This window comes from Kitasatospora sp. NPDC001119 (genome assembly GCF_053598475.1).
Genome location: NZ_JBSFKI010000021.1, coordinates 127,495 through 181,272, shown reverse-complemented (window position 1 = coordinate 181,272; position 53,778 = coordinate 127,495). Strand labels below are relative to the sequence as shown.

At 74.8% G+C, this 53,778-nt stretch carries 23 protein-coding genes, 2 pseudogenes and 1 riboswitch; of the genes and pseudogenes, 6 read left to right on the top strand and 19 right to left on the bottom strand.

Translation table 11 applies throughout. From position 1 onward, the window contains the following. Together ACWDD9_RS25675 and ACWDD9_RS25670 are read left to right on the top strand one after the other, a co-directional pair. A pseudogene (locus ACWDD9_RS25675) lies at positions 1-816 on the top strand (hypothetical protein); the annotation flags it as partial. Continuing rightward, positions 792-1,061 (top strand): annotated as a pseudogene (locus tag ACWDD9_RS25670) (transposase); the annotation flags it as partial. The pseudogenes ACWDD9_RS25675 and ACWDD9_RS25670, both read left to right, overlap by 25 nt. A gap of 213 nt (positions 1,062-1,274) precedes the next feature. Here the strand turns inward: ACWDD9_RS25670 and ACWDD9_RS25665 are convergent. Next, positions 1,275-2,282: a GlxA family transcriptional regulator gene (locus ACWDD9_RS25665; protein ID WP_449812773.1), complete on the bottom strand. Its 1,008-nt coding sequence runs from the start codon at positions 2,280-2,282 to the stop codon at positions 1,275-1,277. Positions 2,283-2,361: 79 nt separating this feature from the next. Between ACWDD9_RS25665 and ACWDD9_RS25660 the strand changes: the two genes are divergently transcribed. Beyond that, complete coding sequence (locus tag ACWDD9_RS25660; RefSeq protein WP_449812767.1) at positions 2,362-3,342, top strand: NADP-dependent oxidoreductase; 981 nt, start codon at positions 2,362-2,364, stop codon at positions 3,340-3,342. Positions 3,343-3,445: 103 nt separating this feature from the next. After that, positions 3,446-4,699 (top strand): threonine/serine exporter family protein, encoded by a 1,254-nt coding sequence (locus tag ACWDD9_RS25655; protein ID WP_449812766.1) that lies wholly within the window; start codon positions 3,446-3,448, stop codon positions 4,697-4,699. A 197-nt stretch (positions 4,700-4,896) separates the two neighbouring features. On the opposite strand, the gene ACWDD9_RS25650 is transcribed toward ACWDD9_RS25655, so the two are convergent. Together ACWDD9_RS25650 and ACWDD9_RS25645 are read right to left on the bottom strand one after the other, a co-directional pair. After that, entirely contained in the window at positions 4,897-5,610 is a 714-nt protein-coding gene (locus tag ACWDD9_RS25650) for an IclR family transcriptional regulator (RefSeq protein WP_049657219.1), read from the bottom strand. A gap of 202 nt (positions 5,611-5,812) precedes the next feature. Further along, positions 5,813-5,954, bottom strand: a riboswitch (SAM riboswitch). 85 nt (positions 5,955-6,039) lie between these two features. Further along, positions 6,040-7,245, bottom strand: coding sequence for a hypothetical protein (locus tag ACWDD9_RS25645; RefSeq protein WP_449812765.1), 1,206 nt, complete (start codon positions 7,243-7,245; stop codon positions 6,040-6,042). Between the two features lie 258 nt (positions 7,246-7,503). On the opposite strand from ACWDD9_RS25645, the gene ACWDD9_RS25640 reads away from it, so the two are divergent. Next, entirely contained in the window at positions 7,504-10,740 is a 3,237-nt protein-coding gene (locus tag ACWDD9_RS25640; protein WP_449812764.1) for an AfsR/SARP family transcriptional regulator, read from the top strand. A gap of 93 nt (positions 10,741-10,833) precedes the next feature. Here ACWDD9_RS25640 and ACWDD9_RS25635 read toward each other — a convergent pair whose 3' ends face one another. The 16 genes from ACWDD9_RS25635 to ACWDD9_RS25560 all read right to left on the bottom strand — a co-directional run bounded on the left by ACWDD9_RS25635 (position 10,834) and on the right by ACWDD9_RS25560 (position 50,097). Then, entirely contained in the window at positions 10,834-11,058 is a 225-nt protein-coding gene (locus tag ACWDD9_RS25635; protein ID WP_380775244.1) for a hypothetical protein, read from the bottom strand. A gap of 144 nt (positions 11,059-11,202) precedes the next feature. Then, positions 11,203-12,015, bottom strand: coding sequence for a dimethylargininase (gene ddaH, locus ACWDD9_RS25630; protein ID WP_449812763.1), 813 nt, complete (start codon positions 12,013-12,015; stop codon positions 11,203-11,205). A gap of 83 nt (positions 12,016-12,098) precedes the next feature. Further along, positions 12,099-13,394: an MFS transporter gene (locus ACWDD9_RS25625; protein ID WP_049650866.1), complete on the bottom strand. Its 1,296-nt coding sequence runs from the start codon at positions 13,392-13,394 to the stop codon at positions 12,099-12,101. 6 nt (positions 13,395-13,400) lie between these two features. Beyond that, positions 13,401-29,894: a non-ribosomal peptide synthase/polyketide synthase gene (locus tag ACWDD9_RS25620; RefSeq protein WP_449812762.1), complete on the bottom strand. Its 16,494-nt coding sequence runs from the start codon at positions 29,892-29,894 to the stop codon at positions 13,401-13,403. A gap of 59 nt (positions 29,895-29,953) precedes the next feature. Then, positions 29,954-30,940 carry a TauD/TfdA family dioxygenase gene (locus ACWDD9_RS25615; protein WP_049650871.1) on the bottom strand — a complete coding sequence of 329 codons (987 nt, stop codon included), beginning with the start codon at positions 30,938-30,940 and terminating at the stop codon, positions 29,954-29,956. A gap of 8 nt (positions 30,941-30,948) precedes the next feature. After that, on the bottom strand, positions 30,949-31,170 hold the full coding sequence (locus ACWDD9_RS25610; protein ID WP_049650867.1) for an MbtH family protein: 222 nt from the start codon (positions 31,168-31,170) through the stop codon (positions 30,949-30,951). A 183-nt stretch (positions 31,171-31,353) separates the two neighbouring features. Beyond that, on the bottom strand, positions 31,354-32,538 hold the full coding sequence (locus ACWDD9_RS25605; protein ID WP_117486794.1) for a cytochrome P450: 1,185 nt from the start codon (positions 32,536-32,538) through the stop codon (positions 31,354-31,356). Then, complete coding sequence (locus ACWDD9_RS25600) at positions 32,538-33,317, bottom strand: thioesterase II family protein (protein WP_449812761.1); 780 nt, start codon at positions 33,315-33,317, stop codon at positions 32,538-32,540. The genes ACWDD9_RS25605 and ACWDD9_RS25600 overlap by 1 nt, the downstream gene beginning before the upstream one ends. Then, entirely contained in the window at positions 33,314-35,101 is a 1,788-nt protein-coding gene (locus tag ACWDD9_RS25595; RefSeq protein WP_449812760.1) for a non-ribosomal peptide synthetase, read from the bottom strand. The genes ACWDD9_RS25600 and ACWDD9_RS25595 overlap by 4 nt, the downstream gene beginning before the upstream one ends. Before the next feature lie 9 nt (positions 35,102-35,110). After that, positions 35,111-39,553 (bottom strand): amino acid adenylation domain-containing protein, encoded by a 4,443-nt coding sequence (locus tag ACWDD9_RS25590; protein ID WP_449812759.1) that lies wholly within the window; start codon positions 39,551-39,553, stop codon positions 35,111-35,113. Between the two features lie 32 nt (positions 39,554-39,585). Then, positions 39,586-44,310, bottom strand: a complete 4,725-nt coding sequence (locus ACWDD9_RS25585) for an amino acid adenylation domain-containing protein (RefSeq protein WP_449812772.1) — start codon at positions 44,308-44,310, stop codon at positions 39,586-39,588. A 125-nt stretch (positions 44,311-44,435) separates the two neighbouring features. Beyond that, a complete protein-coding gene (locus ACWDD9_RS25580) occupies positions 44,436-45,698 on the bottom strand; it encodes a glutamate synthase-related protein (protein WP_449812758.1) in 1,263 nt (420 codons plus the stop codon). Further along, positions 45,695-46,687: an asparagine synthetase A gene (locus ACWDD9_RS25575; protein ID WP_259316464.1), complete on the bottom strand. Its 993-nt coding sequence runs from the start codon at positions 46,685-46,687 to the stop codon at positions 45,695-45,697. Before ACWDD9_RS25575 ends, ACWDD9_RS25580 begins: the two co-directional genes overlap by 4 nt. Positions 46,688-46,808: 121 nt before the next feature. Next, on the bottom strand, positions 46,809-48,104 hold the full coding sequence (locus tag ACWDD9_RS25570; protein ID WP_449812771.1) for a methylaspartate mutase: 1,296 nt from the start codon (positions 48,102-48,104) through the stop codon (positions 46,809-46,811). 92 nt (positions 48,105-48,196) lie between these two features. After that, positions 48,197-48,649, bottom strand: a complete 453-nt coding sequence (locus ACWDD9_RS25565; RefSeq protein WP_049658201.1) for a cobalamin B12-binding domain-containing protein — start codon at positions 48,647-48,649, stop codon at positions 48,197-48,199. Positions 48,650-48,804: 155 nt separating this feature from the next. Beyond that, a complete protein-coding gene (locus ACWDD9_RS25560) occupies positions 48,805-50,097 on the bottom strand; it encodes a helix-turn-helix domain-containing protein (RefSeq protein ID WP_074006448.1) in 1,293 nt (430 codons plus the stop codon). Between the two features lie 568 nt (positions 50,098-50,665). Between ACWDD9_RS25560 and ACWDD9_RS25555 the strand changes: the two genes are divergently transcribed. Next, on the top strand, positions 50,666-53,778 hold a 3,113-nt coding region (locus ACWDD9_RS25555), incomplete at its 3' end, for a DUF7617 domain-containing protein (RefSeq protein WP_449812757.1).

Below are 53,778 nucleotides of genomic sequence, written 5' to 3'. Positions count from 1 at the left end.
TTCCGGGCCCGCCTGGCAGCCGGGAACCGGGCGGATGCCCTGCTCTCGCTGATGCTGGAACGTCTGAAGGCCGCCGGCCTGGTGCGGGCCGGCGGGCGTCAGCGCACCGACTCCACCCATGTGCTGGCCTGCGTGCGCACACTGAACCGGATCGAGTGCCTGGGCGAGGCCCTGCGCGCGGCCCTGGAGGAGATCGCCCGCACCAGCCCCGCGTTCGTCGTGCCGCTCCTGAGGGAGGGCTGGGACGAACGCTACGGCCGCAAGGTCGAGACGGGCAGGCTCCTGCGCCGCAGAGGCGCCTCCGCCCTCAAGCTCGCCGAGCAGATCGGCGCCGACGGCCGGAGCCTGACCGACGCCATCGACACGGACCCCGACGCCGTGTGGATGAACGGCCTGGCGCAGGTCAGGATCCTGCGCGAGCTGTGGGACCAGCACTTCGAGGCCACCGCCACCGGCCGACTGCGCTACCGGGACACCAAGGAACTGCCGCCCTCCGCGCAGCGCGTGCGCTCGCCTCACGATACGCAGGCCCGCTACAGCACCAAAGGCCGTCCCGGAGCGGGCAGCGTGGAGTGGACCGGCTCCAAGGCCCACCTGACCGAGTCCTGCGACGAGGACCTGCCGCACCTGGTCACCGACGTCCACACCACTGCCGCCACCGAACCCGACGTCACGGCCGTCACCCCCGTCCAGGACAGGCTCATCGGCCGGGGCCTGAAGCCTGGCGAGCACCTGACGGAGACTGGCAGGCCGGGACCACGCGCTGCCCCGCCGGAGCCACCAGCATCTCCATGCGGCCCCGCAAGGACGGCCTGATCGCCGTCGCGTTCTCCCTCACCGACTGCCGGCCCTGCCCCATCCGCGTCCGGTGCACTCCGTCCGTCACCCGTGGCCGAAGCCTGCAGATCCACCCCGAACCCGTCCACACGGCGCGCACGCGGATGCAGACCGAACAGGACACCCCTCAATGGCGCGAGACCTACCGGGCCCGCGCCGGCATCGAAGCAACGGTCTCACAAGCGGTCCGAGGCCCCGGCCTGCGACGATCCCGTTACCGGGGCCCCGCCAAGACCCACCTGCAGAACGTCCTCATCGGCATCGCGATCAACATCCGCCGACTCGGCACCCACTTCGACACCACCACGACCAGGCCAGACCGCCGCCCCACCCGCGTCCACACTCTGCACCCAACACGGCGCCGCAACGGCAGCCTGACCCAGACCACATACTTCGCCAGCAGAGTCGCGGGGCCGACTTCCTACGTCGGGCGGTGGTCAGGCCGGGGTCGGGGGGCCGGGGTGGCCGCGGAAGGTGGTGCGGTAGGTCTGGGGGGAGACGCCGATCGCGGCGTGGAGGTGCTGGCGGAGGGAGGCGCCGGTGGCGAAGCCGATCTCGGTGGCGATGCGGTCGACGGGGAGGTCGCTGGTCTCCAGCAGGTGGCGGGCGCGGTGGAGGCGTTGCTGGATCAGCCAGCGGCCCGGGCTGGTGCCGGTCTCGTCCTGGAAGCGGCGGGCGAAGGTGCGCGGGCTCATCCGGGCGTGGGCGGCCAGCTCGCGGAGGGCGAGCGGGCGGTCGAGGTGTTGGAGGGCCCAGGCCTGGGTGGCGGCGGTGCCGTTGGCGCCTTCCGAGGGCACCGGCTGCTCGATGTACTGGGCCTGGCCGCCCTCGCGCCAGGGCGGGACCACGCACTGGCGGGCGACCTGGTTGGCGACGGCGCTGCCGTGGTCGGAGCGCACCAGGTGGAGGCAGACGTCGAGGCCGGAGGCGGCGCCCGCCGAGGTGAGGATGTCGCCGTCGTCGACGAAGAGCACGTCGGCGTCCAGGGCAACCCGGGGGTACATCCGGCGGAAGGCCGGTGCCAGGGCCCAGTGGGTGGTGGCGGGGCGTCCGTCGAGGAGGCCGGCGGCGGCCAGCGCGAACGCGCCGGTGCAGATGGAGACGATGCGGGTGCCGGGGCGGATCCGGGCGAGGGCCGCGCGCTCGGGCTCCGGCAGGTCGGCGGTGGCGCGGTGCAGGGCGTACGGCGGGATGACGACGGTGTCGGCGCTCTCCAGGGCCTCGGGCCCGTGCCCGACGGTGATGGTGAAGTCGGCGCTGGTCGCGACCGTTCGGTCCTCCGTCGCCGCGCACGTCACCACCTCGTACGCGCCCGGCACCCCGGGGAAGACCCGGTTGGGGATGCCCAGCTCGAAGGGGTAGACGCCGTCGAGGGCGAGGACGACGACGCGGTGCGGCGGCCGGGCGCCGGGGCCGCCAGAACCGAGAGGACCACGGGGTTCCATCGCAGGCATGGCACGATCCTATCGGTCTTTGGCAATCTTGCCATTTCGCTGGTCAGGGGCACGGCCGCAGGCTGGATCCATGACCACGAACTCCACGAGCACGAACCCCACGAGCACGAACACGATGCGGGCCATCACCCAGACCGCCCTCGGCACCCCGGACGTCCTCCACGAGGCCGAGGTCGAGCGGCCCGCGCCCGGCGTCGGCCAGGTCCTCGTCGCCGTCCACGCCGCCGGGGTCAACCCCACCGACTGGAAGCACCGCGACCGCGGCTACTTCCTCGGGCAGCCCCCGTTCACGCTCGGCTGGGACGTCTCCGGCACCGTCGAGGCGGTCGGCGTCGGCGTCTCGCTCTTCACCCCGGGCGACGAGGTGTTCGGCATGCTGCCCTACCCGTACGGCGCCGGCGCGCACGCCGAGTACGTCGCCGGCCCCGCCCGGGCCTTCGTGCCCAAGCCCCCCGTACTGAGCCACGTCGAGGCCGGCGCGCTTCCGCTGGTGGCGCTCACCGCCTGGCAGGCGCTCGTCGACACGGCGGGGCTGCGGCCGGGGCAGCGGGTCCTGGTGCACGCGGCGGCCGGCGGCGTCGGGCACGTCGCCGTGCAGATCGCCAAGGCGCGCGGCGCGTACGTCATCGGCACGGCGTCCGCCGCCAAGCACGACTTCGTCCGGGGCCTGGGCGCGGACGAGGTCATCGACTACCGGACGGCCGACTTCGTGGCGGAGGCCCGCGACATCGACGTGGTCCTCGACCCGCTCGGCGGCGACGACCGGCTGCGCTCCCTGGAGACCCTCCGGCCCGGCGGCGTCCTGGTGTCGATCCTGCCCCAGGGGATCGACGAGGTGGCCGAGCGCGCCGCCGAGCTGGGCGTGACGGCGAAGGCCCTGCTGGTCGAGCACGACCGGGCGGGCATGGCCGCGATCGCCGCTCTCGTCGAAGCCGGGCAGCTGCGCCCGCACGTCTCCGCCACCTACCCGCTCGCGGAGGCCGCGAAGGCCCACGCCGAGGGCGAGACCGGCCGGGTCACGGGCAAGCTGGTCCTCACCGTCCGCCCGTAGCGGTCACCCGGACCCCGGCGGCCCCGGGAGCAGCAGGCGCTCGGGAAGCGAACAGACCGGGGCAGATTCAGACCGAATCGGGCAGGGTGGGACGATACCTGCCATGCCTAGCAAGTCTCCATCGGTCCGGGACACCGACGCCCCGCCCGACCCGCTCTGCCGTCTCCTGCTCGACCTGGGCGAAGCCCTGCTAGGCGGCGGCCTGCCCGTCCATGAGGTCGAGGACGAACTCCGCGGACTGGGGCGGGCGTTGGGCGCCCCTGAGGTCCAGGTCGCCGCGCTGACCAACGGGCTGTTCGTGGCCCTGCACCCGGACGGCGCCACCAGGTTCCAGCCGCTCGGCGGCACCCTGCGGTTCGAGCAGACGGCCGACGTCCTCGACCTGGTGCACCGGCTGCGGGCGGGCGAACTCGACGGGCCCCGGGCGCGCGCCGAGCTGGACCGGATCCGGCGGGCGCCCGCCCGCTGGCCCGCGTGGGTGGCGGACTTCGGGGCGCTGCCGGTCGGGGTCGGGGTGTGCATCTTCCTGCAGCCGGTGGCGGCGAACGTGCTGGCCGCCGGGCTCGGCTCGCTGATCGTGGTGGGCCTGACCGTGCTCGCCCGGCGGCGGCCGCACCTGCGGCCGCTGCTGCCCGTCACGGCCGGCTTCCTGGTCGCGCTGCTGGTCCTGGCACTCGCGCGGGCCTCGCTGCTGGACGGGCCGCTGCGGACGATCGTGGCCACCCTGGCGATCCTGCTGCCGGGCGGGCTGCTGGTCACCGGGCTGTCCGAGATCGCCGCCGGCGCCGCCAACGCGGGCACCGCTCGGCTGGTCTCCGGCGCCGTGCAGCTGACGCTGTTCCTCGCCGGGGTGGCCGCGGCCGCGACCGCGATCGGCATGCCGTCCACCGCGCTGGCCAACGTGCAGGTGGCCAAGCCGAGCTGGTGGGTGATCGCGCTGGGGCTGGCGATCGCGGTGGCCGGGGTGGTGGTCAACGTCCACACCCCGCCCTCGGCCATCCCGTGGATCGTCGCGGTGATCGCGGTGAGTGTCACCGCCCAGGTGGCGGTGGGGTCGGTGCACGGCGCGGCGATCGGCGGCCTGGCCGGCGCCGTGGCCGCCGCGGTCGCGGCCACCCTGGTGCACTGGCTGCCGGGCGGTCCGCTCTGGCAGGTGCTCTACCTCCCGGCGTTCTGGATCGTCGTGCCGGGCTCCTTCGGTCTGCTGAACACCGCGCAGATCGAGGTCGGCAACGGGGCGCAGTCGCTGCTGGCGGCCGTCTCGGCGGTCTTCGGGGTGTCGATCGGCACACTGATCGGCGCGGTGATCAGCCGGATCCCCCGCCCCAGCCTCACCGGCCTGCCGCACCGGGCCTGAGCCGGTCGGCACCAGGCCTGAGCCGGGCCCGAGCCAAGCCGGACCCGGGACCGGTACGGGCCGCAACCGGGCCCCGGGGCGCGCGGAGGTGCGCCCCGGAGCCCGGAGTCTCGGAACCCGAGGTTCGGAACCCGAGGTTCGGAACCCGTAACCAGGGAACCCCGGAACCTCGGAATCCGAGAGCCTCGGAACCCCCGTCAGGGCTGCCGCAGGGCCTCGGTGAGCCGGTGGGCCGCCTCGACGACGGCCTGGGAGAGCTGGGCGCCGGGGTGGCGGCTGAGCCGTTCGATCGGCCCGGAGACCGTGACGGCGGCCACCACCCGGTTGGACTGGCCGCGGACGGGCGCGGCCACGGAGGCGACCCCGACCTCGCGCTCGCCGACCGACTGGGCCCAGCCGCGGCGCCGCACGCCGCTCAGCGCGGTGGCGGTGAAGCGGGCCCCCTGCAGGCCGCGGTGGAGGCGCTCGGGCTCCTCCCAGGCGAGCAGGATCTGGGCGGCGGAGCCGACCTTCATGGGGAGGGTGACGCCCACCGGAACGGTGTCGCGCAGGCCGGTGAGCCGCTCGGCGGCGGCCACGCAGATCCGGACCTCGCCCTGCCGCCGGTAGAGCTGGGCGCTCTCGCCGGTGGCGTCCCGCAGCTGGGCGAGGACCGAGCCGGCCGCGGCCAGCAGCCGGTCCTCGCCGGCGGCCGCCGAGAGCTCGCCGAGGCGGGGGCCGAGCATGAACCGGCCCTGGACGTCCCGGCTGACCAGGCGGTGGTGTTCGAGTGCGACGGCCAGCCGGTGGGCGGTGGGCCGCGCCATGCCGGTGGCGGCGACGAGGCCGCCCAGGGTGGCGGGCCCGGCCTCCAAGGTGCCGAGGATCGAGGTGACCTTGTCGAGCACGCCGACGCCGCTCGTGTTCTCCATGGGATGGGTACTCCAGTCTCAAGGCCCGGAAGCAGCGGGTCCGCGCTGCTCACGGCGGCTCCTGGCGGGGAGCCGGGGGGTGTGGTCAGCGAGGACAGGCCGGAGAAGTCGGCCGATTGCCTGCGCCGGGCACGAGACGGGTACGCGAAAGGACCGGGGCGGGAAGCGCCCGGGCGAAGGACAGCACAGAGAGCACCGTGTCTCCTCATCTTTCCCGCGCCACAGTGGCGACAGGCCGGAGTTGGCACTGCCCCCGCCAACACGGCGCGTACTTCGGACGCCGGGTCGAACGGGGAGTTGCCGGGGCTTCGTAGGGCCGGTCCCTCCACCCCTCTGGATGATTCGCCAGGAACGATACAAGACATCCGGGGCGGGTCGGCAAGTCCCCCCGCCCTCGACCCGCCCTCGGCCACGCCCCGCGGGGCCGGCTCAGCGGTGGCGCGGCCCCGACAGGCCGGTGCACGGGGCCCCGTCCGGGCTGCCGGGGAGGGTCGCGTCCCAGGCGTGCAGGGCGGCGAGGGCGGCGGTGCGCTCGCGGTCCGTCGGCCGGGTGCCCTCGGGGCCGAGCAGGTAGTCGGCGACCGGGGTGAGCAGCAGGGTGGCGTCGCCGGCCGGGAGCAGCAGCGCCTCGTCCCACTGGTGCCGGATGACGGTGCGGCGCAGCAGCGTGCCGTGGCGCGGCGAGGTGCCGTGGCACGGCGGGGTGCCGGCAGAGGTCCGGCGGCGGAGTTCGGGGGCGACCTCGGCCTCCAGGACGGTGCGGACGTCCCGCAGGGCGCCGAGCGGCACGTGCTCGGCGGCGAGGTCGAGGAGGGCGGCGGCCTCCGGGGCGAGCCGGTAGGCGGCGACCACCGCGGCGGTCTCGACGGGCTCGAAGGGCTGCCCGGCGAGCCGGGCCACGTCGATCACGTCGCCCGCGAGGAAGGTGCGCCCGAGCCCTTCCTCGGCGAGGGCGATCAGGCATTCGACGTGGTCGTCGGCGGCCAGGTAGGGGCGGACCGGGACGGTGGCGAGGTCGCCGGGGAGCGCGGCGGTCGCGACCCGCACCTGGTACCACGGGTCGAGCAGCGGGTCCCCGGCCGGCCAGCGCAGGGTGACGGCGGTGTGCCGGGGGCGCTCGCCGAGCAGGGTGACCTCCACGGACTCCACCGGGTGGTCGGTGACCAGCCGGTTGACGGCCTGCCAGAGCGAGGCCTCGGTGGGGCTGACGAGGCTGAGCTCGGCCAGCGGCCGGGGCAGGTCGGGCGGGTAGTAGCCGGCCAGCGGCAGGTCGCGGATCGGGCGGACCCCGGTGGCGTCGGCGAGGTCGCGGGCGACCCGGGCGTAACACTCGACCCGGTCGCGGGCGCGCCGCAGCTCGTCCCGGGCGTGCGCGCCCATCCGGACGTCCTCCCGGGCGAGCGCGGCGAGCACCAGGTACGGGAGGTGGCGCTCGCCCCGGGCGCGGTGGAGCAGTTCGACGGGTCCGCAGGCCGGGTCGACGTCGAGCAGCCGGTGGAGCAGGTCGGTGTCCAGGCCGCCCTGCCGGTCCGTGGCCCAGTCGGTGCTCAGGTCCGTGCTCGACGCCGTACTCGGTTCCGCGTTCGGATCCGCTTTCCGGCCGGTGCTCAGGTCGCTGTTCCGGTCCGTGTTCATGGGCGTCCGCCTCCGAGAGCCGTGGGGGTCGCCGGTCGGCGGCCGGGCGACCGGGGACGTGGCGGGTCCGGCGGTGAGGGGCCGGGCCGACTGCGGGCGCCACATCACCGATTGTGGCGACGGCCGATCAACACCGGATCACCACCGGGTCGACGATCTCTCGACATCCCGCCAGGTCCCGTGGGTTGATAGGGACTCACCAATTCGGGGGTGGCACGTGCGGGCGGGGGCGAGCACATGAAGCGGGCAGGTGCAGGAATGGATGATTTCCGGTTCTCGGTGCTGGGCTTGATGCGGGCGCAGCGCGGCGCGACCGTGCTGAAGGTGGGCAGCCCCCAGCAGCAGGCGATGCTGGCGGTGCTGCTGCTCCGACCCGGCCACGGCGCGAGCGCCACCGACCTGATCGACGCCCTGTGGGGCGAGGAGCCGCCGGGCACCGCGATGACGACGGTGCGCACCTACGCCTGGCGGTGGCGCAAGGTCCTGCACGGCGAGGCGCCGGACGCGCCGACCGTGCTGACCTCGGTCGGGGACGGCTACCGGCTGGTGCTGCCCAAGCACGCGGTGGACGCGGCGCAGGCGGAGGAGCTGGCGGCGCAGGCCGAGCGCACGGCGGCCGCCGGGGAGCCGCAGCAGGCACGCGACCTGCTGAACCAGGCCCTGGAGCTGTGGCAGGGCGAGCCGCTGGCCGGCATCCCCGGGCCGTTCGCGCAGCGGCAGCGCCAGCGGCTCCAGGAGCTGCGGCTGACCCTGCTGGAGGAGCGGATCGCCCTGGACCTGGCGCTGGGGCGCTACTCCCGGTGCATCCCGGAGCTGACCTCGCTGACCACCGAGCACCCGCTGCACGAGCGGGCGTACGGGCTGCTGATGCGGGCGCTGTACCAGGCCGGGCGGCAGGCGGACGCGCTGGCCGTGTTCCGGGGCGCGCGTCAGCTGTTCCTGGCCGAACTGGGGGTGGCGCCCGGGGCGGAGCTGGACCTGCTGCACCAGCGGATCCTGGAAGGGGACCCGTCGCTCGCCGCCCCGGCACCCTCCGTCGCGCTCGTCCCCGTCGCGCTCGTCCCGGGCCCGGCCGCCGCCGGTCCGGCGGAGCCGGCCGCTCCCGGGGCCGAGGCACCGGACCCGCCCGCCGGACCGGCGGCGCCGAACGCTCCCGCCACCGCACCGACCGGGAACACCGCCCCGGCCGGGAGCAGCACACCGACCCCCAGACCGGCCCAACTTCCGCCCGACGCGGCCGACTTCACCGGCCGATCGGTCCTGGTCGAACGGCTGGGCAAGGCTCTCGGCGGGGCGCACGGAGGGGCGCCCGACAGAAACCCCGGCGCACCGGGCCAGCAGGCGCTGGTGATCGCGACCGTGGTCGGCATGGGCGGGGTCGGCAAGACCGCGCTGGCCCTGCACGTCGCCCACCGGGTGCGCGAGGCCTACCCGGACGGGCAGCTCTACGTCGACCTGCGGGGCGCCGACGCCACCCCGGCCGATCCGGAGGCGGTGCTCAGCGGCTTCCTGGTGGCGCTCGGCGTGCCGGCCGACGCGGTGCCGGAGGGGCTGGACGCCCGCTCGGCGCTGTTCCGCTCGGCGGTGGACGGCCGGCGGCTGCTGCTGGTGCTCGACAACGTCCACGACACCGCACAGATCAGACCGTTGCTACCGGGTGCGGTCGGCTGCGCCGTGCTCACCACCAGCCGGACCCGGCTGTCCGGCCTGCCCGCGACCGTCCAGGCCGACCTCGGCGTCTTCGAACCCGAGGAGGCGCTCGAACTGCTGGGCCGCACCATCGGCGCCGAGCGGCTGGCCGCCGAGGCGCAGGCCGCCCGGGAGCTGCTGCTCGTCTGCGGCCACCTCCCGCTCGCGGTCCGGATCGTGGCGGCCCGGCTGGCGGCCCGGCCGAGCTGGACGGTGCAGACGCTGGGCCGCCGGCTGGCGGTCGAGCGGCGGCGGATCGACGAGCTGCGGATCGGCGACCTGGAGGTGGCGGCGGCCTTCGAACTGAGCTACCGCCAGTTGACGCCCGCCCAGGCCCGGGCGTTCCGGCTGGCCGCCTCGGTGGACGGGCCTGACCTCGGGCTGCAGGCCGCGGCCGCCCTGCTGGACCTGGACGAGTACGACGCCGAGGACCTGCTGGAGGCCCTGGTGGACGTGGCGATGATGGAGTCGCCCTTCCCCGGCCGCTACCGCTTCCACGACCTGCTGCGCGCGTTCGCCCGACGCCGTCCGGACGATCCCGGCGCGGCCGTGGCGGCCCGCGACCGGATGCTGGACCACCTGCTGGCCACCGCGTGCTCGGCCTTCCAGCACGCCGTCCCCGGGGATCCGGCGGCCGGCGCGCTCGGGCCGGCCCGTAGCGCGGGCGTCCCGCTGGACGGCCCGGACGGGGCGCGGGCCTGGGCCGAGGCGGAGGGTTCCGGGGCGATCGCGCTGGCCGCGCAGGTGGCGGGCTGGAGCGTCGCGGACGACACCGACGGCCAGAGCGGCGAGCCTTCCGACGGCCCGACACCGGCCCCGACACCGGACTCCGCCGACGGACCGACCACGGACCCGCTGCGCGCCGCGATCGACCTGCTGATCGCGCTCACGCCGTTCGTCCTCGCCCCGCCCAGCCGCCAGCTGGCCACCACCGCGGAGGCCCTGGCCGCCGCCGCGGTCCACCGCGCCGACCACCGGGCAGCTGGTCGGGCGCACTTCCTGCGCGGCAACGTCGCCCTGGCCGCCACCCGGCTGGAGGAGGCGGAGGAGGCCTCCCGGCTGGCGGTGGCCGCCTCCCGCGCGGCGGGCGACACGGTGATCCTGCGCCAGGCGCTGAACGACCTCGGCCTGGTCTGCCAGTTCCTCAGCCGCTACGACGAGGCCGTCGGGCACTACGACGAGGCGCTGCTGCTGGCCCGCGAACTCGGCCACCGCTCCGGGGCGCTGGTGACGACGGTGAACGCGGCGCTGGCCCGGGTGCGCAGCGGGCGGGCCGCCGAGGCGGTGCCGATCTGCCACGAGGCGCTGGCCGAGCTGCGGACCCGGAACGACGATCCGGGCCGGGCGTACACGCTGTACGTGCTGGGGCTGGCGCTGCACGGGCTGGGGCGGCACGAGGAGGCGGTCACCTGGTTCGGCGAGTGCCTGGCGGTGGCCTCGGCGTCCGGTCTGCGGGCCCGGGCCGGGCACGCCCGCTACCGGATGGCGGACAGTCTGCGCTCGCTCGGCCGGACGGAGGAGGCGCTGGAGCACGCCGGGCAGGCGCTGGAGCTGTGCGAGGAGCTGGGTGCCGAGCGGGACCAGGGCCACGCGCTGCTGGTGCTGGGCCGGACGCTGGCCGACCTCGGGCGGGAGGCCGAGGCGTACGGGCGGCTGCGGGAGGCGCACCGGATCTTCGTCCGGCTGGGGCTGCCGGAGGCGGCGGAGGTGGCGGGGCTGCTGCCCCGGGCCGAGGGTCCGGATCCGTCGACCCCGTCGGGCCGGGCGGTCCGGCGGGCCGCCGACCGGCTCTCCTCGGGCTGCTGAGGAATCGATCCTGCTGGCGGTTCCGGTGCGTTCAGGAACTGGTGCGCAGGAACCGGTGTGCTCAGGAGCCGATGTGTTCAGGAACCGGTGTGCTCAGGAACCGGTGCTGTTCCAGTCGCCGGTGCCACCGGTCGGGGTGGGCGTCGGGGTGGGCGTCGGCGTCGCGCCGCCGCCGCTCACCACCGTCGCCACCCCGGCGTCGGCCGCCGCCCCGGCGACCGTCACCGAGAGGCCGGCGCCCAGGGCGACGGTCACCCCGAGGCCGACCGTGAACAGCCGGAGGCGGGTGCGGATGGTGGTGGCCGGACGCTGCGTCATCTCTGGTACTCCTCGGCTCGCTTCCCTGCTGGGAAGGGGTTCCGTCGTGGTGTGGCACCAGTCTGGCCGGGAGCGTTCAACGGTCGATCTACAGTCGAGCACCGGTGATCACCAATGATCACCGGTGCTCGGTGGGCCGCCCGCTCAGGCCGTCGCGCGGATCTCCAGGGTGCAGCACTTCACGCTGCCGCCGCCCTTGAGCAGCTCGCTGAGGTCCATCCCGATCGGCCGGAAGCCGCGCTCGCGCAGTCGCGAGGCCAGTCCCACGGCCGCCTCCGGCAGCACCACGTGCAGGCCGTCGCTGATCGCGTTGAGGCCGAACACCTCCGCGTCGGCCCGGTCCGCCAGCAGCGCGTCCGGGAACAGCCGCCGCAGCACCGCACGGCTGCCGGCCGAGAAGGCCTCCGGGTTGTACATGATCTCGTCGCCGTCCAGCACGGCGAGCGCGGTGTCCAGGTGGTAGAAGCGCGGGTCGACCAGCTCCAGGCCGACCACCGGGCGGCCGAAGAACTCCTGCGCCTCCGCGTGCCCGTCGGCCACGCTGCGGAAGCCCCGCCCGGCCAGCACGTAGCTCGCCGTCGTCAGCAGGTCCCCCTCGCCCTCGTTGACGTACTCCGGGTCGCGGGTCTCGAAGCCCCGGGCGCGGAACCACTCCAGGTAGGCCGGGCCCTCGGCGGCCCGCTCGGTGTTGCGGAAGCGCGCCCCGAGCACCCTGCCGTCCACCACGGTGGCGCCGTTGGCCGCGTAGACCATGTCGGGCAGGCCGGGCAGCGGGTCGATCAGGTCGACCCGGTGGCCGAGCTCGCCGTACAGGGCGTGCAGCTGCTCCCACTGGGCGACGGCCAGGTCGGTGTCCACCGGCTTCGCCGGGTCCATCCAGGGGTTGATCGCGTAGGTGACGTCGAAGTGGGTCGGACGGCACATCAGGTAGTGGCGCGGGCGGGCGGTGCGGGCCATCGGAAGCTCCTCGGAAGTCGGATACGGGCGGCAGGGGCGGTACGGGCGGTACGGGCGGTGCGAGCGATACAGGCGGGGGCCGGTCAGGCGGTGGGGGCCGGCGGCCGGGTCGGGAAGTCGCGCAGGCCGCGCAGCGGGCTGGCCAGCAGCACCGCGCCCGCCGACAGCAGCACGCCCGCCATCAGCCAGATCGTGCTGCGGGCGCCGATCGCCTCGCCGAGGTAGCCGCCGAGCAGGGCGCCCACCGGGATCGCGCTGTAGTTGAGGGTCGCGGAGCTGGCCCGGATCCGGCCGATCATCGCGGGCGGGCAGTAGCCCTGGGAGAAGCTGCCGGCGAGCACGTTGCCCGCCACCACCCCGCAGACCGCGACCGCCCAGGCGAGCGCGCTGACCACCAGCGGCAGCCGGTCGCCCGCCAGCGGCAGCAGCAGGATGAAGGGCGCGACCACCAGTTCGCAGACCAGCAGCCCACGCGCGCTGCCCAGCTTGCGGGCGACCCGTCCGGCCAGCATCGCGCCGGCCAGTCCGCCGACGCTCACCAGCGCGAACACCCCGCCCACCGCGCCCGGTTCGAGCCCCACACTGCGCACCAGGAAGACCGTCTGCACCGCCTGGATGCCGTTCAGCCCCAGGTTGCCGACCGCCGCGAAGCAGGCGAACGTGCGCAGGTACGGGTCGCGCAGCAGGAACCGGACGCCCTCGCCGATCTCGCGCGGGATGCCGCGCCGCTCGGACACCGGCGGGGGGCGCTCCTCCGTCCTGATCCGCCGCAGGAACACCGCCGACACCAGGTAGGTGAGCGAGTCCGCGAACATCCCGCTGGCGGCGCCGAACGCCTGGGAGAGCAGACCGGCCGCGCCCGGGCCGGCGATCTCGGCCGCCGAGGCGCCGGAGCGCAGCTTGACGTTGGCCTCCAGCAGGTCGGCCTTGCCGACCAGGGTGGGCAGCACCGCGCCGTAGGCGGTGGAGAAGAACACCTTCACCGCCCCGGTCAGCAGGGCCACCACCACCAGGTGGGCCAGCGACAGCACCCCCAGCCAACTGGCCACCGGCACGCTGCCGAAGAGGAGGAGCAGCAGCAGGTCGCAGACCAGCATCACCCGCAGCCGGGGCCAGCGGTCCACCCAGGCGCCGGCCAGCAGGCCGAGGAACAGCCAGGGCAGCCAGGCGGCCGCGTTGATCACGCCCACCGCGAGGGGGCTGGCGCCCAGGGTGACCACGGCCACCAGGGACAGCGCCACGCTCCCGACGGCCGTGCCGAAGTTGCTGGTGGTCTCACCGATCCAGAGCCGGCGGAAGTCCCCGTGGGCCCACAGGCCCCACCTGCTGCGCGGCCGGTCCGGCGGTGCCGGTGACTCGATCGGGACGGTGGTGGTCATCGCGGCTCACGCTCCGGACTTCTCGGTGTTCTGGGACTTCTCGGCGTTGCCGGTGGTGCCGGCGCTGTCGGTGGTGCCTGCGTTGTCGGTGGTGCCGGCGCTCTCGGGCCGCAGCTTGTCGGCGAGGACGGCGGCGATCCGGGCGAGCGGCTCCGGCCGGGCCAGGTCGCCGTGGCCGAACGGCAGCCGGTGGCCCTCGATCAGCCCGTCCAGGTGAGGCCGCCAGGCCTCCTCGTACGGCCAGTCGGCCGGCTTGCCGAGGGTGGCGCCGAAGAAGACGGCATCGCCCCGGTAGTGCTGGGGCTGGTGTTCGGCCATCAGTTTGCGGTGGCGGTCGAACACCTCGGGCAGGACGTGCGCGGCCTCGCCGAGCACCGCCGCCAGGTCGGCCTGGCCGCTGCCGTCCGCCGGGTCGTAGCCCAGCGAACGCAGCAACTCGTCCACCGTGTCGGCGGGTTCGGACGGCGGGGCGGCATCGGTGCGGACCGCCGGGCCGCCGTCCAGCAGGGCCAGCAGCCCGACCGGCGCGCCCTCGGCCTGGAGCCGGACGGCCATCTCCTGGGCGACCACCGCACCGAAGGACCAGCCCAGCAGGTGGTACGGGCCGGACGGGTGGACGGCGCGGATCTGCCGTACGTAGTCCTCGGCGATCTCGGTGACGCTGGCCGGCGCCCCGCCGCGCAGGCCGCGGGCCTGGAGGCCGTACACCGGCTGCCCCGGGTCGAGGTGGCGCAGCAGCCCGGAGTAGACCCAGCTGATGCCGGCCGCCGGGTGGACGCAGAACAGCGGGGGCCGGTCGCCACCGGTGCGCAGGGGCAGCAGCACGTCCAGGGCGTCGGCCGCCGGGCCCTGGTCGAGCCGGCCGTCCAGCCCGGCCACCGTGGGCGCCTCGAACAGCGCCCGCATGCCGAGATCGACACCGAGGGCGGTGCGGACGCGCGAGAGCAGTTTCATGGCGAGCAGGGAGTGCCCGCCCAGATCGAAGAAGTCGTCGTCGATGCCGACGCGCTCCAGGCCGAGGGTCTCGGCGAACAGGGTGCAGAGCAGCTGCTCGCGCGGGGTGCGGGCCGGGCGGCCGGCCGGGTGGGCGGCGAACTCCGGTGCGGGCAGGGCGCGGTGGTCGACCTTCCCGCTGCCGGTCAGTGGCAGGGCGGGCAGCGCGACGAAGGCGGCGGGCACCATGTGGGCGGGCAGCCGCTCGGCGGTGAAGGCCCGCAGGCCGGCCGGGTCGAGCGGGCGGTCGGTGACCAGGTAGGCGACCAGCCGGGTGCCGCTGTCGTCCGGCCGGACGACGGCCGCGGCGACCTCGGGGTGAGTCGTCAACGCCTGCTCGATCTCGCCGAGTTCGATCCGGAAGCCGCGGATCTTCACCTGGTCGTCGGTGCGGCCGAGGTACTCCAGCTCGCCGTCACGGGCACGACGCACCAGGTCCCCGGTGCGGTACATCCGCTCGCCGGGGGTGAACGGGCTGGCGACGAACCGCTCCGCCGTGAGCGCTGCGCGTCCCAGGTACCCGCGGGCCAGTCCGGCGCCCGCCAGGTACAGCTCCCCGGGGATGCCGACGGGCACCGGGTTCAGGTGCTCGTCCAGTACGTACCCGGCGGTCCCGGCGACGGCCTGGCCGAGCACCGGGCGGTCCGAACCGTCGAGCGGCTGCTCCAGGGCTTCCACGGTGGACTCGGTCGGGCCGTACAGGTTGTACGCCCGCAGCCCCGGGGTCTCCCGCAACCGCGTCCATAGCGCCTGGCCGACGGCCTCGCCGCCCACCAGCACGACGCCCGGCGCAGGCGCCTCCAGCAGGCCCTCCTCGACGAGTTGGGCCACGAAGGACGGGGTGGCGTTCACCACGTCGATGCCGTGCGAACCGAGGTGGCGGACCAGCGCGGCCGCGTCGAGGCGCAGGTCGTCGCCGATCAGGTGCAGTTCATGCCCGACCACCATCCACAGCAGGCCCTCCCAGGAGGCGTCGAAGCAGAACGAGGCCGTCAGCGCGAACTTCCGGTTCTCCTCCCCCGCCATCATGCCCGCCCGATGGCCGGCCAGCAGAGCGGCGAGGCTCCCGTGCGAGACCACCACACCCTTCGGGCGGCCGGTCGAGCCGGAGGTGTAGATCACGTAGGCAGCGTCCGCCCCGTCCAGGACGGGCCTGGTGAAGTCCGCCGGTCCGGGCGCGTCCGTGACGTCCAACACCGGGAGTTCGGTAAGTAGTTCGGGCAGCGGCCACCGGTCGTCGGTCAGCACCAGCGCGGGCTCGGCGTCCGCCAGGGTGTAGGCCGTGCGCTCCGCCGGGTACCCGGCGTCCAGCGGCAGGTAGACCCCGCCCGCCTTCAGCACCGCGAGCAGCCCGACCACGGACTCCACCGAGCGCGGCAGCGCCAGCGCCACCATCGCGCCCGGCGTCACCCCCGCACCGACCAGCCGGCCCGCGAGCCGGGAGGCCCGCGCGTCCAACTCCCGGTACGTCAGCACCTCCTCGCCGCACACCAGCGCCACCGCCTCCGGCGTGGCCGCCACCTGCACCTCGAACACCGCCGGAAGCAGCGGCACCTCCGAAGCCAACGGCAGTGCAGCACCGAGCAGTTCGGCCCGCTCCTCCGGACTCACCAACGGCAGTGCCCCGATCCGGGTGTCCGGCCGCTCGACAGCCGCCGTCAGCAGGCCGGCGAAGTGGCGGACCATCGCCTCGGCCGTCTCCCGGTCGAAGAGGTCCGTCGCGAAGTCGACCACGCACTCCAGACCGGCCGGTGCGCCGTCCGGACCGAAGGACTCGCCGATGCCGACACTCAGGTCGAACTTGGCGACCGCACGACCGGACGATTCCACGGAGACGTCCAGCCCGGTCGCGTCCAGCGGCGCCGTGTCGCCACCGCCCTGAAGGACCAGCATCACCTGGAAGAGCGGGTGCCGGGCCAGCGAACGAGTCGGGTTGAGCTCCTCGACCAGGCGCTCGAACGGCACGTCCTGATGGGCATGCGCATCGAGCTGGGTCTCCCGGACCCGGGCCAGCAACTCGGTGAAACTCGGATTGCCCGAGGTGTCCGTCCGCAACACCAGCGTGTTGACGAAGAACCCGACCAGCTGGTCCACCGCCTCGTCCGAACGCCCCGCCGTCACCGAACCGATCGGCACATCGGTGCCCGCACCGAGCCGGGTCAGCAGAGCGGCGAGCGCCGCTTGCGCGGCCATGAACATCGTCACCCGCTGCTCACGCGCCAACGTCACCAACGCACGGTGCAGTTCGGCACCCAGCGGAAGCACCACCCGGTCACCCCGGTGGCTGGCCACGGCACCCCGCGGACGGTCCGCCGGCAGCGCCAGCTCCTCCGGAAGATCGGCCAGCGCCTCGCGCCAGTAGCCGAGTTGGCGTGCCATCGGGCCGTCCTGGTCCGCTTCGTCGAGCAGCTCGCGCTGCCAGAGCGCGTAGTCGGCGTACTGGACGGGCAGCGGCGCCCACCCGGGCACGGTGCCCGCCGTCCGCGCCGCGTAGGCGGCGGCGAGGTCACGCAGCAGCGGACCCATCGACCACCCGTCACCGGCGATGTGGTGCAGCACCAGGACCAGCAGGTACTCGGCCTGCCCGGCCGGGATCAGGTGGGCCCGGATCGGCAGGTCGGCGGCCAGGTCGAACGGGCGCCCGGTGCAGGCCTCCGGCGCGGTGCCCTCGGGCAGCAGCTCGACGGGCACCCGGGCCGCCCAGGCCGGCAGGACGCGCTGGTACGGGGTGCCGTCCTCCTCCTCGATCAGCGTGCGCAGGACCTCGTGCCGGGCGACCAGGTCGCCCAGGGCCGAGCCGAGGGCGTCGGTGTCCAGCTCGCCCGCCACGCGGAGCACCAGCGGCAGGTTGTACACCGCGCTCGGCCCCTCCATCCGGTCGATCAGCCAGAGCCGCTGCTGCGCGAAGGACAGCGGCACCCGCTCCGGCCGCTCGGCGTGGGCAGTCAGCGCGAGACGCTCCGCCCCCGAACCCAGGCGGGCCGCCAGCCCGGCCGGCGTCGGCGCCTCGAAGACGTCCCGGACCGCCAACTCGGCGGCCAGCGTCGAGCGCACCCGGCTGAGCAACCGGGTCGCGAGCAGCGAGTGCCCGCCCAGTGCGAAGAAGTCGTCCTCCACCCCGACCACGTCCAGCCCGAGCACCTCGGCGAACAGACCGCAGAGGATCTCCTCCTGCGGGGTACGGGCGGCCCGGCCACCGGCCGGCGCGAATGCTGCCAGGTCGGGTTCGGGCAGGGCACGGTGGTCGACCTTGCCGCTGCCGGTCAGCGGCAGGGCATCGAGCGTCACCACGGCGGCCGGGACCATGTAGCCGGGCAGCGACTCGGCCGTGAACCGGCGCAGCGCGCCACCGAGTTCGGAGGTGGAATCCTCGGCCACCGCGCAGTAGGCGATCAGCCGACGGTCCCCGTCCTCACTCTCCCGAACGGTCACCACGGCCTGACGGACAGCCGGATGGGCCGCCAACACCGCCTCGATCTCACCGAGTTCGATCCGGAAACCACGGATCTTCACCTGGTCGTCGGTCCGGCCCAGGTACTCCAACTCACCATCACGGGCACGACGCACCAGGTCCCCGGTCCGGTACATCCGCTCACCCGACACAAACGGGCTGGCGACGAACCGCTCCGCCGTGAGCGCGGCGCGGCCCAGGTACCCGCGGGCCAGTCCGGCACCGGCCAGGTACAGCTCCCCGGGGATGCCGACCGGCGCCGGGTTCAGGTGCTCGTCCAGTACGTACCCGGCGGTCCCGGCGACGGCCCGGCCGAGCACCGGCCGGTCCGAACCGTCGAACGGCTGCTCCAGCGCCTCCACAGTGGACTCGGTCGGGCCGTACAGGTTGTACGCCCGCAGTCCCGGGGTCTCCCGCAGTCGCGTCCACAGTGCCTGGCCGACGGCCTCACCACCCACCAGCACGACGCTCGGCGCCGGCGCCTCCAGCAGGCCCTCCTCGACCAGTTGGACCAGGAAGGACGGCGTGGCGTTCACCACGTCGATCGCCGACTCGCGCACATGGCGGACCAGTTGCCCGGCGTCCCGGCGGACCTCGTCGTCGATCAGGTGCAGCTCATGCCCGACCACCATCCAGAGCAGGCCCTCCCAGGAGGCGTCGAAGCAGAGCGAGGCCGTCAGCGCGAACTTCCGGTTCTCCTCCCCCGCCATCATGCCCGCCCGGTGGCCGGCCAGCAGAGCGGCGAGACTGCCGTGCGAGACCACCACACCCTTCGGGCGGCCGGTCGAGCCGGAGGTGTAGATCACGTACGCCGCGTCCGCTGCGCCCAGAGCGATCAGGGGACCCTGTGCCGATCCCGGCGCGTCCGTGACGTCCAACACCGGGAGCTCTGCCAGCAGTTCGGGCAGCGGCCACCGGTCGTCGGTCAGCACGAGAACGGGCTCGGCGTCCGCCAGGGTGTAGGCCGTGCGCTCCGCCGGGTACCCGGCGTCCAGCGGCAGGTACACCCCGCCCGCCTTCAGCACCGCGAGCAGCCCGACCACCGACTCCACCGAGCGCGGCAAGGCGATCGCCACCACCGCCCCCGGCGTCACCCCGGCACCGACCAGCCGACCCGCAAGCCGTCCGGCCCGCGCGTCCAACTCCCGGTACGTCAGCACCTCGTCACCGCACACCAGCGCCACCGCCTCCGGCGTGGCCGCCGCCTGCTCCTCGAACACCGCCGGAAGCAACGGCACCGCCGAAGCCAACGGCCGCGCAGCACCGAGCAGTTCGGCACGCTCCGCCGAGGACAGCAGCTCCGCCCTGCCGATCGGCAGGTCCGGACCGGCCGCGACGGCGGCCAGCAGCCGGCCGAACCGGACGGCGATCGCCTCGACCGTCTCGTGGTCGAAGAGGTCCGTCGCGAAGTCGACCACGCATTCCAGACCGGCCGGCGCGCCGTCCGGACCGAAGGACTCGCCGATGCCGACACTCAGGTCGAACTTGGCGACCGCACGACCGGACGGCTCGACCGAGACGTCCAGCCCGGTCGCGTCCAGCGGCGCCGTGTCACCGCCGCCCTGAAGGACCAGCATCACCTGGAAGAGCGGGTGCCGGGCCAGCGAACGAGTCGGGTTGAGCTCCTCGACCAGGCGCTCGAACGGCACGTCCTGATGGGCATGGGCATCGAGCTGGGTCTCCCGGACCCGGGCCAACAGCTCGGTGAAACTCGGGTTGCCCGAGGTGTCGGTCCGCAGCACCAGCGTGTTGACGAAGAAGCCGACCAGCTGGTCCACCGCCTCGTCCGAGCGCCCCGCCGTCACGGATCCGATCGGGATGTCCGTTCCGGCACCGAGCCGGGTGAGCAGGGCGGCGAGCGCCGCCTGCGCGGTCATGAACATCGTCACCCGCTGCTCACGCGCCAACGTCACCAGCGCACGGTGCAGTTCGACACCCAACGGAAGCACCACCCGGCCGCCCTGGTGACTGGCCACGGCACCCCGCGGACGGTCCGCCGGCAGCGCCAGCTCCTCCGGCATTCCGGCCAGGGCCTCGTTCCAGTAGCCGAGTTGGCGGGAGATGAGGCTCTCCTCGTCGGCCTCGTCGCCGAGCAGCTCACGCTGCCAGAGCGCGTAGTCGGCGTACTGGACGGGCAGCGGCGACCAGCCGGGCGCGGTGCCCGCCGCCCGCGCCGCGTAGGCGGCGGCGAGGTCACGCAGCAGCGGACCCATCGACCACCCGTCACCGGCGATGTGGTGCAGCACCAGGACCAGCACGTGATCTTCCGCGGAGACCCGCAACAGCAGGGCGCGCACCGGGAGTTCTGCCGCCAGGTCGAAGGGCCGGCGGGAGGCCGCGTCGACGGACTCGCCGACCTCCTCGGCCGGGCAGTCCCGGACCTCGAAGGGCACCGGTGCCGCCCCGACCGGAAGGATCAGCTGGTGCGGTTCGCCGTCGGTCTCCACCACCAGCGTGCGCAGGGCCTCGTGCCGGGCGACCAGGTCGCCGAGGGCCGAGCCGAGGGCATCGGCGTCCAGCTCACCCGTCACACGGAGCACCAGCGGCAGGTTGTACACCGCGCTGGGCCCCTCCATCCGGTCAATCAGCCAGAGCCGCTGCTGCGCGAAGGACAACGGCACTCGCTCCGGCCGCTCGGCGTGAGCGGTCAGCGCGAGACGCTCCGCCCCCGAACCCAGGCGGGCGGCCAGCCCGGCCGGCGTCGGCGCCTCGAAGACGTCCCGGACCGCCAACTCCGCGGCCAGCGTCGAGCGCACCCGGCTGAGCAACCGGGTCGCGAGCAGCGAGTGCCCGCCCAGCGCGAAGAAGTCGTCCTCCACCCCGACCACGTCCAGGCCGAGCACCTCGGCGAACAGACCGCACAGGATCTCCTCCTGCGGCGTACGGGCCGCCCGGCCACCGGCCAGCGCGGCGAAGTCGGGGGCCGGGAGCGCGGCCCGGTCCAGCTTGCCGTTGGCGGTCAGCGGCAGGGCATCGAGCGTCACCACGGCGGCCGGGACCATGTAGCCGGGCAGCGACTCGGCGGTGAACCGGCGCAGCGCGCTACCGAGCTCGGGGCCGGCATCCTCGGCCACCGCGCAGTAGGCGATCAGCCGACGGTCCCCGTCCTCGCTCTCCCGAACGGTCACCACGGCCTGACGGACAGCCGGATGGGCCGCCAACACCGCCTCGATCTCACCGAGTTCGATCCGGAAGCCACGGATCTTCACCTGGTCGTCGGTCCGGCCCAGGTACTCCAGCTCACCGTCACGGGCACGGCGCACCAGGTCACCGGTACGGTACATCCGCTCACCCGCGACGAACGGGCTGGCGACGAACCGCTCCGCCGTCAGCGCGGCGCGGCCCAGGTACCCCCGGGCCAGTCCGGCACCCGCCAGGTACAACTCGCCCGCCACCCCGGCCGGGACCGGGTTCAGGTGCTCGTCCAGCACGTACCCGGCGGTCCCGGCGACGGCCCGGCCGAGCACCGGCCGGTCCACGCTGTCAAGCGGCCGGGTGAGGGCGTGCACGGTGGACTCGGTCGGGCCGTACATGGTGTGGCCTGCGGTCAGCGGAGCCGCGCACAGCCTGGTCCACAGGCCCTGCCCGATGGCCTCGCCACCGAGCAGCAGCAGCTTCGGCGCGGGCTCCTCCAGCAGCCCCTCCTCGACCAACTGCTCGGCGTACGACGGAGTGACGTGCAGCGCGTCCAGCCCGACCTCGCGGACGTGGCGGACCAGCTGCCGGGCGTCCCGGCGCACCTCGTCACCGATCAGGTGCAGTTCGTGCCCGGCGACCATCCACAGCACCACCTCCATCGAGGCGTCGAAGCAGAGCGAAGCCGTCAACGCCACCCGCAGCCTGCCGTGCGCCGCCTCCGCGTCCGCGACCAGCGTCGCGCGATGGCCGGCCAGCAGGGCGGCGATGCTCCCGTGCGAGACCACCACACCCTTCGGACGACCGGTCGAGCCGGAGGTGTGGATCACGTACGCCGCGTCCGACCCGCCCAGGACAGGCCTGGTGAACTCCACCGGACCGGGAACGTCCGTGACGTCCAACACCTGCAGCTCGGCCAACACCTCGGGCAGCGGCCAGCGGCTGTCCGTCAGCACCAGCGCAGGCTCGGCGTCCGCCAGGATGTGCCCGGTACGCTCCGCCGGGTACTCGGCGTCCAGCGGCAGGTACACCCCGCCCGCCTTGAGCACCGCGAGCAGCCCGACCACCGACTCCACCGAGCGCGGCAGCGCCAGCGCCACCATCGCGCCCGGCGTCACCCCGGCACCGACCAGCCGACCCGCAAGCCGTCCGGCCCGCGCATCCAACTCCCGGTACGTCAGCACCTCGTCACCGCACACCAGCGCCACCGCGTCCGGCGTGGCCACCGCCTGCTCCTCGAACACCGCCGGAAGCAGCGGCACCTCCGAAGCCAACGGCGTGGCACCGCCCAGCAGTTCGGCCAGCTCCGCCGGGCCCACCAGCGGCAGTGCCCCGATCCGGGTGTCCGGCCGCTCGACGGCCGCCGCCAGCAGACTGGCGAAGTGGCGGACGATCGCCTCGGCCGTCTCCTGGTCGAACAGGTCCGTCGCGTAGTCGAGCGCGAAGTCGATCCCGGCGGGCTCACCGTCCGGGCCGAAGAGCTCCTGGGCGGTCACGTTGAGGTCGAACTTGGCGACCCCGGTGGCAGCCGGCAGCACCCCGTTCCACAGGCCGGACGAGGAGGCGTCGGCCTGCTCGTTGTTCTGGAGCACCATCGCGACCTGGAAGAGCGGGTGCCGGGCCAGCGAGCGGGTCGGATTCAGCTCCTCGACCAGGCGCTCGAACGGCACGTCCTGGTGGGCGTAGGCGCCGAGGTCGGTCTCCCGGACCCGGGCCAGCAGCTCGGTGAAGCTCGGGTTGCCGGAGGTGTCGGTGCGCAGCACCAGGGTGTTGACGAAGAAGCCGACCAGTTCGTCCAGCGCCTCGTCGGAGCGCCCGGCCACCACGGAGCCGATCGGCACGTCGGTGCCCGCGCCGAGCCGGGTGAGCAGGGCGGCGAAGGCGGCCTGGATGGCCATGAACATCGTCACCCGCTGCTCGCGCGCCAGGGTCCGCAGCGCACGGTGGAGTTCGACGTCGAGCAGCTGTGCCACCCGGTCGCCCTGGTGGCTGGCGGCGGCGCTCCTGGGGCGGTCCGCCGGGAGCGCCAGCTCCTCCGGCATTCCGGCCAGGGTCTCGTTCCAGTAGGCGAGTTGGCGGGAGAAGAGGCTCTCCTCGTCGGCCTCGTCGCCGAGCAGGTCGCGCTGCCAGAGCGCGTAGTCGGCGTACTGGACGGGCAGCGGCGCCTGTCGCGGCGCGGTTCCGGCCGTCCGCGCCGCGTAGGCGGCGGCGAGGTCGCGCACCAGCTTGCGGGTCGACCAGCCGTCGCTCGCGATGTGGTGCAGCACCAGGACCAGCACGTGTTCCTCGGCGTCGACCCGCAACAGCAGGGCACGCACCGGGAGTTCGGCCGCCAGGTCGAAGGGCCGGCGGGAGGCCGCGTCGACGGACTCGCCGACCTCCTCGGCCGGGCAGTCCCGGACCTCGAAGGGCACCGAGGCCGCCCCGACCGGAAGGATCAGCTGGTGCGGTTCGCCGTCGGTCTCCACCATCAGGGTGCGCAGGACCTCGTGGCGGGCGACCAGGTCGCCGAGGGCGCGTTCCAGCGCCGCCTGGTCCAGCTCGCCGGTCAGGCGCAGCGCCAGCGGCGAGTTGTAGAGGGCGCTCGGCCCCTCGATCCGGTCGATCAGCCAGAGCCGCTGCTGGGCGAAGGAGAGCGGCACCCGCTCCGGCCGCTCGACGTAGGCGGTCAGCGCGAGACGCTCCGCCCCCGATCCGAGGCAGGCGGCGAGCCCGGCCGGTGTCGGCGCCTCGAAGACGTCCCGGATGCCGAGTTCCGCGCCCAGCGTCGCGCGGACCCGGCTGAGCAGCCGGATGGCGAGCAGCGAGTGGCCGCCGAGCTCGAAGAAGTCGTCGTCGGCGCCGACCACGTCGAGGCCGAGCACCTCGCGGAACAGGCCGCAGAGGATCTCCTCCTGCGGGGTGCGGGCGGCCCGGCCGCCGGCCAGCGCGGCGAAGTCGGGGGCCGGGAGCGCGGCGCGGTCCAGCTTGCCGTTGGCGGTCAGCGGCAGGGCGTCGAGCTCCATGAAGGCGGCCGGGACCATGTAGCCGGGCAGCGACTCGGCGGCGAAGGCGCGCAGGGCGGCCGCGTCGAGGGGGCCGTCGGCGACCACGTAGGCGACCAGGCGCCGGCCGCTGTCGTCGGGCAGCACGGCGGCCTGGCGCACGGCCGGGTGGCCGGCCAGCACGGCCTCGATCTCGCCGGGTTCGATCCGGAAGCCGCGGATCTTCACCTGGTTGTCGGTGCGGCCGAGGTACTCCAGCTCGCCGTCGCGGGCGCGGCGCACCAGGTCACCGGTGCGGTACATCCGCTCGCCCGCCACGAACGGGCTGGCGACGAAGCGCTCGGCCGTGAGAGCGGACTGGCCCAGGTACCCCCGGGCCAGTCCGGCGCCGGCCAGGTAGAGCTCCCCGGGGACGCCGACTGGCGCCTGGTTCAGGTTCTCGTCCAGCACGTACCCGGTGGTCCCGGCGACGGTCTGGCCGAGCACCGGCCGGTCCGCGCCGTCGAAGGGACGGGTGAGGGCGTGCACGGTGGACTCGGTCGGGCCATACATGGTGTGGCCTGCGGTCAGCGGAGCCGCGCACAGCCTGCTCCACAGGCCCTGCCCGATGGCCTCGCCACCGAGCAGCAGCAGCTTCGGCGCGGGCTCCTCCAGCAGCCCCTCCTCGACCAACTGCTCGGCGTACGACGGAGTGACGTGCAACGCGTCCAGCCCGACCTCGCGGACGTGGCGGACCAGCTGCCGGGCGTCCCGGCGCACCTCGTCACCGATCAGGTGCAGCTCGTGCCCAGCGACCATCCACAGCACCACCTCCATCGAGGCGTCGAAGCAGAGCGAAGCCGTCAACGCCACCCGCAGCCTGCCGTGCGCCGCCTCCGCGTCCGCGACCAGCGTCGCCCGATGGCCCGCCAGCAGGGCGGCGATGCTCCCGTGCGAGACCACCACACCCTTCGGGCGACCGGTGGAGCCGGACGTGTGGATCACGTACGCCGCGTCCGACCCGCCCAGGACAGGCCTGGCGAACTCCGCCGGACCCGGCGCATCGGTGACGTCCAACACCTGGAATTCGGCGAGCAGTTCGGGCAGCGGCCAGCGGCCGTCGGTCAGCACCAGCGCGGGCCCGGCGTTCGTCAGGGTGTAGGCGGTGCGGTCCGCCGGGTACTCGGCGTCCAGCGGCAGGTACACCCCGCCCGCCTTGAGCACCGCGAGCAGCCCGACCACGGACTCCACCGAGCGCGGCAGCGCCAGCGCCACCATCGCGCCCGGCGTCACCCCGGCACCGACCAGCCGGCCCGCGAGCCGGGAGGCCCGCGCGTCCAACTCCCGGTACGTCAGCACCTCGTCACCGCACACCAGCGCCACCGCTTCCGGCGTGACCGCCGCCTGCTCCTCGAACACCGCCGGAAGCAGCGGCACCTCCGATGCCAACGGCCCTGCGGAGTGGCGGAGTTCGGCCGCCCCGCCCGCGGGCGTCAGCCCGGCCGCCGCGACGCTGAGCTCCGGGTCGGCGGCGGCCTGCCGCAGGATCAGGGCCAGTACGTCGGCCAGCCGCTGCGCGGTCTCCGGGTCGAACAGGTCGGTGGCGTACTCCAGCCCGCCCGCGAGCCCGTCCGGGGTGCCGTCGGCGCGGTGGCGCTCGGTCAGCGCCAGCTTGAGGTCGAACTTGGCGGTGCCGTACTCCACCGGCTCCTCGGCGGCCGTCACGCCGGGGAAGGCGGGGCCGCCCTCGGCGGCGGCGGCGAAGGTCAGCATCACCTGGAACAGCGGGTGCCGGGCCAGCGAGCGGACCGGGTTGAACTCCTCGACCAGGCGCTCGAACGGCGTGTCCTGGTGCTCGTACGCGGCGAGGTCGGTCTCCCGGACGCGGCGCAGCAGTTCGGCGAAGCTCGGCCGGCCGGAGAGGTCGGTGCGCAGCACCAGGGTGTTGGCGAAGTAGCCGACCAGGTCGGTGGCGGCCTCGTCGAGGCGCCCGGCCACCGGGGTGCCGATCGGCAGGTCGGTGCCGGCGCCGAAGCGGTGCAGCAGGGTGGCGTAGGCGGCCTGGAGGACCATGAAGAGCGTCGCGCCGTGCTCGGCGGCGAGGTCGGCGAGCCGGGCGTGCAGGTCCGCGTCGAGCTCCAGCAGGACGACGGCGCCGCGGTGGCTGGCGACCGGCGGCCGGGGGCGGTCCGCGGGCAGTGCCAGCTCCTCCGGCAGACCGGCCAACGCCTCGCGCCAGTAGGTGAGTTGGCGGGCGGCCAGGCTCTGCGGGTCGTCCTCGTCGCCGAGCAGTCCGTGCTGCCACAGCGCGTGGTCGGCGTACTGGACGGGCAGCGGCTCCCAGTCGGGGGCGTGGCCGGCCTGACGGGCCCGGTAGGCGTCGGTGAGGTCGCGGTAGAGCGGGCCGAGCGAGGCGCCGTCCCCGGCGATGTGGTGCAGGACCAGGACCAGGACGTGCTCGTCCGGGCCCTCGGGCCGCAGGTAGGCGTGCACGGGCAGGTCGGCGGCCAGGTCGAAGCCGTGCCGGGCGAGTTCGTCCACCGGGCGGTCGGTGGTGGTGAGCAGCGGGGCCACGGGCCCGTCCAGGATGCGCTGGTACGGGGTGCCGTCGTGCTCGGCGAAGACGGTGCGCAGCGCCTCGTGCCGCCGGACGGTGTCGCCGAGGGCGTCCGCCAGGGCGGCGGGGTCGAGCGGGCCGCGCAGCCGCAGGGCGAGGGTGATGTTGTAGGTGGCGGTGGGGCCCTCGGCCTGGGCGAGGAACCAGAGGCGGCGCTGGGCGAAGGAGAGCGGCACCCGCTCGGGCCGGACGGCGGGCCGCAGCGCCGGGCGGGCCTGGGCGGGGGCGCCGGCGGCGCGCTCGGCGATCCGCTCGGCGAGCCCGGCGACGGTGGGCGCCTGGAAGAGGTCGCCGATGGCGAGTTCGACGCCGAGTTCGGTGCGCGCCCGGCCGACCAGGCGGGTGGCGAGCAGGGAGTGGCCGCCGAGGGCGAAGAAGTCGTCGTCGATGGTGATGTCGTCGATGCCGAGGAGTTCGCCGTAGAGCTCGCAGAGCACCCGTTCGCGCTCGTCGCGGGGGGCGCGCCCGGTGTCGTCGGCGGCGAGGTCGGGGGCGGGCAGGGCGCGGCGGTCGACCTTGCCGTTGGCGTTGAGCGGCAGGGCGTCCAGCAGGACGGCCGCGGCGGGGACCATGTAGCCGGGCAGCACGGTGCCGGCGAAGGAGCGCAGCCCGTCCGGGGTGAGCCCGGGCTCGGCGGTGCAGTAGGCGACCAGCCGCAGGTCGCCGGGGCGGTCCTCGCGGGCGATCACGATGACCTGGCGGACGGCGGGGTGGCGGGACAGGGCCGCCTCGATCTCGCCGAGCTCGATCCGGAAGCCGCGCAGCTTGACCTGGCCGTCGATCCGGCCGAGGAACTCCACGGCGCCGTCGGCGCGCCGGCGGACCAGGTCCCCGGTGCGGTACATCCGCTCGCCCGGCAGGTACGGGCAGGCGACGAAGCGTTCGGCGGTCAGGCCGGGCCGGTTGAGGTAGCCGCGGGCCAGGCCGGCGCCGGCGAGGTACAGCTCGCCGGGGACGCCGGGCGGCACGGGGCGCAGCCGGGCGTCCAGGACGTAGCCGCGCATGTTGTCCAGCGGGCCGCCGATCGGCACCCGGGGGCCGTCGAGGTCGGCGGCGGCGAGCGGGTGGTGGGTGGCGAAGGTGGTGGTCTCGGTGGGCCCGTAGACGTGGGCGAGCAGCAGGTCGGGGCAGGCGTCCAGGACGCGCCGCAGCAGGGTGCCGGAGGCGGCCTCACCGCCGGTGCAGACGACGCGCAGGGCGGCGAAGGTCTCCGGGGCCTGCTCGGCGACGAGGTCGAACAGGGCCTTGGTGAGGAAGACGGCGGTGACGCCGTGGCGGACGGTGACGGCGTGCAGGGCAGTGGCGTCGAGGGCGCCGGGCGGGGCGACCACGACGGTGCCGCCGGCCAGCAGGGGCGTCCAGATCTCGTAGGTGGCGGCGTCGAAGGCGTGCGGGGAGTGCAGCAGGACGCGCTGGTGGCGGCCGTCCTGCCAGCGCCGGTCGGCGGCGAGGTCGACGACGTCGCGGTGGCGCACGGCCACGCCCTTGGGGCGGCCGGTGGAGCCGGAGGTGTACATCACGTAGGCGAGCCGGTCCGGGTGGACGGGCAGGGCGGCGCGGTGGTCGGGGGCGCCGGCCTCGTCGCCGGGGCGGACCACGGCGGCGCCGTGCGGGAAGCCGGGGTCGGCGCGGTCGGTGAGCAGCACGGGGGCGCCGGTGTCGGCGAGCACGTCGGCCATCCGCTCGGGCGGCAGGCCGGGGTGCATGGGGACGTAGCAGCCGCCGGCCTTGAGGACGGCGAGGGTGGCGACGACGACGTCGGCGGAGCGCTCCATCAGCATCGCGACGGGGGTCTCGGGGCCGACGCCGAGGGCGGTCAGGTGGTGGGCGAGGCGGTTGGCGCGGGCGTCGAGTGCGGCGTAGTCGAGGGTGCCGCCGTCGTGGACGAGGGCGGTGGCGTGCGGGGTGCGGTCGGCCTGGCGCTCGAAGGACTCGGCGAGGGTGCCGCTCCACCGGGGCGCGTCGGTGGCGTTCCACTCGGCGAGGACGCGGGTGCGCTCCTCGGGGGCGAGCAGCTCCAGGGTGCCGATGGGGGCCTGGGGGTCGGCGGCGGCGCCGGCCAGCAGCCGGCCGAGCCGCTCGGCGAGGGCGGTGACGGTGGCGCGGTCGTAGAGGTCGGCGGCGTACTCGATCGAGCCGGTGAGCCCGGCGGGGGCGCCGTCGGGGCCGTGCTGTTCGGCGATGCCGATGTTGAGGTCGAACTTGGCGACCCGCAGGCCGATCGGTTCAGGGGCGGACTCCAGCCCGGGCAGGGCGAGTTCGGCGTCCTGGCCGTGGTTCTGGAGCACCAGCAGGGTCTGGAACAGCGGGTGGCGGCCGAGCGCGCGGGGCGGGTTGAGCTCCTCGACGAGGCGCTCGAAGGGGAGGTCCTGGTTCGCGAAGGCGTCGAGCTGGGCCTCCCGGACCCGGCCGAGCAGCTCGGCGAAGCCCGGGTCGCCGGAGGTGTCCGCTCTCAGGACCAGGGAGTTGACGAAGAAGCCGACCAGGTCGTCCAGGGCCTCGTCGGCGCGTCCGGCGAGGCCGGTGCCGAGCGGGATGTCGGTGCCGGCGCCGAGCCGGGTGAACAGGGCGGCCAGACCGGCCTGGAGGACGGTGAACAGGGTGGTGCGGTGGGTGTGGGCGAGGTCGAGCAGGGCGGTGTGCAGGCCGGCGTCCCAGGCGAGGTCGACGGAGTCGGCGGCGCCGGTGGGGGCGGGCGGCCGGGGGCGGTCCGTCGGCAGTTCCAGTTCCTCCGGCAGCCCGGCCAACGCTTCGCGCCAGTGGGCGAGTTGGCGGGCGAGCAGGCTCTCGGGGTCGTGCTCGTCGCCGAGCAGGTCGCGCTGCCAGAGCGCGTAGTCGGCGTACTGGATCGGCAGCGGCTCCCAGTCGGGGGCGCCGCCGGCCAGCCGGGCCCGGTAGGCCTCGGCGAGGTCGCGCAGCAGCGGGCCGAGCGACCAGCCGTCGCCGGCGATGTGGTGGAGCACCACGAGCAGCACGTGCTCGGTCGGGGAGAGGGTGAACACCGTGACCCGGATGGGCAGTTCGCGGCTCAGGTCGAAGGTCTCGGCGGCCGCGGCGTCCCGGCGGGCCGGGTAGTCGGCCGGTGCGCAGTCCTCGGCCAGGAAGCGCGGTCGCGCCTCCTCGGCCGGCAGGATCCGCTGCACCGGGACTCCCCCGGCCACCGGGAACACCGTGCGCAGGGCCTCGTGCCGGGCGACCACGTCCGCCGTCGCGGCACGCAGCGCGGCGGTGTCGAGCGCGCCGCGCAGGCGCAGGGCGAACGGCAGGTTGTACAGCGCGGTCGGCCCCTCGATCTGGTCGATCAGCCAGAGCCGCTGTTGGGCGTACGAAACCGGGATCACGGTGCTTCCTCTACTCGGGTCTACTGACGGCACGGGCTGGTCGAGGGGACGGACGGCGGTCAGACGGTGAGCCCCGCGGTGGGCCGGCAGTCCTGGATCTCCAGGGGCTGCCCCATCGAGACGGCGATCTTGCGCCCGCCCCGGTACGGGTCCCGGCCGTGGGCGCAGAGCACGTTGTCGACCAGCATCACGTCGCCGACCTGCCAGCGCTCCCGCACGGTGGCGGCGTGGTAGGCCTCGTTGAGGGCGTCGACGTCGGCGCGCTCCAGCGGCTCGCCGTCGCCGAAGCCGGTGTTGAACGGCAGTCCGTCCGGCCCGAACTCCTCGGTCATCGCCTCCCGGATGTCCGGGTCGAGCGACCACGCGTTCCAGAAGGCGAGGTGGTTGAACCAGACCTGCTCGCCGGTCCGCGGGTGGCGGATGGTGCCGGGGCGCACCTGGGTGGTGCGCAGGTTGCCGTCCGCCAGCCACTCGCAGCTGATGCCGTTCTCCTTGCAGTAGGCCTCGACCTCGGCGCGGTCCTCGGTCGCGAAGGCGGTGCGCCAGCCGAGCGAGATGTAGTCCGAGTAGTTGCGGGTGAGCGTCCAGCCGCCGGTCCGCATCCGCTCCACCAGGTGGGCGGGCAGCTGCGCGAGCACCTGGCGGCAGTCCGCGGTGGGGGTGGCCCCGCCCTCGTCGGGGGCGGTCAGGCAGGCGAAGAGCAGCCGGCCGGGGAAGGTCAGGGTGTAGCTGTTCTCGTTGTGCATCCGGATCGGCTGGACCGGCGGCAGGTCGGTGGACGAGTAGACGCCGTTGCCGTAGTCGCTGCGCGGGGTGGCCTTCTCCCGGTAGGGGGTGCGCTCGGGGATGAGGACGTCGCGCACGGCGGCGACGTCCTCGGTGCCGGTGACCGGCAGGCCGCGCAGGAAGATGGTGCCGTACCGGTGCAGGGCGTCGGTGAGCGCGCTCTCGTTCTCGCGCAGCCACTCGCAGGCCTCGCCCATGTCCGCGGTGCGCGGCGCGTGGGCGAGGGCCGGGCGGCCGGGGTTCAGTTCCCAGGTCGGCATGGCGGCGGTCACCGGTCGGCGGGGGCGGAGAGGGCGGCGACCAGGCTGGCGGGCCTGATGTCCGTCCAGTTGGCCTCGATGTAGTCGAGGCAGCCCTGGCGGGTGTCCTCGCCGTGGACGGTGGTCCAGCCGGCCGGCACGTCGATCCAGACCGGCCACAGCGAGTGCTGGTTCTCGTCGTTGGCCAGGACCAGGTAGCCGGCGCTGTCGTCCTCGAACGGGTTGCTCATGGTGTCCTCTTCGGGTTTCTTCGAAGCTCGGCTTGCTTCGCTCGGGTTGCTTCGAAGGTAGGGGCGGGCCGCGGGGCGGAAGGGCAGGAGTCGCGGCAGGAACGCGGCAGTTGGGCCCTGCCGCCTGCCGCCCCGCCCGCCGCCCCGTCGGCCGGCTCGACACCCGGCTCGGCACCCGGCGGTTCAGCGCGGGGTGAGGCGGACCGGGAAGCGGTCCAGGCCGAAGTTGATGATCGAGCGGTTGTGGACGACCGGCCCGGTCTGCTCGATCACGGCGACGCGCTCCAGCAGCGCCGTGAACAGGCCGCCGAGTTCGGCCTTGGCCAGCGGCGCTCCGACGCAGTAGTGGGCGCCGAGGCCGAGCGCGAGGTGCTTGTTGGGGGCGCGGTCGAGCAGGATCTCCTCGGGCCGGTCGAAGGCCTCCGGGTCCCGGTTGGCGGACCACACCCAGACCGCGACCCGGTCGCCGCGCCGGATGGTGCGCCCGTCGAGCTCGGTGTCCCGGCTCGCGGTGCGCAGGGTGTGCAGCCCGACCGAGGTCCAGCGCAGGAGTTCGTCCAGCGCCGAGTCCATGCCGACCTCGCCGCGCTGGAGCCTCCGCCACAGCTCGGGGTGCCGGACCAGGGTGTACAGGCCCATCGCGGCGGTGTGGCGGACGGTCTGGACGCCGCCGACCACGATGTTGTCCAGGTTGAGGACGACGTCCTCGATCGGCAGCAGCCTCCCGCCGACCCGGTAGGTGGCCATCTTGCTGATCAGGTCGTCGCGCGGGTCGCTGCGCCGCAGCATCACCTGGTGCAGCAGGTACGGGATGAGCTGCTGGTGGCCGGCCCGGCGCTCCTCGGGGGTGCGGCCGAGGAAGGCGACGTCGCAGACCCGCTCGACCATCTCGCGGTCGCCCTCGGGGACGTCCAGCAGGTCGCACATGACGGACAGCGGCAGCGCGGAGACCGCGTCGACGAGGTCCACCTCGCCCAGTTCGACGGCCCGGTCGACGATCGAGGCGGCGAGTCCGGCGATGCCCCGGGCGGCCCCGCGCACGGCGCCGGGCGAGAAGAACGGGTTGGCGGGGGCGCGCAGTTCGCGGTGCCGGGGCGGGTCGGTGAGGGCCATCATCCGGCCGGAGCCGACCGGGACGTTGCCCTCGCCGGCGCCGAGCAGCGAGCCCTGTTCGGAGCTGTAGACGGCGGCGTTGCGCAGCACCTCGGCGGAGTGCCGGTAGGAGAGCACCGACCAGACCGGCCCGTCGTCGACGGTGTCGGTGCGGTGGACGGCGGACTCCCTGCGCAGCTCCGCGACCAGCGCGGGGGTGTCGGGCCGGGCCCAGAGGTCGGGGTCGGTGAGGTCGACCGCAGTGGTGGTGGGCATCAGTGCTCCGTCCGGGACAGGTGCGCGGCGCCGGGCCGCGCGATGAGGGAGGTCAGCAGGTCGACCGGGCCGGGCCCGTCGACGGTGGCGAGCAGGTGGCCGCCGGGGACGACGTGGTGGCCGGAGCCGCCACTGGTGTGGGCGGCCCAGCCTTCGAGGCCGCCGACGGCCAGGAGCGGGTCCTCGGCGCCGACGACGGTGTGCAGGGCGGAGCCGATCGGCGGGTGCGGACGGGGCCGGTAGGTGTCGACCACGTCCAGGTCGGTGCGGATGCCGCGCAGCGCGTGCTCCTTCAACTCGGCTTCGCCTTCGACGAGTTGTCCCATTCCGGCGAGGCGCAGCAGCTCGTCGGCGGTGTACTGGGGGCGGTCCGCCCCGGCCCAGGCGGCGGGCGGCGAGGCGGAGGCGGCGACGACCAGTTCGGGCCGCCGCCCGGCCGGCAGCGCCCGGGCGGCCTCGTAGCCCAGCAGGGCGCCGAAGCTCTGCCCGTAGAAGCCGAACCGCCCGGTCAGGTGCGGGCCGAGGGCCTCCAGGACGGCGTCGACCAGCAGGTCGAAGCTCGCGGGCATCGGGTGGCCGAGCCGGCCGCCGCGGGCCGGCGGGCGCAGCGCCCAGACCTCGGCCACCGGGGCGAGGGCGCGGGCCAGCGGGGTGTAGGCGGTGGCGTCGCCCCCGGCGTGCGGGAAGCAGAACAGCCGGTACGGGCAGTGCAGTTGGGGCACGGGGACGAACAGCCAGTCCCCTTCGACGCGGGGCCGCACCCGCAGGGCGGTGGTCATGCGCCGGCCGCCCGGGCACGGGCGGTCAGGGCGGGCCGGGGGGCGGCGGTGCCGGCCGCGACGGCCCGTTCGACGGTGGCGGTGAAGGCGGCCAGGTCGGCCGAGTCGAGCAGGTGGCGCAGCTGGAGTTCGATGCCGAGGCGGCGGCGCAGCAGGTGGACGACCCGCAGTGCGGCGATGGAGTGGCCGCCGAGCGAGAAGAAGTCGTCGGTGGGCCGGAGGCCGGTGACGCCGAGCACGGTGCCCCAGACCTCGGCGACCTGCCCGGCCAGTCCGCCGGCGCCCGACTCCGCGGCGGAGGCGGAGGCGGAGGCGGAGGCGGAGGCGGGGGCGGGCAGCGCCGCCAGGTCGACCTTGCCGTTCGGGGTGAGCGGCAGGGCGTCCAGCACGGTGATCACCGAGGGCACCAGGTGGGCGGGCACGGTGGCCCGCAGCCGCTCGGTCAGCTCGGCGGCGGTGACGGCGCCGGTGACGTAGCCGACCAGCCGGCGGTCGCCGGGGGCGGGCTCGTGGACGGTGACGGCGGCGGCCCGGACGCCCGCCAGCCGGGCCAGGGCGTGCTCGACCTCGCCGAGCTCGACCCGGTAGCCGCGCAGCTTGACCTGGCGGTCCACCCGGCCGACGTACTCCAGCCGGCCGCCCTCGCCGCGCCGGGCCTGGTCCCCGGTGCGGTACATCCTCTCCCCCGCGGCGACCGGGTCGGCGACGAAGCGTTCGGCGGTCAGTCCGGGGCGGCCGAGGTAGCCGTGGGCGAGGCCGGGCCCGGCCAGGTACAGCTCGCCGACGACGCCGTCGGGGACGGGGGCGAGCTTCTCGTCCAGCAGGTGCAGGCGCACCCCGGGCAGCGGCTCACCCAGGTGCGGTCCGGGGCCGCTGATCGGCGCGGTGACGGCGTCGACGGTGCACTCGGTGGGCCCGTACAGGTTGAGCGCGTCGACGCCGCCGTCGGCCAGCTCCCGCCAGGTGCGCTCGGGGACGGCCTCGCCGCCCATGAACAGCCGCGGCACCCGGGCGCCGGCCAGCGGCTCGCGCAGCAGCTCCCAGTGCGAGGGGGTCAGGTCGAGGTCGGTGACGGCGTGCTCGGCCAGCAGGGCGGCCACCCGGGCCGGGTCGGCGCGGTGCTCCTCGCCGATGACCAGGACGGTGTCGCCGCGGCAGATCCGGGCCCACTGCTGGACGGAGGCGTCGAAGGAGACGCTGGCGTTCCAGCCGACCACGCCGGGCTCGGCGCGGTAGGCGCCGCTCGCCTCCAGGGCCGTGACCAGGGCGGCGACGGCGCCGCGCGGCACCTCGACGCCCTTGGGGCGGCCGGTGGAGCCGGAGGTGTAGATGACGTACGCCGGGTCCAGCGGGTGGGCGTGCTCGGGCAGTTCTCCCCCAGCCTGGCGGCCGGGAGGTACCCCCAGCCCGTCGGCGGCGGCGTCCGGGCGCAGCACCGGCACCCCGTCGGCCGCCGGGAGGCCGTCGGCGCTGATCAGGGCCGCGAGGTGGGCGTCGGCGGCCATGTGGGCGAGCCGCTCGGCGGGGTAGGCCGGGTCGAGCGGGACGTAGGCGGCGCCGGCCCGCCAGACGGCGAGCAGGGCGACCGGCAGGTCGGCGGTGCGGGCGAGGTGGACGCCGACCCGGTCGCCGCGGCCGACGCCGCGCTCGCGCAGGGCGCGGGCCAGGGCGGCGGTGCGGCGGTCGAGTTCGGCGAAGTCCAGGCGGTCGGCGCCGGCCAGGACGGCGGTGCGCCCGGGGTGGGCGGCGACGGTGTCGCGCAGGCGGTCCAGCAGATCGGTCATGACGGCTCCTCAGGACTCTCGGGCGGCGGCGGCCATGGTGTGCAGGGCGGCGGCGTAGGTGTCGATGAACTGCTCGGCGGTGTGGTCGGCGACCAGCGAGCGCTGGTGGTCCACGGCGAGCAGCACCCGCTGCGTGACCGGGTCCTGGATGACCGAGGCGCCGAAGGCGAAGCTGTTGGGTTCGTGGCGCAGGGTCGGCTCGGTGCCGATCCGGCCGTCCACGATGCGGGCCGAGCTGAGCCGGCCGAGGGCGTGGAAGCGCAGGTAGCCGAACTGGCTGTCCAGCGCGGTGTCGGTCATCAGCCGGGCGAGGCGGGCGAAGGGCACCCGGCGGTGCGGCATCATGTCCAGCTCCTCGCGGTGGACCTCGCGGACCAGGGCGAGCAGGTCGTCGGTGGGTTCGCAGCTCAGCGGGACGGTGTTGAGGAACAGCCCGTACACCTCGGTGCCGCCGAGCCGTTCCAGCCGGCCGTTGACGGCCAGGCCGGTGGTGACGCGCCGACGCCCGGTGACGGCGGCGAGGGCGTGCAGGTGGGCGGCGAGCGCCACCGACTTGACCGGCACGCCGAGCGCGTCGGCGACGTCGCGCAACTGTCCGGGCGCCTCCGGCAGCACCCGTTCGACGGTGCGCGGCGCCTCGTGCACGGACTCGCTGCCGGGGAAGGACTGGCCGCTGACGCCGTCCAGCCGCTCGCGCCAGTAGGCGAGTGAGCGCTCGTCCCCGGCGGCCTGCCGTTCGACGGCCACGAAGTCGCGGAAGGCGGTGCGCGGCGGCGGGGCGGGCGCGCCGAGCGGGTCCTCGGCGATGGCCGTGTGGCGTTCCAGGATCTCGGTGAGCAGCGAGGTGAAGCTCCAGCCGTCGAGGATCGCGTGGTGCTCGGAGACGGTGAGCTGGAAGGCGTCCTCGGCGAGGCGCTGCACGGTGATCCGGAACAGCGGCGGCGCGGTGAGGTCGAAGGGTGTCCACCGGTGGGTGTCGAACACCTCGCGGATCGCGGCGTCCTGGTCCTCCTCGGCGGCGCCGCGCAGGTCGGCGAACTCGACGGGGGCGGGCAGCCGGCCGTGGACGAGCTGCAGCGGTTCGCCGTAGCCGGACAGGTCCAGGCCGGTGCGCAGCACGGCGTGGCGGTCCATGGCCTCGGCGACGGAGCGGCGGAAGGCCTGCTCGTCGAGGTCGCCGGAGATCTTGTAGGAGTTGACGTTGTGGTAGCTGTCGGTGCCGCCGGCGATCTCCATGTGGAAGACCATGGAGAGCTGCATGGACACCATCGGGTAGGCGTCGACCAGGCCGGGCGGCAGGTCGGCGCGGTCCTCGGGGGTGACCAGGGCGAAGGGCTCGTGGGCGTCCGGGCCCTCGGTGACGGGCTCGGCGAGCGGCAGCAGGGCGGCGACGGTGGGGGCGTTGAAGACGTCCCGCAGGCTCAGCCCCCAGCCGCGCTCGTGCAGCGCGCCGGCCAGCTGGACGGCCCGGATGGAGTCGCCGCCGAGGTGGAAGAAGTCGTCGTGGACGCCGATGCCGTCCACCCCGAGGACCTCCGTCCAGACGGCGGCGAAGGCCTCCTCCTCCGGGGTGCGCGGCTCGACGTGCCGGCCTCCGGTGGCGGTGGCGCGCTGGCCGGGGGCGGGCAGCGCGGCGCGGTCCACCTTGCCGTTGACGGTCAGCGGCAGCGACTCCAGCACGGTGAAGCTCGCCGGGACCATGTACGGGGGCAGCGAGCGGCCGAGGAAGGCGCGGACGTCGGCGGGCTCGCGTCCGGTGACGTACGCGGCGAGGCGGTCCTCGTGCACGGTGACGACGCAGGCGTCCACGTCCGGGTGGGCGGCGAGCGCGTTCTCGATCTCGCCGAGCTCGATCCGGAAGCCGCGCAGCTTGACCTGGAAGTCGGCGCGCCCGATGTACTCCAGCCCGCCGCCGGGCAGCCGCCGGGCGACGTCGCCGGTGCGGTAGAGCCGGGCCCCGGGCGGGCCGTACGGGTCGGCGACGAAGCGCCCGGCGGTGAGGCCGGGGCGGCCCCAGTAGCCGTGGGCGAGGCTGCCGCCGCCGATGTACAGCTCGCCGGCCGCGCCGGGCGGCACCGGCCGCAGCCAGTCGTCCAGGACCTGGGCGCTCAGGTGCGGCATCGGCGTGCCGATCAGGCTGCGCTCGAAGCCGGCGCTGCCGGCCAGGTCGTGGGTGGTGACGTGGACGGTGGTCTCGGTGATGCCGTACAGGTTGCACAGCCGGGCCGGGGGCGGCGGGTCCAGTTCGAACCAGCGCTGGACGACGGCCGGGTCCAGCGCCTCCCCGCCCAGCATGATCCACTTCAGCGCGGGCAGGGCGCGCGGGCTGCGCCGCAGCACCGGCTCCAACTGGCGCAGCGCCGAGGGGGTCAGGCAGAGGTACGAGACCTCCTCCTCCGCCAGCAGCTCGGCGAACTCCTCCGGCGAGCGGCTGGTCACGTACGGGACGACGACGAGGCGGGCGCCGTGCAGCAGGGCGCCCCACATCTCCCAGACCGTCCAGTCGAAGGCGTAGCTGTGGAAGAGCGTCCAGGTCTCCTGGGGGCCGAAGCCGAAGTGCCGCTCGCCGTCCGCCATCAGCCGGCTGACGTGCTCGTGGGCGACGGCGACGCCCTTGGGGCGGCCGGTGGAGCCGGAGGTGAAGATGACGTAGGCGACGTCGCCGGGGCGGCCGGCGGCCGGCGGGCGGGTGTCGGGGCGGGCGGCCAGGTCGGCGGCCTCGGCGGTCAGGTCGTAGGCCTGCCAGGGGCCTTCGGGCACCAGGTCCGGGCGGTCGGTGACGACCAGGGCGACGCCGGTGTCGCCGAAGACCAGCGCGGCGCGGTCGGCGGGGGCGGCCAGGTCGACGGGCACGTAGGCGGCGCCGGTCTTGAGCACGCCGAGGACGGTGACCAGGACGTCGGCGGTGCGGTCCAGCAGCATGCCGACGCGGTCGCCGGGGCCGGCGCCGCGGGCGCGCAGGGCGTGCGCGAGGCGGTTGGCCCGGCGGTCGAGTTCGGCGTAGCCCAGGGTGCGGTCGGGGTCGCTGACGGCGGGCCGGTCGGGGTGGGCGTCGGCGGCCCGTTCGAACAGGTGGTGCAGGCAGTGGCCGGGGGTGTCGGTGGCCGCGGCCCCCTCGGCGGGGCGGGTGGTCAGCCGCAGCACGGTGGCGTCGGGGTCGTCCAGGGCCGCGGTGAGCAGGGCGTCGAACTCGGCGGCCAGCCGGCGGACGGTCTGCGGGTCGAACAGCTCGCTGCGGTACTCGGCCTCGCCGCGCAGCTCGCCGCCGTCTCCCCCGTCGAACACGGACCAGGTGAGGTCGAACTTGCTGGTGCCGTTGGAGCGCACCCGGCTGCGGGCGGTGGCCGCCGGGCCGAGCGCCAGCGGGGTGCGGTCCTCGCCGTGGGCGCCGAACACCACCTGGACCAGCGGCGGGTGCTGGGCGCTGCGGGCGGCGCCGAGCCGGTCGACGATCTGGTCGAAGGGCAGGTCGAGGTAGCCGTACGCCTCGAAGGCGACGTCCTGGACGTGCTCCAGCAGGTCCCGGAAGCTCAGCGCGGGCGCGAGCCGCAGGCGCAGCGGCAGCAGGTTGACGAAGTAGCCGAGCAGGTGCTCCAGTTCGGGCCGGTCGCGGGTGGTGACCGGGGTGCCGACCACCAGGTCGTCGGCGCCGGTCCAGCGGTTCAGCAGCAGGGCGAAGGCGGCCAGTTGGACGGTGAACGGGGTGACGCCCTCGGTCTCGGCCAGGGCGCGGACCCGCGCCGCCGTCCCCGGGGCGAGGTCGAACCCCTCGGTGCGGCCGGCCGCGCCGCGCTCGGCGGGCCGGGGCCGGTCGGTGGGCAGCTCCAGCAGCGCGGGGGCGCCGTCCAGCCGCTCCTTCCAGTAGGTCAGGTGCTCCTCGTAGGAGGTGCCGAGCTCCTCCTCGGCGCGGTCGGCGTACTGCACGGTCAGCTCGGGCAGTTCGGCCTCCCGGCCGCGCAGCGCCGCGTCGTACAGCTCGGCGAGTTCGCGCTCGAAGACCTCGGCGGACCAGCCGTCCCAGACGATGTGGTGGACGGTGAACAGCACGGTGGTGCGCTCGTCCGCGAGCCGGAAGGCCTCGGCGCGCAGCAGCGGGCCGGCGGCCAGGTCGAAGGGCTCGGCGCAGCGGGCGGCGAGCAGCTCCTCCAGGCGCGCGGCCCGGTCGGGGTGGTCCCGCAGGTCGGTCTCCGCGAGCGGCACGGCGAGCCGGTGGTGCACGTGCTGGCGGGGGCCGTCGGGGTGCAGCGCGAAGGTGGTGCGCAGGGTCTCGTGCCGGGCGGTGATGGCGTCCAGCGCGCGTCGGAGCAGCGCGAGGTCGAGCGGGCCGGTGACGTCGAGGGTCCAGGGGGTGCAGTAGGTGACGGCCTTCGGGTCGAGGCGGTCGAGGAACCAGAGGCCGCGTTGCAGCCCGGAGACGGGCGCGGTGCGCGCCGGGTGGTCGGACGGGCTCACGGCCTCGTTCCCTTCGTGTGCGGTGCGGCCGGTCACCGGGCGGCCAGCCGTTCGGCGATGGCGCTCACGGTCCGGGCCCGGAACACCAGTTGCGGGGGGACGCGGCTGCCGGTCTCCCGGGACAGCCGCATCGCGACCCGGACGGCGGCCAGCGAGTTGCCGCCGATCCGGAAGAAGTTGTCCTCGCGGCCGACCTCGGCGAGGTCGAGCACCTCGCGGACCGCCTCGGCGACCAGGCGTTCGGCCTCGGTCAGCGGGTCGGCGGCCTCGTCGGCCGTCGCGTCCTCGTCGGAGGCGGCCGGGCGCCCAGCGGGGGCGGGCAGCGCCTTGCGGTCCACCTTGCCGTTGTGGTTGAGCGGCAGCGCGTCCAGGACGTCCAGGGTCGCGGGCAGCATGTGCTCGGGCAGCAGGCCGGCCAGGTGGTCGAGCAGGGCGTCCGGGCCGGGGGCGCCGGCGGCGACGGTGACGTAGGCGGCGAGCCTGCGGTCGCCGGGGGCGGGCTCGTGGACGGCGACGGCGGCCTCCCGGACGGCCGGGTGGCGGGTGAGCGCGTCCTCGATCTCGCCGGGTTCGACCCGGAAGCCCCGGATCTTGACCTGGTCGTCGATCCGGCCGGTGACCTCCAGCAGGCCCTCGGCGGTGCGGTGGCCGAGGTCGCCGGTGCGGTAGAGGCGCTCGCCGGGGGCGCCGTACGGGGAGGCGACGAAGCGTTCGGCGGTCAGGCCGGGCCGGCCGAGGTAGCCGTGGGCGAGGCCGCCGCCGGTGGCGTACAGCTCGCCGGTCACCCCGGGCGCGACGGGGCGCAGTTGCTCGTCCAGGACGAGGACGCCCTTGCCGTGCAGCGCGACGCCGATCGGGATGGAGCCGCCGGCGGCGTCGGCGGGGCCGACCCGGTGGCAGGTGGTCAGCCCGAGGCTCTCCACCGGGCCGTAGCCGTTGGCGACGACCAGGCCCGGGTAGGCCTCCAGGGCCTTGGCGACATGGGTGGTGGAGGCCCGCTCGCCGGCGGTGAAGGCGAGCTTCAGGCCGTCGTAGGTCTCCGGGAACTCCTCCAGCAGGAAGTTGAACAGGCTGGCGGAGAGCTGGAGTTGGGTGACACCGTGGCGGCGGGTCAGCTCGGCGACGGTCTGCGGGTCGGGGCGTTGGCCGGGCTGGAGGACGCAGGTGCCGCCGAAGCAGAGCGCGCCGTACAGCTCCAGCGCGAAGGCGTCCCAGGAGACCGGCGAGCACTGCAGCCAGACCTCGCCGGGGCCGAAGCGGGCGTAGTCCTGGCCGAGGTAGGTGGTGGTGAGCGCGCGGTGCGGGACGGCGACGCCCTTGGGGCGGCCGGTGGAGCCGGAGGTGAACATCACGGTGGCGAGGTCGGCGCCGTCGACCGGCAGGCCGAGGTCGTGGGCCGGGTACCGGGCGAGGTCGGCGGCCGAGGCGTCCAGGTCCACCTGGCCGGGGACGGCGAACGGCACGGTGGCGCGCCGGTGGGTGACCACCGTGGCGGCGCCGGTGTCGGCGACGGCGCCGGCCAGCCGCTCGGCCGGGAAGTCCGGGTCGAGCAGGGTGTACGCGGCCCCGGTCTTGAGGGCCGCCAGCAGGGCGGTGACCAGCTCCGGACCGCGCTCGGTCAGCACGGCGACGGTGTCGCCGCGGCCGATGCCCAGGCCCGCCAGGTGGCGGGCGAGCCGGTTCGCGGCGGCGTTCAACTCGCCGTACCCGACGGCGCGTTCGCCGGACACCAGGGCGACGGCGCCCGGCTCGCGGGCGGCCCGCGCCTCGAACAGGGCGTGCACCGGCACCTCGACGGCGGCGGCCAGGGTGCCCAGCCACTCCTCGCACAGGCCGGCCATGGTGGCCGGGTCGAAGAGGTCGCTGTCGTACTCGAAGCGGCCGGTGAAGCCGGTGCCGAGGTCGTCCACCGAGACGGACAGGTCGAAGCGGGAGACCGGGTTGGAGTGCAGGGAGCGGGTGACGGCGTGCCCGCCGACCGTGAACGGCCGGGGGTCCAGCGGGTGCAGCTCCAGCAGCACCTGGCAGAGCGGGTTGCGGTCCTCGGGGCGCTCGTCGAGCACGGCGTTCGCGATGTCGTCGAAGGGCACCTCCTGGTGCCGGTAGCCGCCGATCGACACCTCGCGCACGTGCCGGACCAGCTCGCGGAAGGAGGCGCCCTCCTCCAGCTTCAGCCGCAGCGGCAGCAGGTTGACGAAGTAGCCGATCAGGCCGTCGAGTTCGGCCCGGCCGCGGGCGTTCACCGGCGAGCCGAGGACCAGGTCGCGCTGCCCGGAGCGGCGGTGCAGGGTGAGCGCCAGCCCGGCCAGCAGCACCATGAAGGGGGTGGCGTCCTCGCTGCGGGCGAGCGCCCGGACGGCCTCGGCCACCGGGCCGGGCATGGCGAAGCGGTGGAAGGCGCCGCGGAAGGCCTGCTCCTCGGGGCGGGGGCGGTCCGGCGCCAGCGCGTCGGTGGTCGGCGCGTCGCGCAACTGCTCGCGCCAGTAGTCGAGTTGCTTCTCGGCGGTGTCGTCCTGGTACTGCCAGGCGGCGTAGTCGCCGTACTGGACGGCGAGTTCCGGCAGCTCGGCCGGGCGGCCCTCGGCCAGCGCGGCGTACAGCTCCTGGAGTTCGGCCTCCAGCACGGGCAGCGAGCCCTCGTCCCAGACGATGTGGTGGAGGAGCAGCAGCAGCGTGGTCGCCCCGCCGGCCCGGAAGACCCGGGCCCGCACCAGCGGTCCCCGCGCCAGGTCGAAGGGCTCCAGCGCGGCCTCGGCGACCAGCTCGTCCACCCGGTCGGCGGTGGTCTCGGTGAGCGTGAACGGCAGCTCCACGGAGGGGTGGACGACCTGGCGCGGGCCGTCCTCGGCGAGCTCGAAGGTGGTCCGCAGGCTCTCGTGCCGCTCCACCACCCCCGCCAGCGCCCGCCGCAGCAGCTCGGGGTCGACCGGCCCGGAGAAGCGGAACACCCAGGGCACCACGTAGGTCGGCGCGTCCGGGTTCCACTGGTCGAGGAACCACAGGCCGCGCTGGAACTTCGACAGCGGGGCCTCGGCGGCGCCCGAGCGCACCGGGGCCGGGCGCGCGCCGCCGGTCGCGGAGGTCACCGCGGCGGCGAACCCGGCCAGGGTCGGCGCGTCGAAGATGGTGTACGGCGACACCATGCCGAAGACGTCGAAGACCCGGCCCACCACCCGGACGGCGGTCAGCGAATCGCCGCCCAGGTGGAAGAAGTTGTCGTCGGCGCCGACCTCCGGCACCCCGAGCACGTCCGCCCAGACCGCCGCGATCAGCTGCTCGGCGGGGGTGCGCGGCGGGCGGCCGGCCGCCCTGCCCTCCGGCGCGGTCCGCGGCTGGGGCAGCGCCGCGCGGTCCACCTTGCCGCCGGCCGTCAGCGGGAAGGCCTCCAGCGCGGTGAGCGTCGCCGGGACCATGTGCTCGGGCAGCCGCCCGGCCAGCCAGGCCCGGGCCTCGGCGTACCCCGGCGCGGCGCCGGTGACGTACGCGGCCAGCCGGCCCTCGTGCGCCACCACCACGCAGCCGGTGACGCCGGGGTGGCCGGCCAGCACCTGCTCGACCTCCCCGGGCTCGACCCGGAAGCCGCGGATCTTCACCTGGTGGTCGGTGCGGCCGAGGAACTCCAGCGGGCCCTCCCCGGTGGCTCGGCGCACCAGGTCGCCGGTGCGGTACATCCGGGCTCCCCCGGGGCCGTCCGGGTCCGCGAACGGGTCGGCGACGAAGCGGCCGGCGGTCAGGCCCGGGCGGCCGAGGTAGCCGGAGGCCAACAGCGGCCCGCCGACGTACAGTTCGCCGGCCTCGCCGGGCGGCACCGGCCGCAGCCGCTCGTCGAGCACGTGCAGCAGGCGCCCGCCGACGGCGGTGCCGATCGGCACCCGGGCACCCGGCTGCTCCTGACCGCCGTCGAGCCGGTGGACGGTGGCGGTGACCACCGTCTCGGTCGGACCGTACGCGTTCAGCAGCGGCACCCCGGTCGCCGCCCACCAGGCGGCGGCGGTGGCCGGCTCCAGCTTGTCGCTGCCGGAGACCATCAGCCGCAGGGTGCGCGGCACCCGGCCGCCCAGCGCCGCCACCACGTCCTGGAAGTAGCCCGCGGCCAGGTTGGCGACGGTGACGCCCTCGGCGTCCAGCAGTTCCAGCAGCGCGGCCGGGGCGAGCAGCCGCTGCTCCGGCAGGACCAGGCAGGCCCCGGCGGACAGCGCCCCGAGCACCTGCTCCACGGCCACGTCCACGGTCGGACGGGCGAACTGCAGCACCACGTCCCGCTCGGTCAGGCCGAGGGCCTCGACCACACCGGCCAGGTGGCCGGTCAGGGCCGCGAGCGGGACGTGCACGCCCTTGGGGCGGCCGGTGGTGCCGGAGGTGTAGATGACGTAGCCGGCGCCCGCGCCCACACCCGTCCCGTCGCCGAGCTCGGTGAGCTCCTCGCCGTCGAGGGCGAGCCCGGCCCCGGCGTCCTCGACGATCCAGCGGTTGCGCTCCTCGGGCGCCTCCCGGTCCAGCGGCAGGTAGGTGGCCCCCGCCCGCAGCCCCGCCAGCAGCGCGACCACGTGGTCCAGCCGGTCGCGGCCGGTCACGGCGACCGTCCGCCCGGGGGCGAGCCGGGCGGCGAGGGCGGCGCTCAGTCCGTCCAGCTCCCGGTAGCTGACGGTCCGGGCCCCGGCCCGGACGGCCGGCCGCTCCGGGAAGCGCGCGACGGCGGAGGCGAACGGCGCGAATGCGGGCGCCGTGAATTCGACGGGAAAACCGCGAGAGGACATCATCCAGCCCCAGATCGTGAGAGGAATCGGCGAAGAAGGCGATAGGGGGATCACGAAGCCCTATCGGCAGAACGGGCGGAAGGAAGTCGGCAGTTTCCTTCTGCCGCTTCCCGAGCAGGCCAGGGCTACCGGCCGAGGGGGATTCCGGAATTCCCGGGGGACCAGACGTCCGCCTCTTCCAGGGCCTCCGGGGAGTACTTCCCGAGCGCGCTGATCAGCAGCCGGAGTTCCAGCGCCAGGCATTCCGCGAAACGGCGGAGCCCGGATTCCCGGTCCTCCGCGACGGCGAGCAGGGCCGCCCGTCCGAGGCCCACCGCGCGGGCCCCCAGCGCCAGGCTCTTGACCGCCCGGGCGCCCTCCCAGATCCGCCCGGAGACCAGCAGGGAGGGCGGCGGCACGACCGCCAGCCGGCGCAGGCACTCCGCGAGCGGCAGGCCGACGTGCGGCAGGAACACCCCCGGCGCCCAGCCGGTGCCGCCCTCCGCGCCGTCCACCACGACGGCGTCCGCCCCGGCCTCGTGCGCCACCCGGGCGGCCTCGGCCACGTCCCGGCCGGGGTAGAGCTTCACCCAGATCCGCACCCGCGGGTAGTTGTTGCGCATCAGCCGGATCTGCTGGCGCAGGATCTCCGCGGTGAAGGTGCCCGGGGTGGCGGCGCGCAGCACCCGCCCGTCGCCGAACAGCGGGTCGAGCCCGAAGCGGTCGCCGAGCGCGGCGGCGGCCTCCGCGTCCAGCACGGTCATCCCGCCCAGGCCCGGTTTGGCGCCCTGGCCGACCTTCAACTCGAAGGCCAGCCGCCCGGATTCGAGCAGCGGCAGGGCGGCCGGGTCGCTGTGGACGAGGTTCCACACCTCGGCGTCGGCGTCCTCGGTGCTCTGCTGGACGGCCACGCCGCCGAGCCCGTCCGGGAGTTCCTCGCCGTAGGCGCGCAGCCGGCCGAGCAGGGTGCGGTCGGCGGCCTCGCCGAGCCGGCCGTAGCCGTTGACCGGCACCACGTTCTCGCCGATCACCATCGGGATCCCGAGCGCCCCGGCCTGCCGGCTGAGGGCCAGTCCGAGGTCGCCGCCGGCCGCCCGGGTGGAGCCGGTCGCGGAGACGTACACCGGCAGCGCGGAGGCGAACCCGCCGATGGCGGTGGCGAGTTCGACGTCCCGGTAGTCGGGCTCGCGGCCCAGGTCGATCAGCTTGGCGAGCCGCTGCGGCAGGAACAGCGGCGGGACGATCCGCAGGGCGTCAAGGGCGTCGGACGGCGCCGCCTCCTCGGCCGCGCCGGCGCCGAACAGCACCCGCCCGTACTCCTCGGCGGGCGGGAACACGGCGGCCGCCCCGGCCCGGGCCCGCCGCCGGACCTCCTCCTCCGGGAACCCCGGTGCGGTCAGGTCGCTCATGGCGACACCACCCCGGCGACCTTGGGGAACGCGCTGGCCTGCCAGACGGCGTCCAGCCCGGCGACGTACCGGGTGAGCCGCTCGACGCCGATGCCGAAGCCCGCGCTGGCCGGCACGCCCTCGCGCACCAGGTCCAGGTACCAGCGGTACTTCTGCGGGTTCTCGCCGGTCTCCCGCATCCGGGTGACGATCTCCGCGTAGTCGTTGGTGCGCTGGCTGCCGCTGCACAGCTCGCCGTAGCCCTCGGGCGCGAGCAGGTCGAAGTTCCGCAGCAGGCCCGGGTCCTGCGGGTGCTCGCGGTCGTAGAAGCCGCGCGAGCCCTTCGGGTAGTCGGTGACGAAGAACGGCCGGTCGCGCCGGGCCGACAGCAACGCCTCGCCCTCCCAGTCGAGTTCGGCGTCCAGACTCTGCGGGTGCCCGATCCCGCGCAGTTCGGCGACCGCCTCGGCGTGCCGGACCCGGCCGAAGGAGCCCTTCAGCAGGTCGGCGAACGCCTGCGGGTCCCGGCCGAGTTCGGCGAACTCCTTGGGCAGCTCGCGCACCGTGCTGCCGACGATGTGCACCACCAGCTCCTCGGCCAGCCGGACGGCGTCGTCCCGGCTCGCGCCGGCCGCCTCCACGTCCAGCTGGTGGAACTCGGCCAGGTGCCGGCTCGTCCCGGCGGTCTCCAGCGGCTCCAGACGGACGTTCGGGGCGATGCAGAAGATCTTGTCGAAGGCGAGCAGCGAGGCCTGCTTGTACAGGATCGCGCTGGTCATCAGCTTGTAGCGGTGGCCGTAGAAGTCGATGTCCACCTGCTTGGAGCCGCGCGCGCCGGGGTCGGTGACCGGGCCGATGATCGGCGGCAGCAGCTCGGTGAAGCCCCGGCCGCGCAGGAACTCGCGGGCGGCGGACAGCAGGTGCTGCTGGATCCGCAGCGCGCTGCGGGTGGTCGGGGCGGTCAGGTGCCGGCCCGGATCGGTCGGGGGCAGGGGGGTGGCGTCGGGCATGGTCGGAGTCCTCTTCTCTCGGGGGGCCGTGGTCCGCCGTCGGGGGCGCGGGCGGTCGTCGGTGGTGGAGCGCCGGCCGGGCGGGACGACTGGAGCGCGGGCGGCTCGGCGGGGCGGCGGCTCAGCGCGCGACGGGCAGGCCCCGGGCCGCGGACGCGGACGCGGAGGCGGCGGCGTACCGGGCCCGGCCGTCGTAGCTCCGCTGGACGTGGGAGAGCGCGGCGAGCAGCCCGGCCGAGCCGGGGATCGGCGCGCGGCCGCGCTCGCCCAGCCCGGCGATCGGCATCGAGCCGACCGAGGACCAGTACAGTCGCCCGTCCGGGCCCAGCGAGCTGCGCGTCCGCCCGGCGTTGTCGGGGTGCAGGCAGTACGGCACGTCCAGGTAGCCGGCCGCGAACGCCCGTACCAGGGCCCGCCCGACGTCGGCGTCCAGGTCGAGCACCGCGCCGATCAGCGCCCTGGCCTCGGCCTCGATCCCGGTGTCCGGCGGCATGGCGAGACGGCGGTCGGACGCCGGGGGCCGGGCCCGCTCCGCCGTGGCGGCCGCGGCGGCGGCCTCCAGCGCCCGGACGTTCTCGGCGACGGTCGGGATGCGGTGCGCCTCGGCCGTGGTCTTGACGATCAGCCGGGCCGCGCCGCCGCGCACCGCGAGCCGCGCCGCGTCCTCCAGCAGCAGCCGCGCACCGCCGGGCGAGCGCGGGTACACGCCCATGTACGCGTACACCACCAGGTGCCAGTCGATGTCCGTGAGCAGCTCCCCCGCGATCCGGCCGAGCGCGGCCAGCGCCTCCTCGTCCTGGCGGGCGTCGGCCTGCTGGGCGTAGCTGAGCGAGATGCTGCGCAGCCCGTGCCGGCGGAAGAACAGCGCCTCCAGCACGCTGACGGCGATCAGCAGCGAGGGCGGGCAGAGCTGGCCCATCAGGCAGCCGCCGAACGTCTCCAGGTGCGGCTCGGCGCCGAACTCCCGGACGGAGGCCAGCAGTTCGCAGCCGCGACGCCAGCGGGCCACCGCCTCGTGGAGCGGGGTGCGGCCGTACGGCAGGCAGTAGGAGACCGGTCCGCCCTCGGTGGCGTCCAGGCCCGCCGCCAGCAGCGCCTCGACGATCCGCTCCGGCGCGGCCGAGCCGTGCCGGACCTGCACCGGGAAGCCCGCGTCCGCCACCCCGCGCAGCACCGCCCGGGTGACCTCGACGGGGTGGGTGGCGATCGGGTAGCCGTTGAGGCCCGCCCCGGCGGCCAGGGCGCGCCGGGCGGCCGCGAGGTCGCCGGTGCGGGTGTAGCTGTCCAGGGTGATGGTGCCGACGGTGACGGCAGCCGCGCCCCGGGTGGCGAGCAGGCCCGCCCGCATCGGGGCCGCCTCCGCCATGCCCATCCGGGGCTGGACCACCAGCGCGCCCGCCTCGGCGGCCTGCGCCACGAACGCGCCGAAGCCCGTCCCGGCGGGGCCCGCCCGTTCAGGTCCGGTCTCCGCGGGACCGAACCCGGCGGGACCGGCCCCGGCGGGAGCCGTCACAGCAGCACCCCGGAGCGCAGTCCGCCGACGAAGGCGCGGAACCCGGCCACCGCGGCGCCGTCCTCGAAGACCGCGTCGAACCCGGCCGCCAGCAGCGCGCGTTCGCGGTCCGGGTCGTCAGCCCCGGCGATGCCGAGCTTGCCGCCGATGACGGTCGGGGTGCTCCGCAGCTCCGGGCAGGCGCGGAGGGCCTCGATCACCCGCAGGCCCTCCTGGTGGCCGTGCCCGTTGACGCTGCTGATCACGATCAGGTCCGGTTCGGCCCGGCGGCACTCGGAGAGCAGCAGCGCGTCCGGGACGCACGCGCCCAGGTTCGTCACCCGGTGGCCCATCTCCTCCAGCAGGAACTGGAGGTACACCAGGTTCCAGGTGTGCGAGTCCGAGGCCGTCGTCGTCACGACGACGTCCAGACCGCCCGGACCGTTCTGTTCGGCATTCCCGTGCTCCACGACTCCGCCCTCACCGGTAGTGATCCTCGATGGCGTTCCGTCGCGTTCTGCGCGGCGGCCCGGCCCCACGGAGAACGCTAGGAACGATCGGGCCCGGCAAGCGGCAGCTCCGGCGGCATTAAGCGGCAGAATGGGTCGGCCGGCGGCAGAACCGGTCAGCCCGCGGCCGCCAGCAGCGGGACGTCCCCGGCCGGCGCGAGCCGCGGCCCGGGCTCCTCCCGGACCAGCCGGCGGCACAGGTTGAGGACGGTGAAGCGCACGCCGTCCCGGGCGGGCACGCTGCGGATCAGCCCCCGCGACAGCAGTTCGTGCACCGTGGCCAGGCAGGTCTGCAGCGTCCAGCCGCTGCGGACCACCGCGTCCTCCCCCGACCAGTCCCCGGGCTCGTCCACCAGCACCTCCAGCAGGGCGCGCTGACGGTCCGTCAGGCAGAGGATCGCCGGCTCCAGGTCGTCCCGCAGGTCACCGCGCGCGCCGAACACCACCGGCGGCGCCGCCAGCGTGAACGGGACGGCCGCCAGACCGGCCACCAGCTGGGCGGTGGACCGCACCAGCGCCCAGCCCGCCGCCCGCTCCAACGCGCCCGGCAGGCCGTCCAGTCGGCGGCACAGCTCCGCGACGGCGGGCGCCTCGGAGCGCTCCAGGGTGTAGCCGGGCCGCAGCCGGCACAGGTGCGAGAGCAGCAGCCGGACGGCCCCGACCTGCGCCAACGCCTCGGGCTCGGCGTCGAGTTCGGGGTCCGGTACGGGCAGCGGCGCGAGCGGGATGACCTGGCCGCCGGGCAGCGGCCGGGCCTCCCGGGCGGTGATCAGCACCCGCAGCCCGGGGCAGTGGCGGAACAGCCCGTCCAACTGCCCGGCGTCCACCCCGCCGTCGGCGCCGTCCAGCACCAGCAGGGCGGGCCGCTCGCCGATGTCCCGGACGAGGTCGTCCAGCCGCCCGCGCCACGGGTGCGGGCCGCCGCCGCAGTCCACCCAGCGCACCGACCAGCGGACGGCCAGGTGCAGCCGGCGGGCCACCTCCAGGGCGAGCCGGGTCTTGCCCACCCCGCCGAGGCCGACCAGCGAGACCAGCCGGTCCCCGTGCACGGCGAAGGCGTCGGCCAGCACCTCGGCCTCCGCCTCCCGGCCGACGATCGCCCCGCGCGCCACCGGCGGGGCGGCCGGCTCGTCCCCCGGCTCGTCCGCGGCCTGCTGCCGGCGGGCGGCCTCCTCGAAGTCCGTCCGGCTGCGGCCCTCCAGCCGCAGCGCGTCCGCCAGCAGCCGGACGGTCTCGTTGCGGGGCCGTCGCACCCGGCCGCTCTCCATGTCCCGGATCGCCCGCACGCTCAGGGTCGCGTGATCCGCCAGGCACTGCTGGGTCAGCCCGATCCGCTCGCGCCGTAGCCGCAGCAGCTCGCCGAAACCCGCCGCCGTTCTCACCGCTTGCACCGACAGCCCGCCGTCCATGCCTCGTCTGCCCTTCGTGGTCCGGACTCCTCCTGGCGTCGGGACCGGTGGCGGCGTCAGCCACGGGCGCCCGTACGGCCCGTGGTCCGGCCGTACGGGACCCGGCGATCAGGCTGTGGCCTCCGGACCGGTTCCCTCCGGGTCCCGATGCTCCAGGCTCGTCGTCTACGCCCGATCAACGGCCGATCACCGGCCCTACCCACGACCTTCACCCGGGCCTCACAGCCCGCCCGCCACCTGGGCGGCCTCCCCGGCGCATCCGGGTGAACCGTGGTGCCACTCGGGCACGTTAATGCCGTTTATCGGATTTTCGGCACGCATACTACGCCCGTACGGTCACTGTCCGTATCAGGTCAACAACTCCCCGCATCCGCTCCACCGTCCCCGTGCCCGTCACCACCGCCATCCACCCCGCGCCGTCCAGCTCACCGCCGTCCAACCCACCGCTGTGCAGCCCACCGCGTGACACCGGACCGCTCGACCGAAGGGAATCGTCATGAGGCGCTGTCCAGCCACCAGCGGACACGAGCGAAGTCGACGCGGCCGCCGACACGGAAGCCGACCCGGGATGGACACGCTCCGCGACCGCCTCGTCGGGGCCGTGCTCACCCTCCTCCTCGCGTTCGCCACGGCCTCCGGCTCCTTCGCCGCCCCCGCCGTGGCACACGCGCCCAGCCGTGACCCCCGCACCCCCGCCACCGGCACGACGGCCGCCCCCGCCGACCAGCGGAACGGCCGCCACGACGTCCGCCAGCAGCCCGTGACCCTGGCGAAGACCGGCACCGACACCACCACCGGCAGCACCACCCAGGCCGCCCAGGGCGACACCGTCCGCTGGGTCGTCTCCGCGACCAACCCCGACGGCGCACCCGTCAGCACCACCGTCACCGACGCCATCCAGGGCGGCCCCGGCAGCACACCGCAGACCCAGTCCTACGTCCCCGGCTCACTGCAGGTGCCCCCCGGCTTCACCAAGCAGTGGTCCACCGACGGCGGCACGACCTTCTCCGGCACCGACCAGGGCGCAGCCACCAACGTCGTCCAGGCCACCAACCCGACGCTCTCCTCCCCGGCGACCGGCCAAGTGGTCCAGATCCCGCCGCCGTTCACCCCGATCAACACCGCCACCGGCGGCGACGGCTTCACCCCCATCCGCTACACCGCCACGATCAACGGCGTCCCCACCCCCGAGATCTGGAACATCTACCACCACGGCTTCTCCAACACGGCCAGCGTGGTCTGCACCGACCTGCTCACCAACGGCCCCTGCCCGACCCCGACCGGAGCCCCCGCCACCTGGCCCCAGGCGCTGAACTCCTCCGCCGCCGACACGACCACCGGCGACATCGGCAGCACCCGCACCCCGACCTACGTGCAGATCGGCTCCCGGCTGTACTACGCCGCGATCAGCCGCGTCACCCAGGCACTCATCGGCGTCGGCTGCATCGACCTCCAGGCCCAGACCAGCTGCGGCCTCACCCCGCTCCAGACCGGCACCGGCCTGGTCATCGGAGGCGTCGTCCAGGCGCCCAACCAGCTGATCTACGCGGTCTCCGGCACCGGCGAGATCCTCTGCTACGACCCCGTCGGCAACTCCTCCTGCGGCACCTTCAATATCGGCCTGCCGCCCAACGAGGGCCAGGTCGCCTTCAGCGGCGACTACGCCGGCATCATGCGGGTCATCAACGGCAAGATCTACGTCACCGACAACCAACTGGCCCCGCTGCCCACGGTGATGTCCTGCTTCGACCCGTCGACGAACGCCGCGTGCACCGGCTGGGCCACCCCCAAGACCGTCGTCACCCCGACCGGCACCGAAGCCGCCCGCGCCGACAACGTCTTCGAGATGTACGACACGGCCGGCACCGTCACCGGCGTCTGCACGGCGGTCGGCGGCGTCGAACTGGCCGTCACCCCGCCGGTCGGCACCGTCGTCTGCTTCGACTTCGCCGGCAACCCCGTCGCCGCGCCCCCCGGCCTGCAGACCCTCCTCAGCACCAACGTCGCCCCCGGCGAATCCAACTTCCAGGTGCCGCTCACCATCACCGCCCCCAACGGACACCTCGAAACCGAGTTCCCGTTCTGGATCTACCTCAGCATCTCCCCCACCTCCAACAGCTCCGAGTTCTGCTACGACTGGAACACCCAGGCCCCCTGCGCCCAGTACGGCACCAACGGCGTCGTCAACGGCCCGCCCAACGTCAACGGCGGCGACACCAGGCCGTACGGCTTCGCCTACGACGGCCAGTGCAAGTACAGCCTCGGCGACACCGGCTACCTGTTCTCCATCGACCCGATCACCGGCGCCTCCCCCTGCCTGAAGACCAAGGCCCAGGGCAGCCTCAACCCCTCCGCGTACTACTGCGACGGGGCCACCGGGCACGTGAGGTCGTACGGCACGGTCAGCCTCCTCGGCCTCGACCCCACCACCGTCGACTTCACCCAGTCCTCGGTGACCGTCCTGGCCTCCGACGGCACCACCATCGGCACCTTCCCGTTCAACCCCACCACCGAGACGGCGGACATCTCGTCCGTCCCGACCAGCGACTCACCGATCCAGGTGATCGCCAACCTCACCCTCGTCAACGGGTCGTCCTTCACCCCCGGCAACCACCCGCAGATGCAGGTGACCTTCGTCGGCGACGCGCCGCAGATCTGCTTCGAGACCACCGTCTCCACCGACTGCTCCGTCACCACCGTCTCCAACCAGGCCTCCGCCGTCACCAACGGCCAGCCGCCCGTCACCTCCAACACCGTCACCCTCCAGGTCATCCCCGGCGCCGAGTGCGCGCCGAAGCTGGAGATCCTCAAGGAGGTCTGCACCTCCACCAACGCCGCCGACTGCGGGCCCGGCGGCCCCGGGCCATGGGCCAAAACCACCACCCTCGCCCCCGGCGGGACGGCCTACTGGCGGATCACCGCGACCAACACCGGCCTGGTCAACATCACCGGCATCACCCTGGACGACACCGTCACACCGTCCTGCGTGACAGCCGCCGGGACGTTCGACCTCGCAGCGGGCGCCTCCCATCAGATCTTCTGCAACCTGCCGGGCGTCACCCAGTCCACGACGAACACGGTGACCGCCTCCTTCCCCGGCCCCGGCGGCACACCGGTCAGGACGGGCCCGTCCGAGGCGAGCGCCGTCGTCCCGTCCCTGGCGATCAACAAGGAGGTCTGCACCTCGGCCAACGCCGCCGACTGCGGCACCGGGGGTCCGGGCCCGTGGGCCAAGACCACCACCGTCGCGCCGAACGGCACCGCCTACTGGCGGATCACCGTCACCAACACCGGCACGGTCAACGTCACCGGCATCACGCTGAACGACACCGTGACGCCCTCGTGCGTGACGGCCGCCGGGACGTTCGACCTGGCGGCGGGCGCGTCCCAGCAGGTGTTCTGCAACCTGCCGGGCGTCACCCAATCCACCACCAACACGGTGACGGCCTCGTTCCCGGGCCCTGGTGGCACCCCGATCACCACGCCCCCGTCCGAGGCGAGCGTCGACGTTCCGTCGCTGGCGATCAACAAGGAGGTCTGCACCAGCACCAACCCGGCCGACTGCGGCACCGGAGGCGCAGGCCCGTGGGCCAAGACCACCACCATCGCCCCGAACGGCACCGCCTACTGGCGGATCACCGTCACCAACAACGGCCCGGTCAACATCACCGGCATCACCCT

Bases quoted from the DNA above. Each gene is read 5' to 3' on its own strand.
- ACWDD9_RS25665 (WP_449812773.1), bottom strand. From the start codon at position 2,282: ATGGAACCCCGTGGTCCTCTCGGTTCTGGCGGCCCCGGCGCCCGGCCG.
- ACWDD9_RS25660 (WP_449812767.1), top strand. From the start codon at position 2,362: ATGACCACGAACTCCACGAGCACGAACCCCACGAGCACGAACACGATG.
- ACWDD9_RS25655 (WP_449812766.1), top strand. From the start codon at position 3,446: ATGCCTAGCAAGTCTCCATCGGTCCGGGACACCGACGCCCCGCCCGAC.
- ACWDD9_RS25650 (WP_049657219.1), bottom strand. From the start codon at position 5,610: ATGGAGAACACGAGCGGCGTCGGCGTGCTCGACAAGGTCACCTCGATC.
- ACWDD9_RS25645 (WP_449812765.1), bottom strand. From the start codon at position 7,245: ATGAACACGGACCGGAACAGCGACCTGAGCACCGGCCGGAAAGCGGAT.
- ACWDD9_RS25640 (WP_449812764.1), top strand. From the start codon at position 7,504: ATGGATGATTTCCGGTTCTCGGTGCTGGGCTTGATGCGGGCGCAGCGC.
- ACWDD9_RS25635 (WP_380775244.1), bottom strand. From the start codon at position 11,058: ATGACGCAGCGTCCGGCCACCACCATCCGCACCCGCCTCCGGCTGTTC.
- ddaH (WP_449812763.1), bottom strand. From the start codon at position 12,015: ATGGCCCGCACCGCCCGCCCGCGCCACTACCTGATGTGCCGTCCGACC.
- ACWDD9_RS25625 (WP_049650866.1), bottom strand. From the start codon at position 13,394: ATGACCACCACCGTCCCGATCGAGTCACCGGCACCGCCGGACCGGCCG.
- ACWDD9_RS25615 (WP_049650871.1), bottom strand. From the start codon at position 30,940: ATGCCGACCTGGGAACTGAACCCCGGCCGCCCGGCCCTCGCCCACGCG.
- ACWDD9_RS25610 (WP_049650867.1), bottom strand. From the start codon at position 31,170: ATGAGCAACCCGTTCGAGGACGACAGCGCCGGCTACCTGGTCCTGGCC.
- ACWDD9_RS25605 (WP_117486794.1), bottom strand. From the start codon at position 32,538: ATGCCCACCACCACTGCGGTCGACCTCACCGACCCCGACCTCTGGGCC.
- ACWDD9_RS25600 (WP_449812761.1), bottom strand. From the start codon at position 33,317: ATGACCACCGCCCTGCGGGTGCGGCCCCGCGTCGAAGGGGACTGGCTG.
- ACWDD9_RS25595 (WP_449812760.1), bottom strand. From the start codon at position 35,101: ATGACCGATCTGCTGGACCGCCTGCGCGACACCGTCGCCGCCCACCCC.
- ACWDD9_RS25585 (WP_449812772.1), bottom strand. From the start codon at position 44,310: ATGTCCTCTCGCGGTTTTCCCGTCGAATTCACGGCGCCCGCATTCGCG.
- ACWDD9_RS25580 (WP_449812758.1), bottom strand. From the start codon at position 45,698: ATGAGCGACCTGACCGCACCGGGGTTCCCGGAGGAGGAGGTCCGGCGG.
- ACWDD9_RS25575 (WP_259316464.1), bottom strand. From the start codon at position 46,687: ATGCCCGACGCCACCCCCCTGCCCCCGACCGATCCGGGCCGGCACCTG.
- ACWDD9_RS25560 (WP_074006448.1), bottom strand. From the start codon at position 50,097: ATGGACGGCGGGCTGTCGGTGCAAGCGGTGAGAACGGCGGCGGGTTTC.